Here is a 57,671-nt window from a genome sequence, read left to right as displayed (position 1 = left end):
CGGGGTCGCGCAGGAGCGATCGGACCCACTCCTCGCGCCACGGCTCGCCCATCAGGAAGCTCCACCGCGGACTTGGGCCAGCACTTCGTCGCGCACGCGCTCCATGGTGGCAGCGTCCTCGCCCTCGGCGTTGAGGCGCAACAGCGGCTCGGTGTTCGAGGGGCGCAGGTTGAACCACCACTTCGGGCTCTCGCCCTCGGGCGAGGAGATGGTGAGGCCGTCCATGGTGTCGACGACGCCGCCGCGTGCCACCCACGTCTCGCGCACGGCCGCCGTCGTCCCCGCCACGTCGGTGACCGTCGAGTTGATCTCGCCGCTGGCGGTGTACGGGTCGAAGTCGGCGACGAGGGCGGAAAGCGCGCCGTCCTGCTCACCGAGGGCGGCGAGCACGTGCATCGCGGCGAGCATGCCGGTGTCGGCGCCCCAGAAGTCCTTGAAGTAGAAGTGCGCGGAGTGCTCGCCGCCGAAGACGGCGCCCGTGCGGGCCATCTCGGCCTTGATGAAGGAGTGCCCCACGCGGGTGCGCACCGGAACGCCACCGGCGGCGGTGATCTGCTCGGGCACGGCGCGCGAGCAGATGAGGTTGTGCAGCACGGTGGCGCCGGGGGTCTTGGCGAGCTCGCGCAGCGCGACCATCGCCGTCACCGCCGACGGGCTCACCGGCTCGCCGCGCTCGTCGACGACGAAGACGCGGTCGGCGTCGCCGTCGAAGGCCAGGCCGATGTCCGCGCCGTGCTCGACGACGGCCTTCTGCAGGTCGACGAGGTTGGCCGGCTCCAGCGGGTTCGCCTCGTGGTTGGGGAAGGTGCCGTCGAGCTCGAAGTACATGGGGACGACGTCGAGCGGCAGCGCCGGGAGTCCTGCTTCGGTGCCCAGCACGGCAGGGGCCGTGAGGCCCGCCATGCCGTTGCCGGCATCGACGACGACCTTCAGCGGACGGGAACCGGACAGGTCGACGAGGGAGCGCAGGTGCGCTGCGTACTCGGCGAGCAGCGGACGGTCGCTGCGGGTGCCGCGAGCGGCGGCCGTCGGCAGCTCGCCGGAGTCGAGGTACTGCTGGGCGAGGATCCGCACGTCGTCGAGGCCGGTGCCCGTCCCGACGGGCTTGGCGCCCGCGAAGCACATCTTGATGCCGTTGTAGGCGGCCGGGTTGTGACTCGCCGTGAACATGGCCCCCGGCGCGTTGAGGTGACCGGAGGCGAAGTAGAGGCCGTCGGTGGAGCACAGGCCGATGACGAGCACGTCACCACCGCGATCGTTCACGCCTCGGGCGAACGCGTCCACCAGCAGGGGGCTGGTGGGGCGCATGTCGTGCCCGATGACGAGGGTGCCTCCGGCCTGACCGGTGCGACCGGCCACCCCGAGGACGTCGGCCGCGGCAGCCCCGAGGGCGTGTGCGGCGGTCTCGTCAAGCTGTTCCGGAGCGAGGCCCCGGACGTCGTACGCCTTGACGATGGTGGCGAGGTCGATCCGCTGGGTCGGCACGATCGCGAAGAGTAGTCACGAGTCGGCCGCTGCGCTGCGGGGCTGGTGGAGGAGAACCTCTCATGGAGCACTGAGCTGCGCCGATGGGATGACTGCCGCGGGAGGTGTCCACCCTCCCTCGCCCCCGACGCTCCGGGTGCCCGGCACTGAACCACCGAGGAGGACCGTGGTCCCGTCCGACCCCGCCACGACCACCACCCTGCCGTCCACCCCGCTGAGCACGGGCCCCCGCCCGAGCACATCAGGGTCGCCGCGCCGCCGCCGCAAGACCGTGCAGTCCGCTCCGCTGGGGTCCCTGCTTCAGGCGGCGTCGCAGCCGACCTGCCCCGCCTGCGGCACCAGTCAGCTCACCGTGCTGTCGCTCGTCCTCACGGACGGCACCGCCGTCCGCTTCAGCTCCTGCCGCGGGTGCGAGCACCGGCAGTGGGAGACCGAAGGCACCACCCTCAGCATTACCGAGGTGCTGGAGCGCAGCCGCGCCTGACCGGCGCCTCGGGTGCTCCCTGACGCGCAGGCGTCAGTCGCGCAGCACCCTCAAGTGACCTCGACGCCCCGGCCCGCTGCCGGTGACCGGACCCGCCGCCACGGGTTCGCGCACCGGCTCGGGTGCGGGGCGCGCGGCTTCCCGGACGGCGTCGGCCAGGGCGAGCAGGTCGTCGTGGCTCTGCCGGTGCTCGTAGGCCTCCGGCTGGAGCCGCACGACCTCCCAGCCCCGCGGAGCGGTGAGGCGCTCGGCGTGGGCGGAGCAGAGGTCGTAGCAGTGAGGCTCGGCGGCCAGCGCGAGCGGGCCGAGCACCGCCGTGGAATCGGCGTAGACATACGTCAGCGTGGCAATGGCCGAAGCCCCGCACCCTGTCCTGCTGCACCGTCGCGACGCCATGACGAGACGGTACTCCCGTGCCGTCCCAGAGTCGCGGATTCGCCGTGACTCGCCGTGTTCGCGTCGCGGTGATCCCGGGCGCGTCGCACGCACGCGCCCCCCGCCAGGAGCCCTCCCGAGCCTCACTGCGCGTGGTCGTCGAGGCCGTCACGGCATACGGCCCCTAGGGTCGTGGGGTGCCCAGCGCCCGCGGTGTCCGCCGTCGCCGTCGTGACCGGCACGGTCGCGGTCTACGCGGCCCCCTCATGCCGCCGGAGCTGCCCGCCACGCGGACCCGCGCGGAGCGGTTCGACGACGTCGTCCTCGATGCCGTCGAACGCCTGGAGCGGCGCTGGGCCGAGCAGATGGCCACGATCGAGTTCGCCGTCGAGGACGTGCCCCCCGGAGACTCCGCCTCCTGGGAGCGCCCCGAGGTGGCGCTGGGCCGTTTCTTTCCCGCCACGCGTACACAACGGCCTCGCATCGTCCTGTACCGCCGACCGCTGGAGACTCGCGGCACCGACGAGGCCGACCTGGCCGCCCTCGTGCACGAGGTGGTGGTCGAGCAGGTGGCCGCCGCGATGGGCATGACACCCGAGCAGGTCGACCCGCGCTACCGCTCCGACGACGACTGATCGGACCGACGACGACTGATCGGACCGCCACCTCGCCGTGAGGCTCTGGACGACCGAGCACAGCGGTTTCGTTGCACTAAATGATCCAGATGCCTACTCTTGATGTGTGCGCGTGTCTTTCACCCAGGCGGCGCGCAAACACAAGGTCGGCAAGGCTCACGCTCTGCACGTCCTGCACACCTGCCCGGGCTGGCCTATCAGGAGCAAACGCGGGGAGGAGGCACTGCTCTTCGTTGGACCCGACGATCGAGGCCTTGAGCTGGAACTGCTCGTGGTCTTCGTCCCCGACGGTCTGCTCGTCCTTCACGTCATGCCGACCGCACTACGACGCAAGGGCCCGTAGGTCAACGCTTACCTCCTCCACCTCCACACGCCACCGCCATGCGACCTGCCGCGAGTTCTCCTCACCTTCAGGGGACGACACCATGAACAACATCAACATCCGCACCACCGACGGGCGCTCCCTCGAGGTCGACCGGGTGGAAGACCTCGATCTCGACCTCACCCCCGTGACCCTTGAAAGCGGGCGGCACCTGGACGAGCACGGCGCCGAAGACCTGGTGACTGAACTGCTCGAGACAGCCGGTCGGCCCCTACCGGCGCACCTGCGCCCAGTTGGCCGTCCCCCACTGTCAGGAGTGCCAGGAGAGTCCTCTGCGCGCATTGCCTTCCGCGCCTCTCCGGACCTGCGCGACCGCGCGGAGCAGGAGGCACGCCGACGTGGCATGAAGGTCTCTCAACTGGCTCGTGAGGCGCTGACAAGCTACCTCGCCCACCATCACTGAGAGTTCGGCGTGGACGGCGTGATCGACGCCTCCCAAGCTGCTCGAGAGGACGCGCTGCTCGATGCCCTCGGGCGCCAGGCCGTGGTACGCGAGGCCCCATTCAGGGAGAGGTGATCGTCACCGGTACCGCGGCGGGGACCTGGGCCCCACCTGCGACCGGCGCCACGGAGACGAGATCTCCCCCGTCGCCCCCGCTCGCGGGGACGCGCGAGGTCAGCGCCGCGACCACCTGACCGGCGCCGTCCTTCCCCGCGTCCTTCGCGCCCTCCACCGGGGCCACCGGGGTGAGCAGGAGCGCGATCGGAACCCCCTGGGCGCCGGCGGCTCGGGCGAGATCGTCGACGTCGGCGGCCGTGGTGGTCGATGCGGGCAGCTCCACGCGGCGTGCGCCGCTGGTGCGTCCGTCAGCTCCGACGACGGCGACGTCGACCTCCGACGCGCCCTCGGAGCTCAGCACGAGGCGGACGTCGGGTGTGGTTACCGAGCCGCTGCGGCCCGTCTTCGCCGCCGGCGGCACGGCCACGAGCGTGGCGCCGGCCAGGGGGTCGACAGCCGCGCTCCAGGCGAGGTCGCCGGGGCGGCTGCCGTCCGGCGCCGGTGCGCTGTCCGTACGGACCCCGGCCAGCACGGGTCCGTCGGCCTGGACCGAGAGCGCCACGCCGCCCGCGGGCAAGGAGGCCAGCGGCACGTCGACGACGGACTGCGCGGGCACCGCCGTCGCCGGGGCAGTCCCCGACGGCACGCTGGCCCCCGACGTCCCGACCACCGCGAAGCGGGCGACCACCGGGTCGGCGCCGGGGTTGGCCAGGCGCAGCACGGCGGGCTGCGAGCCGGCGGTGGCGACGCCGGGGACGACGAGCGAGGTGGACGGCGCCGCGGCAGGGCCGACCACGTCCGTGCCGCCGGGCACCAGGCCGTGGAGCACGGTCTCGACGAGCCAGGCCGCGACCGGACCGGCCGAGGAACGGACCTGCACCGCCAGCGGGGCGCCCGCCGCGCCGGCAGCGCCGGCAGCACCGTCGCCGGTTCCACCACCCGTCCCGGCGAGCGCACCTTCGAGCAGCACCGACCGCTGCTCCCCCGGGCCCACCGAAAGGCCCTGCAGGGCGCTCGGCTGCTGGGCACCCTGCGCGGTGAGCACCGTGACGTCAACGGTGGTCGGGGTCTGTGCGACGTCGGCGAGCACGAGGCGCGTCGAGCGGCCGGCACCGGTCCCACCGCCGACCAGCCACGTCTGCTCGGCGGGCCGCACGCACGCGGGAGCCGACAGGCCGCGCAGGTCACCGGCGGTGGTCACCGACGCGGTGGCCCCCGCAAGCAGCGGCGCGTGACCGTCGACCGGGCCCGCCGACAGGCCGGTCGCCGCGCCGGTGGACGCGGCGGCTCCGTCGACGGCGACGCGCTGCACGTCACCCAGCTGCGCGCCGGCCGCCGCCTGGGGGGTGTCCGAGCCGTCGGTGCCTCCGGTGCCGCCCGAGTGCTGGAGGAGGGGGCGACCGCTCAGCGCGCCGGGCCCGCCGCCGAGCACGAGGCCCGTCGTCCCGCTCGCCACGGACGCCGCAGCCGCCGCCCCTGCTGCCGCGGCGCCGCGGGCCGGAGTGGCGGCGGCGTCGCCGGAGGGGAGCACCGGAGCCCCGGGGCAGACCAGCTGCGCGCCCGAGGCGGGCACGGCGACGTCGACGGCGGCGGCCTGCGCCCCCGGAGCCCCTTCGGGACCGACCTGGGACCCCGGAGCGGCGACGGCGCCCAGCGCCAGCCCGCCCGCCACGAGGGCCACCGCCCCGACCGCGCTGAGCGCCCCGGCGGTGCGCCCGAAGATGCTCACGAGCCGACCTTCCCGCGCACCGGGACGGGAATCGCCATCAGGGCCGTGAGCAGCAGGATCGCGGCCTGCAGCCAGTCCCAGACGGCCGTGGCCGGCGCCCCGCGGGTGATGACGAGGTGCCCGCCCTCGGCGGGGACTTCCACGCCCAGCGCCCATCCGTCGACGGTCACCACGGGCAGCCGCTGCCCGTCCAGATGCGCCGACCAGCCGCGGTCTGCCCGCTCGGCGACGACGACGGTGCGTCCGTCCTGGCCCGCTGTCTGGCCCGCTGTCTGGCCCGCTGTCTGGCCCGCTGTCTGGACGGGTGCCACCGGCGGGATCGCGGCGTCGACGTCCTGCCCGCGGGAAGCGAGGACGCCGAGCACGCTGCCGTCGGCGGCCAGCAGCCGCGCCCGCGCGGGTCTGTCGGTGGCCGTGTCACCGCCACCGCTGGCAGGCAGCACCCGGTAGAGCACACCGGCGTCGGTGCTGCCGGCTCGCGAGAGACCAGGGACGGCGTCGAGCCGCGCGGTGGCCTGCTCGTCGAGAGCCGGCGAGCCAGCCGTGGGTTCGAGGAGGACGTACCCGATGCCGAGCCCGGAGAGCGCCCGGCGCGGATCCGTCGATCCCGCCACGAGCATCGCCGTCGCGGAGCGGAGCGCGGCGTTCGCGCCCGCCGCCGTCGTCGTCGCGCTCGCCCCGGCGAGGGGACTGCCACCGGCGGCGAGATCAGCGACGACCGAGGTGTCGGCCAGGCTCAGCGGGCCGCGGCGCAGCGCCACGCGCGCGGAGCCGTCCACGTCACGGGTGTCGAGCTGGAGGTGCAGGGTGCTCACGGCGTCGGGCGAGCGGGCGGCGTCGACGGCGACGGCGGGCTCCTGCGCCGCGGCGGCGGGCACGGTCAGGGCGGGCCTGACCGACAGCTGCGCCGTCCAGGCCGTGAGGAGGAGCACGGGCCCGGCCAGCGCGGCCGTCGCGAGGACGGCGGCCCACTGCATGCGGCGCGGGGCGGGGCGTGGACGGCCGCTGCCGTCGTCGTCCTCGTCTGGGGTTGCGTCGTGGCTTGCCTCGGGCGCAGCGTCGTCCGCGTCCAGCGCATGGACCGGCGGGGCGGACCCGAGCGTCCGCGGGGCGCGCGCGAGGGCGGCCGTGCCGAGTCCGGCGAGCACCAGGCTGGTCGCCGGGCCGGCCCAGCCTCCGGCGGCGGCCGCGAGGACACCCGCCACGAGGCCGGCGCCCGCGGTCCACCAGCCGGCGCGGGCCACGCGGGCACGCGGACCGCGCGCTGCGCCGCCCAGCAGCGCGAGGGTCAGCGCCGCCGCGCCGGGCAGCAGCGTGACGGCCGTGGCCCAGGGCGCGTCACCGGTCGAGGCGGCGAGCGCGCCGCCGCCCAGCCCGACGCCGGGTTCACCGAGCAGCAGCCGCCACGCCGGTACATCGGGCGCCGCCAGGGGCAGGCCGGGGCCGAGGAGCAGGGCGCGGGGATCGGTGAGGGCCGCCGAGAGCAGCGGGCCAGCGGCAGCGATCGGGGCGAGCAGCGCCCAGAGGACGGCCGCGGGCCAGCGCCGCGACGTCGCCGCCGTGACCACCACGACGAGCAGCAGAGGCACCAGGAGCAGCGGCGCACCTGCCACGGCGAGCGCACCGGCCAGGCCGGCGAGCGCGGCAGCGGCCAGCGCCGGCCGGCGAGCGGGTGCGGTGGCCGCACGGGCCAGCCCCAGCGCCACCCAGGGCAGCGCGAGGTGGGCGAGCAGCGCGCCGAGCCTTCCGGAACTCGACGCGGCGAGCAGCGGGGCGGACCCGGCCCACGCCAGGGCCGCCACGGCGCGAATCAGGCGCGAGCGGGTCGCGGTGCCCGCTGCGGCCCAGGCTCCCCAGGCCGCGAGGGGCAGAGCGAGCAGCAGCAGCGCCACGACGGCGAGGTGCGGTGACCCGCCCACCGGCAGGGACAGCAGCGCCAGGGCGGTGAGCAGGGGGTCGGCGGGGGCCGCGGTGCCCAGGCCGACCGGCTGCCAGTCGGAACGGGCGGCGGCCCACAGGTCACCGAGGTCGGGGGCGGCGGCCAGCGCACCGCCGACCACCTGCCGCCCGGGCGCGAGTGCACCGAGCAGGGGGTGCTGGGCCACCACACCGACCCCGAGGAGGACGGCGAGCAGCGGCACCAGCACGCCGAGACCGCGGCGCGGCGGCTCTTCGGGAGTCAGCTCCTCGCCGGGCGGGTCCAGTCGGTGGTCCAACGGCTGGTCAGGACGATCCTGCAGGTGCGGGCTCTGGCCGCCCAGCGGCTCGCGGGGCACCGGGACGTGCGGCAGACGCACCACCGGGACACCCGAGGGCGGAGTGGTGGCCGCGGCCAGCGCGCGCGCGGCGACCACCGGCAGCACGCCGGTTGGGGGGCTGATGCCCGTGCGGGCCCAGCGGTCGCGGTGCCAGCGGGCGACCTCGCGCCGGGGCACGAGCAGCGGCGCCAGCGACCTGCGCGAGCGCACCGCGGTGCTGGCTGCCGCGCGGCGGGCGGCGTGCACCCGGTCCGGTCGCGCCAGCGCCGCGAGGACAGCGGTCAGCTCGCCTCCGGCGCGATCGGGCTGCTTGGCGGCCACGCGCACGAGCAGCCGCGCCAGCCCGCCCAGCAGCACTCCAAGGGCCACGAGCGGCAGCAGCAGCGGCGCGCAGGTGGCCAGGCGGGCGTGCGCCTCGTGGCGGCGCTCGGTCCAGCGGACCGACCGGGCCGCGGAGGTGGTGCGTCGGCCGGTGCGCGTGGCGTCGACGTGGCGGACCACGGCACTGGGGACGACGACGACGCGCGAGCCCGCCAGCCGAGCGCGGCGGCACAGGTCGAGGTCCTCACCGAGGACGGCCAGCGCGGGGTCTCCCCCGAGCCGCTCCAGCAGGTCGCGGCGCACGAGCATGCCGGCGGTGGAGACGGCGAGCACGTCGTCGCGGTGGTCCCGCTGGCCCTGGTCGCGGTCACCGTGGTCGACCCCGGTCAGCCGCCGCCCCATCGCGGAGGTACTGAAGCCGACCTGGTGGAGCAGGCCCTCGTCGTCCCAATCGACGACCTTGCAGCCGGCGATCCCCACGGACGGCGCCACCTCGACAGCGGCGAGCAGCTGCTCGAGCGCGTCGGCAGCGGGGGCGCAGTCGTCGTGGAGCAGCCACACCCACCGCAGCGCGGCGGGGACGTCGGTGTGGTGGCGGGGGCTGTGCCCGCGCGGGTCGTCGCCGTCGTCGTCCCGAAGATCTGTCAGGGCGCTGGCGTCCGTGGCAGCCAGGGCCGCCCGCGCGGCGTCCAGGAGACCGGCGCGACGGCGCACCGGCAGCACGCCGAGCACCGCCGCGCCCCCGACCACACGCGCGCGGCGGGCGTGGGCGGCGAGCAGGGCGGCGCTGCCGTCGGAGGAGGCCGCGTCGAGCAGCACCACCCGGTCGGGGGTGCGCGTCTGCGCGCGGAGCGATTCCAGCGTCTGCGGCAGCCATCGCTCGCCGTCGCAGGCGAGGACGACGACGTCGACGTGAGCCATCAGCGCGTCCGCACTCCCGTCGCGGGGCGAGCGGGGAGCGCGGGACGAGGGGCGGAGCTCCCCGGCACCGGCGGCGCGCCGCACATCGCTGGCGGCGGCGCCGCGCTCCGGCGCTCCCCAGCGAGCGTGCCGGGGGCGGGGTGAGGAGGGCGCCGGGGAGGGCCCGGGGGTCAGACCGCGCGGCGCTTCACGCGGCGCCGCTCGCGCTCGGACAGCCCGCCCCAGATGCCGAAGCGCTCGTCGTTGGCCAGCGCGTACTCGAGGCACGGCACGCGCACCTCGCAGCTCATGCAGACGCGCTTGGCCTCACGGGTCGAGCCGCCCTTCTCGGGGAAGAAGCTCTCGGGGTCGGTCTGCGCGCACAGGGCGCGCTCCTGCCAGTCGACGGCGTCGTCGGCGTCACCCTCGCCCAGCATCAGGTGCAGGGCCGGGTCGGCGTCGCCGAGCTCGTCGTCGTCGCCGTCCTCGACGTCGTCGTCGGTGAGGTCGTCGGTCAGGTCGTCGACGAGTGTGTCGAGCTCGTCGGCCGAGGGGCCGGTGAGGGCCTCCAGGGAACGACGAGGCGTCACCAGATCAACACTGGCGGTGACGACGGGAAGCGATCCGGTCTCGGTGGGAAGGGCCGTCCGCGGTCGCGGCAGGCCGAGGGAGACGGTGGTGCTCTCGCTCATCTCGACTCCTTGCATCAAGTCTCAGCAAGCCCCGCGGAGGAGCTCCCACCCGGTGAGGCGGTGACTGAATTACATACGTGCGACTACTCCGCGTGCAGGCGAAACGCAGGAAGCGGTGGCTTGGGTTTGCGCGCTGGGCGTGTCGCGCCCCGCGCGCCGCGGGGCAGAGCGGACAGGTCGTGACACTCCGGGCACCCGCGGGGGTGAGGACGGATCGGACAGACCGGACGGGCGTCCCGGGTGGGCGCGAAGGTGGGGTCACTGACCTGCGGAAACGCCTCACGAGTCACAGGCGCACCACGCTTCACATGCGCCACGAATGGGCTTGGTGGCCGGGGCGGGCACCTCGTCACGCAGCGCGACGACGCGCGTACCACAGTGGCCGACCTGGGGGCACCTCCCGCTTGCGGGGGACCATGATCACGAAGGGGGTGGGTGGCCAGCGCCCATGATCACCAAAGGGGGTGGGTGACCATCCGTGATCATGGACGGTTGGCCACCTCCGCGGCAGTCAGGAACGCTCGCGTACCCGCAGCTCGACGGCCACGGAGGCGTCCACGAGCTCCTCGCCGTCCACCGTCCGCACGGCTCCGGGCACCACGTCGGCATCGAGCCGCTCGGCCCACAGCGCGACTCGCAGGCGCTCCACCGCCACCCCGACGTCGTAGGCGGGTCCGCTCACCGCGAGCACCTCGCCGTCGCTGGACACAGCAGCAGCGCCGAGACCGCGCCCGGCGGCCGCCACGTCCACGGCCCGGGCCACCCGGTCGCGCACTGGCCCGCCGGGCGCGATCGGCGGGGGCGCCACCTCGCGCTCGTCGAGCCCGAGCGCAGCGCGCACCGCCTCGACGTGCCCGAACGCGAACCAGTCGGCGGGTCCCGTCCGCACGAGCCGGGCGGCGCCGTCGCCGTCGTCGTCGCTGACGTGGGCCCCCAGCCCGCGGACCACGGCCACCGGCGTGCCGGCCGCCTTGCCCTTGACGAGGTCCGCGAGCGCGGCGACCTCGTCGGCCACGCCGCGCACGGTGACCTCCATAACGCGCCCGGACCTGTCGAGGCGTCCGCGGGCGTCATCGAGGACCTCCAGGCCCGCGGCGCCGAGGGCGAAGTCGGTGACGCCGTCGCGCCAGGGCCTGCCGCTGGTGTCACTGACCACCACCGCGGGAGCTCCCCCGGCCAGCTGCGGCTCCAGCAGGGCACGCAACCGGGAGCGCAGGGCGCGCGCCGAGGCGTCCGGGTCGGCGGGCAGCAGCAGCACGGTGCCCTCGGCGACGTCGGAGGCGTCGATGCCCGCCGCCGCCATCACCGGCCCGGACCGCGACTGCACCACCCGCGTGGTGCGCCCGTCCGGCAGGCCCCGCTCGGCCACGAGCCGCACGGACTCCCGGTCGAGGGCGCGCTCGCGCTCCGCCGCCGGGATGCTCCGCCCCTCCGCCTTGGCGACCACCTTGCTGGCGACGACGACGACGTCGGACGCCCCCAGCGCGATCCCCGCCGCGGCGCACGCCCGCGCGATCAGGCCGGCGAGGTCGTCGCTGGAGCCGATCTCGGGCAGGCCCGGCACGGACAGCGCCACCACCTCCGCGGGCGGCGGGAGTGGGGTGCTCGCCCCGGAGGGAGGGCCGGGGTGGGGGGCGCTCATGCGTAGCCTCCGTCGCGCAGGCCGGCGGCGGCCTCGAAGCGGTTGCGGGTGGGGTCGCCGCCGGCGCGCAGCTCAGCGATGCCGTAGAGCAGGGGGAGCAGCAGGCCCCAGCGCTGCCACTGCAGGACGTGGACGGCCTCGTGGCGCAGCCTGTCGTCAGCGCACGTGCGGGGGTTACCGCCCGTGACGTAGGTGGTGCCGTACGTGGTGCCGCCGCGGGCGTAGGTCCGCCCGCGGGCGCCGGAGCAGACCCGCACCCTCACGGTCTGCGCGGGTCGGCCAGGGACGGCCGAGACCCTGGGCACCTCGACGATCCGACAGGTCGCGCCGTCGGCCCGGGCGAGCGCGGCGGCGAGCAGCCCGACCCCTTCGGCCGCCACCCGCCCCACCGCCCTGATCATGGACTTCCGCCACCCCGCGGTGGGTGGCGGACGTCCATGATCACGGACGGGGTGGGGGTGGGGGGTCATGCCGCGCTCCGTTCAGGGCGGCGGCCGGTAGCCAACGCGACGTCAAGGGCGGCACCGGCCAGATCGGCAGCGGCCTGCGGCGAGCTCATGAGCAGTGGCCGCGCGATCACCCGCCCCCGGCCGGGCGCAGCGCCGGGCACCGACGTCCCGTGCAGGGCGCCGTCGGCGTCGTCGTCGACCAGCCACGCATCGAGCAGGTCCGCGTACAGACCGGCCACTCCCAGGGCGGACGTCTCCACCCCGATCGCGGACAAGCACGCGTCGGCCATGCCCCGCACCACCTTCCCCCCGAGAATCGGGGAGACGCCGACGACAGGCGCCCCGCCGTCCCGCAGCGCCTCCCTCACGCCGGGCACCCCGAGCACCGTGCCGATGCTCACCACCGGGTTGGACGGCGGCAGGAGCACGGCGTCGGCGTCGCGCAGCGCCTCCAGCACGCCCGGAGCGGGCTTCGCCGCATCGACTCCGACCTGCCTGAAGCCGGTGGCGGGGACGGAGGCCCGCAGCCGCACCCACCACTCCTGGAAGTGGACGGTCCGGCCGTCGGCCAGGTGGACGTGGGTCTCGACGTCGTCGTCGCTCATGGGCAGCAGCCGCACGCTCGGCTTGCCCTCTCCGGGGTCGGGGAGCCATCGCTCGCACAACCGCTCCACCACGCGCGAGAGCGGCAGCCCTTCCCCCAGCAGCTGCGTGCGGAACACGTGGGTGCCGAGGTCGCGGTCTCCGAGGGTGAACCAGTCGGGCCCGGTGCCGTACGCGGCGAGCTCGGAGGAGACGACATGGCTCTCGTTGCGCCGTCCCCAGCCCTGCTCCTCGTGAACGGCGCCGCCGAGCGTGTACATCACCGTGTCGAGGTCGGGGGTGATGCGCAGGCCGTGCATGGTGGCGTCGTCGCCGGTGTTGACGACGGCGATCACGCGGGCGTTGCGACGGGCGGGGTCGGGCGAGGCCGCGAGGTGGGCGAGCAGCCCGCGCAGGAAGCGCGCACCCCCGACGCCTCCGGCGATGGCCGTGATGAGCACGTCGTCCATCTTCACACCGGCTGCGGGGCCCCGGTCTGGCCGGAACGAGACCCCTCGGCCAGCATGGCCAGGGTGCGCCTCCCCAAGCTGCCGCTCGGTGATCTCGCGGACCGCGTCTCGGAGCAGCTCGCCAGCAAGCTGACCGGTCGCGACGACGATCCGGCCCCCAGCGCCACGACTGCGCCCCCCGCGCTGCCGGTCCGCCCTCCTCACGAGCCGAAACGCGTGGTGCTGCTCGGCGGCACCTCCGACATCGGCCTGGCGCTCGTGCGCCGCCTCGGGCTGGACCGTTCGCTCGACGTGGTGCTGGCCGGTCGCCCCGGTCCACGCCTGTCCGAGGCCGTGGCCGCGCTGGCCGCCGAGGGCCACCGCGTCCGACCGGTGCCGCTCGACGCGCACCAGCAGTCGACGTGGTCGCCCGCGCTGGCGGAGGCGTTCGGGTCACGCGGGGTCGCGGCGGGCGTGCCCGTGGGGCCGGTCGACGTCGTCGTTCTCGCCCTGGGGGTGCTGCCCGACGGCAAGCGCTCCTGGCAGGACCCGGCGGCCGCGGCCGACCTCGTGCAGGTGAACACCGTCGCGCCCGTAGCGCTGGCCGCCGAGGCTGCGCAGCGGTTGAAGACTCAGCGCGGGGGCACGCTGGTGGTGCTGTCGAGCGCCGCCGCGGTACGCGCCCGCTCCACCGACTTCGCCTACGGGGCGAGCAAGGCCGGGCTCGACGCGTTCGTGTCGGGGTTGCGCGAAGCGGTCCGCGGTGACGGCGTGCGCGTGGTGGTGGTGCGCCCCGGCTTCGTGCGGACGCGGATGACGGCCGGGCGGTCCGCCTGGCTGGCGACCACCAAGGAGGCCGTCGCCGACCTCACCGCCCAGGGCCTGGAGCTCGAGCGCGACGTCGTGTGGGCGCCCCCGGGCGCGCAAGCCGTCACCGAGGTGCTGCGGTGGGTGCCGCCACGACTGCTGCGCCGCCTGCGTCTCTGATCTGCCAGACCAGATCAGGACGACGACGGCGAGGGTCGCGGCCAGCGACGTCCCGCTGCGCTCACACGGGCATTCGGAACTCACACCGCGGCCCCGGTGCTCGTGAGAGCCGGACGTCGAGGGTGACCAGAGGCGCGCCGAGCAGTTCGGCAGTAGCGACGTAGCTCGCGTCGTAGCTCGTGATGGTGGCCCGGAGCTCCCGGGTCCGCGCAGCGAGGACCTCGTAGGGGAAGAGCTGGACGGGGAGAGCCATCAGATCTGCGTGGGCCTGGGCCGTCACGTCCGCTGATGCGGCGCCGCTGAGCTCCAGCCGCCTGATCACGTTGCTCACCTCGAACGGAAGAAGGGCTGGACCTGCGAGGCGGGCACCGAGCAACTGCTCTGCCGCCCAGGCGCCGCGATCGATGCCGCCGTCGGCACCGTCGGCGCCGATGAGGACGGCAACGAGCGCCGACGCATCGCAGACGACCAGGCTCACGACCGGTCAGCATCCCGCGCAGCGAGGATCTCTTCTGTCGTCACCGTGGTTCCCGTGGCGATGGCGCGTGCCCGGGCGCGGCGCACGATGTCGTCAACCGTGGGCCGCGAAGCCTGCTCAATGACGAGGGCCCTCAAATACTCCTGCAGGGATTGGCCTGCGCGAGCGGCGCGAGCCGCCAGTTCGTTCCGTGCGTCCTCAGGGACGTCCCGGATAGTCATCGACACGGGCATGCTGCCAAAGTAGCAGCGTCGCTGCTGTCCTGCTGTTACTCGAACGGCCGGGCGCCCCGTCGACTGGGTGGGCTGTCTCCCGGTCTCGAGGGTTCCAGCCGGGCGTCAGGCCACCCAGTGAGAGCGAGGCCACCCGGTGGTGAAGCCCGGTCCATGGGCGACCTAACGGTGAACAGCCGAAAACGCCACGCCGATCAGCGCAGAGTCAGCGCCGGACGTGCGAAGGACCCGGCGGGGGTTCCCGCCGGGTCGAGCCCCGTTCATTCGTCTTCGCACGCCGCCCCGACGCACGGGATGGCCCTCGGGCCGCCGGTCCGAGCCGTGCGAACGGGTCGGGATCGACGAGGCGGGAGAAGGGGTCCGGCTGCAGCAGCTCTTCAAAGCTCGGCTCGTCGGGCAGCGGTTCGCGCTCCGCCGCGATCGCAGCGCGGCGAGGTGACAGGGGCTGGTTGGTCGGAGGTGTCGGGTTCGGGGTCGCGTGCCGCGGGGCGAAGACGATGGGCGGCTCCTCCCACGGCGCGCGCCGGGCGTAGGTGCCGCTGTCGTCGTCCTCGGGGTGCAACACATGGTCGAGGAGGAAGCCCTCGTCGGAGACGACTTCGCCGTCGTGCTCGGACCACGTATAGGTGGTGCCCTCGACGACGACGGCGAACACCGCGGCCCCGTGACCGCGGCGGTGCAGCACGGGCAGCTCGTGCGCACGGGCGAGGCGCTCGAGGGCTTCGGGTGAGATGACCTCGACGGCCGTCTCGGCGCCGGGGATCTCCACGACGGGCACGAGCAGGTCGGCGAGGCACGCGGCGACGCGCTCGGTCTCGGTACTGCGCGCGTCGGCGCGGGCGGCACGGGAACGGGCGACGGCGGTCAGGATCGCCAGCACGAGCCCGCCCAATGCCGCAAGAACGAGCAGGACGACGGCGGTGACGCGCACCGGCTGGACGGGCAGCTTCAGCCCGACCAAGGACACCGAACCGGGCTCGGTGACGGTCCGCGTCTGCGGCTCCTTGGCGGTCGCGACCAGCGAGGCACTGTCCCCGTCCAGCGTGACCCGGGAGTCGGTGACGGTCAGAGGCATGGTGGCGACCAGCGGCCCCCCGGCGCTGGTGGCTGGGCCCGCACCACCGCTGTCCGGGGTGACAGTGGCCGTCAGCACCACCGCGAGAGGCTGCGCTTCGAGCCCCGTGATCGCCGCGGCAGCCGCGGACCGCGCCAGGAACGCATCGAGGTCGAGAGGCTCCTGCAGGTCGGCAGCGCCGCCTCCGTAGCGCAGCCCGGACGAGATCGGCATCGTCGTCGTCCAGCCCCCCGGACTGGAGAGCTTCGCGCTGAGGTCGATGCTGCCGGCCTCCCCTGCGGCACCGCGGTAGGCGAGGTCCGCGTAGACACCGGTCGCGACCTTCCGGAATACCGGCGCCGGCGAGGTGACGGTCGTGCCGTCATAGACGGGTGAGCGCCGCACGTCTGCGGTGTAGGAGAACGTCGCGGTGCGTACGAGGTCATCGGCGGCCTCGGTCCTGGTCTTCTCTGGCGGTGCCGTCCAGCTGCTCATCCCCAGGCCGAGACCGGCGGCCCCGAGAACCAAGACAACTCCAAGCGCCACGGGGTTGCCGGACGCGGTTATTGAGGACGAGCCCGGCCGTGGGGGCAACGGCCCCTGTCGCTGAGCCCACCGCTCGGTGTTCGCCGATCCAGCCGGGACACCGGGACGCAGCTGGCGACGCGACGGCGCGCCGGCAGCCTCGGCGCGGCGAGCCCGGGCACGCCGCGCCCGCGTTCCGCCGCGCTTTACACCAGCGGCTCCCCCGATGAGGGACAGCAGCAGTGGTCCACCGACGAGCACAGCAATGCCCCACGGGCTGCCTGCGGCGTTGACGAGCTTGCCGGCCTGGGGCACGTGGAGCATCGCTCGGCCGAGGATCTTGTCGAACGGGGTCACACCGGGGTCCCGCGTCTGACGGTTGTCACCCTTGGTGACAATGCCGTCTGCCTGGACGGCGATGATGCGGTGCAGCACCCGTGTCTTGGAAGCGTCCGGGTCGTCGTGGTCGAACGCGACGATGTCGCCGACCTGGTAGCTCTCCTTGCGCGCGGCCACCACCAGGTCTCCCTGGTAGTAGACCGGGTTCATGCTGATCCCGTGGGTGACGACGACCGTCACCCACCCGGTCTGCACGGCCAGCACGACCGCCGCCGCCACAACCACCACGAGGGTGGTCGCGACGGCGGCGACGCGCTGGCACAGGGTCACGGCATCAGGAGACCGTCAATGCGTACGACACGAGGTCGTCCGTCAGGAAGGCAGTGCCGCCTGCGCCGCTGACGGACGAGCCGGCGCCGCACTCCGAGGCGGAGTTGGCGGTGTTTCCGACCGAGGCGATGGCACTGCAGGTCCAGGAGGGGGCGGTTCGACCCGCAGTCGTGGCGGCCGATGTGAAGGTGAAGACGATTCCCGGAACCTTGGCGTTGGCGTTGTGGTCGGAGAACGTGAGGACGATCTTGCCCGTCTTCGCGGCGTCCTGTGCATCGGCCGTGTAGGCGACGCTGCTGACCGTCGTGCCGTTGACAGTCACCGTCTGCGTGCCACCGATGAAACCCGCAGACGGGGAGACGGTCAGGCCCGCCGCTGTGAAGGCGCTGCTGGCCGTGAGGGCCAGTGCGGCGCCCGAAACGCCTAAAACTATGGCGGTCTTTCGCCGCATGGCTTCCTCCGTGATGCCGTCCGATGGGTGGTCTCCGAGGCGGCATCGACGGGGAACGGCTGTGCCTTGAAGGGGGACAGCCCTGTGTCCCCCGTTTGCCTCATCTCCGGCCGCCGATCGCCCTCGCTCGGCCGATCACCGGGCGGCACCTCCGCGAACGTCCTGGTCAGGACCTCATGCCGGTGGCCACGGGCACGTGGCGCGGCAGTGTCATCCGCGCAGCGCGGCGGGGCCTGGCGATGCCGTCGAGCTCCAGCAGCCGCTGCACCCGGTAGCGGTGGCCGCGGTAGCACTCGATGACCTCGGCGCACCCGGCATCGTCGAGCACCTCACCGGTCAGCGCATAGGAGACGTTCTTGGCCACGTGGTAGTCGGCGAAGGAGAAGGCGTCGGGGTCTCCGTGGGCGCGGTGGCGCACCTCCGCCGCCGTCCACACGCCCACCCCGGGCAGGGTCCGCAGCGCCGGTTCAACGCGCTCGGGCGGCAGCAACACCGTGCGCTCCAGAGCCGGGGCGCACCGCGAGGCGTGCAGCACCACACTGCGGCGTCGCTCCTCCACCCCCGCGCGCAGCCACTCCCAGCTCGGGATGGCGGCCCACTCACGGGCGCTCGGCGGCACGCGCATCCCCTCGGCAGGGCCGCCGGGCGCTGACGGGCCACCGCTGCCGACGTCGTGAAGCCCCCCGGGCGCGACCTCCCCGAAGCGGCAGAGCAGGTCGCGCCACGCCCGGTGCGCCTCCACCCCGGTGACCACCTGCTCCAGGGCCGCCCCCACGAGCGCCTCGAAGACGGCCCGCGTCCGCAGCACCCGCACGCCGCCGTGGCGGCGCCACGCGGAGACCAGCGCGGTGTGGTGGGCGAGCGGCCGAAAGCCGGAGGAGTCCTGTTCTTCGCCGAGCAGCTCGGGGACGCCGTCGACGACGACGCCGGCGCCCGTCCCCCACGCCGCTGCCTCGACGACGCCGTGCGGCCCACCAGCGCGCAGGTGCTGCAGACGTAGCAGGGCCGTGCCCTGCGACGTGCGGGTCGCCCACCACCACGTGGCGCCCGGCCCGACACCGACGCGGCGCACCGCCGGGTCTCCCCCGCCGCGGCGCAGTGGCCCGACCGTGGCCGACAGGTCGAGCGGCTGAGCCAGCACGAGAGTGCGCTGCGCCACCGGAGCGCCACCCGCTGTCACCCGCCCATCCTGCGCTCTGCACATCCCCCCGCGGAACCCCCCATCCCTCCTCGACGATCAAGGACGTGAGCGTCACAACACTGTCGTTGCGGCCCGCAAGGAGCTGCCCGTCGAAGATCACGCAGATCGTGGTGATCGATCGGCTCCCCGTGCTTCTGGGTGGACCGATCGCGACGTTCTGCGACCTGGTGCAGCGGCAGGTGTGCAGGTGACGCGCTGTTGTGGCGTGCACTTCCTTGATCGTCACCGAGGGGGCGGGGCGAGGAGTTCTGCGGCTCGGTCGGGGCATTGTCGAGTGATCGTCGAGGAGGACGGCGGATGGGCCGAGGCGGGCTCGGAGGGCGGCGGCCTACCGTCGTCGTCGTGAGCTCCCCCAGCACCCGCGTCGATGTCCCGAAGCTCCTGGCAAGCCTGCGCGCGCAAGACTCCGGCCGCCCCCGCGTCACCTGGTACGGCGCTGACGGCGAGCGCGTGGAGCTGTCGGCGCGCGTGCTGGAGAACTGGGTCGCGAAGACGGCCAACCTGCTCGTGGAGGAGCTGGACGTCGAGGTCGGCGACACCGCGCTCCTCGCCCTGCCCGCGCACTGGCGCACGGTGGCGTGGCGGCTCGCGCTCGCCACCGTAGGTGCGCAGCTGGTGGATGAGGACGACGACGGCGTGCGCGTCGCCGTCATCCCCGACGGGACGCCCGCGCCCTCAGGTGCCGAGCACGTGGTGGTGCAGGCACTCGGCGCTCTCGCCCTGCGTGCCTCGTCGGTGCCGGCGGGGGCGCTGGACGCGGCCGCCGTCGTCGCCGGGTTCGGTGACGCGCTGCCCTACGTGCCGGACGCCCCGGGGCTGGAGGTGCCCCCGGCGCAGGCACCCGGTGCGCGGGTGCTGGTCGACGTGCGCGAGGTCGGCGACGCCACCGCGCTCGACGCCGTCCTGTCAGCGCTGGCCGGCGGCGGCAGCGCCGTCCTGCTGGGCCCAGGTGCTCCCGGAGCCGAGCGCGTCGCTGCCCAGGAGGGGGCCGCTCCCGCCTGAGCGAGTCAGCACCCGCGCACCAGCGGGTCACAGCCTCCGGGAGCGGTAGCCCGGATCTCGGGTGCGAGCCCTCGCCACGACGGCGAGGTCGATGTCGGCGACGAGGAGCTGCGCCTCGAGGCCGGCCTGCGCGATGACCGTGCCATCGGGGTCGACGACCAGGCTGCGCCCGATGGAGATCGGCTGGGCCTGCGTCACCGCCGCGACGACCGCGCCGTTCTCGATGGCGCGGGCGCGGGCGAGGACGTCCCAGTGCTGGAGCTTGTGTGGGCCAGGCACCCAGGAGGAGCACGCCGCCAGCACGTCGGCGCCGTCATCGACCAGGGCCCTCGCGAGCTCGGGGAAACGCAGGTCGTAGCAGGTCATCAGCCCGACCCGGGCCTCGGCCACCGGTACCACGACCGGGAGGGGTTCCGGTGCGGCGGCGATCCACTCGGACTCCCGGAAACCGAAGGAGTCGAAGAGGTGGATCTTGCGGTAGCTGCCCAGGAGCTCTCCGCCGGCACCGAATGCTGCGAGGGTGTTGAACGGGAGGCCCCCGCGAGGGTCGCGCTCGACCATCCCGATCACCACGGGCAACGCCCGGACGCGCGCGAGCTCCGCGACAGCCGTGCCGAACCGGCCGTCGAGGGGCTCGGCGACCTCCCCGAAACTGGCGTCGACGCGCGCCCGCTCGTACATGGCGTACTCCGGCAGCAGCAGGAGGTCCGCACCGGCGTCGGCCGCCTGACCGACGACGTCGCCCACGAGACCGAGGTTCGTGGGGACGTCGTCGACAGCGCGGAGCTGCCCCAGGGCGAGCCTCACGAGGAGGAGCGCCCCGATGACGCGGTGACCGGCACGGGGGCCTCGACCTCGTCGGCCGGGATCTCCGGCGGGAGCGTGCGGAACCCGCGGGTGACCACCGCGAGCACGACGATCCCGATGGCGAGCCACGAGAGCCCCAGGGTGATCGCCGTGGAGTCGAGGCGGGTCAGGAGGAAGAGCGTCACGGCCGCGCCGATCACGGGCAGGACGACGTACAGCACAGGATTGAGACGCTGCCCCCGCCGGCGCTGCTGGACGTAGTAGACGACCACGGAGACGTTGACCATGGTGAAGGCGAAGAAGGCGCCGAAGTTGATGAACGACGTCGACGTCGCGACGTCGAGGAAGAGAGCGGCGAGCCCGACGACCCCGATGAGCACGAGGTTGGTGACGGGAGCCTGGAACCGGGGGCTCAGCACACCGAAGACGCGGCGCGGCAAGGCTCCGTCACGTCCCATCGCGAACACCAGGCGCGCCGCCGAGGCCTGCGCTGCGAGACCCGAGGCGAACTGGGCGATCACGAGGCCGGCGATGAAGACGGCGCCGAAGACGTTGCCGCCGATGGTGATGGCGATGTCGAAGGCCGCCGAGGAGGAGTCCGTGAAGGTCCCGCCGGGGTGGACCAGCTGCGTGGTGTAGGCCACAGCGATGAAGATCACTCCGCCGATGAGCGCCACGAGGAGGATCGCGCGGGGAACCGTCCTGCGGGGGTCGACCGTCTCCTCGGTGAAGGTGGTCACGGCGTCGAAGCCGAGGAAGGAGTACGCGGCGATCGCCGCCCCGGCCGTCACACCCGACAGTGTCGCCGTCGGGTTGGTGAACGGGGCAGGGCTCACCAGACCGCCGGAACCCTGCGCCGAGACGACCGTGCCGATCGACAGCCCCACGAACACCACGATGACGAGCACCTGGAACGCCATGAGCAGGTAGTTGGCGCGGTTGGCCACCTTGATGCCGAGCACGTTGAGCACCGTGGTGACGGCGATGAAGCCGATGATCCAGATCCAGCCGGGGACGCCGGGGAACTGCGCCTGGAGGTAGGAGCCACCGATGAGCCAGATCACCATCGGCAGGAAGAGGTAGTCGAGGAGCACGGCCCACCCGACGAGGAAGCCGGCCCTCGGGTCGATGGTGCGGCGCACGTAGGTGTAGGCGGAGCCGGCAACGGGGTGGGCTGCGGCCATGCGCCCGTAGCTCGAGGCGGTGAAGAGCATCGCGACCAGGGCCACGAGGTAGGCCGACGCGCTGGCACCACCGGTGGTCTCGGCGACGATCCCGAAGATGCCGAGGACGATCAGCGGTGTCATGTAGGCGAGGCCGAACAGGACCAGGGACGGCAACCGCAGCGTGCGCGTCAGCGCGGGGGCGGTCGGAGCTGTGCTGGACATGGCTTCCTTCAGTGGTTGGTGGAGAGCTCGGCGGCAGGGTGAGTGGAGGCAGTGCTGGCGGGGACTGCGGCGCGCGGCTCCCACGTGGCGGGATCGATGCGACCGCCGTAGAGCGGGAGCGCCAGGGGGGCGTCGTCGGCGCGGAACTGAGCCCACATGCGGTTGACGCCTGCGGTGCCGTGCGTACGGACGCGGTCGACGTGGTCGAGGTCCAGCTCGACGTCCAGCGTGGTCGCCTCGTCACCGGGCGCTTCGGCGAGCACCTCCCCCTCGGGGTCCACGACGATGCTGCGGCCTCGCCCGACGGGCCCCGCGCAGTTCACGCTGACCATGAAGACCTGGTTGACGATGGCGTTGGCGCGGGCGAGCACCAGCTCGTGCGGCCTGTCGGCCGTCGTCGTCTTGACGACGTTGAGGACCACTTCCGCGCCCATCCAGGCCAGGTGGCGGGTGACCTCGGGGAACCAGGCGTCGTAGCAGATGTCGAGTCCGATCCGGACGCCGTCGACGTCGGCCACCACGAACCTGTCGCCGGGCGCATAGGGCTCGCTGGGACGCCAGGGGAAGACCTTGCGGTAGGTGGCGCTGACCTCTCCGCGCGGCGACAGGACGAGCGCGGTGTTGAAGAGCTCACCGCCCGGCCCGCGCTCGCAGATGCTGCCCGGCACCAGCCAGACGCCCGCATCCCGGGCGATCACCGCGAGGTCGCGGACCAGCTGCCCGTCCAGCGGTACCGCTGCAGCGTCGAGAGCGGCGTTGCGGTCCGGTTCGGGGTACGCGTCTGCCCCGAAGAGGTGCAGCTCGGGGTAAACGACGAGCCGAGCGCCTCCGAGCGCGTGCTCGCGCACCTGGGCGGCGAACTCGCCCAGGTCAGCACCGAGGGGGTGCGGGGGGCTCTGGGCGACGGCGACGCGGAGTGATCGCGACATGGGGTGACCTCCAGGGGTGTCCTGGGAGGAAAATAGATCAGAATGAGCGAAAAAACGAGAGGGGTCCGACGTTCCCGCAAGATGGGGTCCATGCCCTCCGCACACCCCGGCGAGACGCACCCCGCGGTCCCAGCACTCACCGCCCCTGCCGTCGCGGGCCTGACGCGGCTGTCCGCCGTCGACACCGTCCGCGGGCGGATCGGCCTGGCCATCGACCTCGGCCTCCTCTCGGTGGGCGAGGCCCTGCCCCCGGACTCCGAGGTGGCCGAAGCTCTCGGCGTCAGCGAGATCACCGTTCGGCGCGCACTGCGCTCCCTCGCCGACGACGGCATCCTGCGGCGGGTGCGCGGACGCTCCGGTGGCACCTTCGTCGCCGACACCGAGGGTGCCTCCGAGCTGCCCGCGGTGCGCGCCTTCCGCGGCGACTCCGCCGAGGTGCATCGACTCATCGACGTCCGCACCCTGTTGGAGACCAGCCTCACGCACTTCGCCGCACGCGAGGCCGATGCCCGTGACATCGAAGCCCTGGAGGAGGCCGTCTCAGACGCCCGCGCCGCCACGGACTGGACCGGGTACCACGCCGCCGACGAGCGGTTCCACCTCGGTGTCGCACAGGCAGCCCACCGGCCGCACCTCGTCGGCCCCTACCGGGACGCGCTGCACCGCCTCTACGCCTACTTCGTCCCCTACCCGATCGAGTACCTGCACGGCGTCAACCGCGAGCACGCCGACCTCGTCGACGCCCTCCGCACCCACGACGCCGTGGCCGCTGTCGCCATCGCCGAGCGCCACGTGGCAGCCCTCCACACGACGATGTTCGTCGGTCTGACCCGGTGACTCAGGAAGCGACCCACACCTCGTCATGGGCTCCGGGGACGGCGACGATCGGCGCGCCGAGCTACGCGCTCGTCGACGACGTGCTGACTCGAGCCCCCCTGGTCCTGGCTCCGAGCACAGGGGTGGCGCAGGCGGCGACCGCGATGACGTCCGCCGGCCTGGGGTGTGCGGCGGTGCCGATCGGCGGCGGGTTCGCGGTGCTCACGGACGCCGACATCCGCGCCTGGGTGGCCGTCGGCTGCCCATCGTCCGCTGACGCAGCTTCGCTCGCCCGCTGTGCGGCGCCAGTGGTGCGACTCGGCACGTCGGCGACGGCGGCGCTCATCGGCCTGCTGGACGCCGACGTCGAGCACGTCGTGGTGATCGACGACGACGGCGCGCTGCGCGGACTGATCTCCGCGCGAGACCTCGTCGTGTCTCCGACCACGTCGAGCGCCTCCCTGCACGAGCAGCTGCGGCGCGCATCGTCGGTGGGCGAGCTAAGACGCCGCGCCCAGCGACTGCCCGTGGTGATGCGTGACGCCACGCGCCGAGGGCTGCCCGCCAGCCAGGTGACCGCGGTGCACTCCAGCCTGCTCGACACTCTCGTGCGGCGCACGATCGAGCTGGTGGTGGCGCGCACCGCGGACCTCGACACCTCGCGCTTCACGTGGCTGGCACTGGGCAGCGGTGGGCGGCGCGAGGCTGTGCCCAGCTCCGACCTCGACGCCGCCGTCGTCCTTGATGACGGGCTGAGCACGGACGAGGTCGAGGCGTACCGCGCGGCGGTGGCCGATGTCGTGGTCGAGCTCCGCTCGATGGGCCTGGCCAGCGACGAGCACGGGGCCAACCCGTCGCACCGCCTCTTCTCTCGCACGGCATCGCAGTGGCGGGACGGAGCGCGCGAGTGGCTGTCCGATCCGTCGCAGGCCCAGGGTGCTGTGCCGTCGAAAGGGACGGTGCTGGTCTCCCTGCTCGTCGACGGTCGGCCGGTGGTCGGTGACCCAGAGGCGCCGAGCGTGCGAGAGGCCTTCCACGAGCTGCGCACCCACCCGGCGGCGATGCGCCTGCTGCTGCACCAGGCCCTGGTCACCCGCGCCAGGCTGCCCTCGGGCTGGGATGTGCTGAGGGGCCGTGGCGGCTCGTTCGACGTCAAGGCCCACGCCCTGACCCCGATCGTCCACCTGGCCCGCTGGTCGGCTCTCAGCGCTGGGTCACCGGCGCTGGGCACCGTCGACCGGCTGCGTGCCACGGCCGGCACGGTGGTGCTCCCGCAGGTCGAGGCATCGACGCTGGTGGAGATCTTCGAACTACTGCAGCGGCTTCGGCTGCGTCACCAGCTGGAGCAGCTGGACGCCGGCGAGGCGGCGACGGACGTCGTCGTCATCGACAAGCTCTCGCCGATCGACAGGAGCGTCATCCGTCAGGCCGTCCGCGAGGTCGCCGCGGTGCAGCGCCGGGCGGCCAACCTGCTCGCCGCGGCACCGGCGGCACTGGCAGAGATCGCTCCCTGAGACCGGCACGGCCCGACCGCTCGCGAGACCGGCCGGGCCGACTCCGGCCCCAGGGCGCTGTCAGCGCCTGGTCGCGCTGTCGACGACGGAGGCGCTGTCGGTCAGGTCGATGATGCGTGGCGCGGCGGCGGTGTCCGAGCCAGGAAGACCGGCGATGGCGGCGCGGTAGGCCTTCTTCTTGACGGTGAAGGCGACGTACCCACCGATGGCGGTCAGCGCGACGAAGATGACGCCGAAGTACTGGAGCACCGGGCTGGTGCCCTCCGGGTCGTACACCTCCTGGCGGGGCCAGACCAGGTTGATGGCCATCGCCAGACCCCACAGGACGGCGAGCACGTTGATCGGCAGGCCCCAGCGCCCGAGGCTGAAGACGGGCTTGCCCAGCTCGTCCTGCTGCGGCCCCAGCTCCTTCGGCCAGCCCTTGAGCCGCCGGTAGAGCATGGGGGCGGTCACGCACAGGTAGGCGATGTACAGGAGCACGATGCACGTGCTCGTGAGGGCGGTGAAGACGCCCGCGTGGCCGAGGTTGACGAGCAGCAGGGCTGCGGCCCCGACCCCGACGAGCACGGAGGCGTGGACGGTCGCGCCGCGGGCCGACACGGTGCGCAGCTTGCGGGAGAAGGGCAGCACCTCGTCGCGCGACATCGAGAAGATCATCCGCGTGGTCGCGGTCTGAATCGCGAGCGTGCAGACGAACGCCGCAAGCACGACATCGGCCAGGAAGACGCGACCCCAGACGTCACCGAGGCGGCTGGTCACGACGTAGGCGAGGCCGCCTCCGCTGAGCTCGTCATCAAGCGTGGGAGCGGCCATGAGTGCCCCGAGGAGGATCAGCGCACCGCCGATCCCGGAGACGATGAGGGCTCGCAGGATGGTCTTCGGGGTGGTGCGGCGCGGGTTATGCGTCTCCTCCGCGAGCTCGCCCGCCGAGTCGAAGCCGACGAGCACGTAACCGGCCATGAGCCCGGCCGCCAACAGGGCGCTGAAGCTCGTCACGCCGCTGGTGTCTAGCACGATGCCCGGCCCGCGCACGGAGGTCGAGAACAGCGCCACGATGAGGAGGACGACGCCGATGAGCTCGGCGGTCACACCGACGGCGTTGACCACCGCCATGACGCGCACGGCCACCGAGTTGATGAGCGTGGTGATCGTGAGCACCACGAGGCCCAACAGGATCGCGTTGGTGGCACCGGTGAGGCTGGCGATGGAGGGGTCGCCGCCGACCACCTGGAACCCGGACCAGATGGCCGGGAGGACGGCCTGCATGGCGATCGCGGCCGCAGCGACGGTGACGATCTGCGCGATGATCATCGTCCAGCCGGCGAACCAGCCGACGGTGCTGCCGCCCAGCCGCCGGGCCCACTGGTAGATGGCGCCTGAGAGCGGGTAGCGCGCCGCCAGCTCGGCGAAGCACAGCGCGACGAGCAGCTGCCCAAGGAAGACCGCGGGCCAGGTCCAGAAGAAGGTGGGCCCGCCGAAGCTGAAGCCGAACCCGAAGAGCTGGAAGATCGTGGTGAGGATCGAGACGAACGAGAACCCCGCGGCGAAGGAGGCGTAGGTCCCGATCGAGCGGTGCAGGTCCTGGCCGTACCCGAACTCGTTGAGGTCGTGGGCCGCGGTCGTGTCGGTGGATCCTGAAGGTTGGGTCGTCGTCGCCACAGAAGGCTCCTCGGATGAGCGGACGAGCCCTGACACAAGGTCAGGGCCTGGCGAACCTCCCGGGCTTCTATCCCGCCGTGGAGCACCCTCGCGTCGCTCAGCGCGCCCGCCGCGAGGCTGCTTGCACCTCTTGGACCAGTCCTGATGCCCCCGAGGAGCTGGGGCCAGCGGAACCCTAGGTGCGCGCCGACCCTCGGATCGGCTCGCGGACACTCCACTGGGTCCGTGTTACGTGCAGCGCCGCGATCCTGTTAAGCCCCTGTGTCGTCGAGCGCTCGGCGGGGCGCACCGCCGTTCCAGCCGCCGACGTCGCCACCTCGGCCCCGCCGACGCCGCGCGCAGGCGGAGTGTGCTGGCATGTGCCCCGGCACCTCAGACGGCCAGGTACCACTGCATCAGGCGGCCCCAAGGAGTGGTGGAACGATGTCAGAGCACGAGCACGGCGATGGCGACGGCGACGGCGGCACCGCAGGCACTCAGGGTTACACCCACTCCCACGGGCCCGGGCAGCCGACGCACTCCCACGGGCCGGGCACGCACTCCCACAGCGACGCCTTCGCCCAGAAGGAGGGCCGCTGGGCACAGGAGGCCGAGGCGCGGATCTCGATGTTCCGCCACGACCAGGAGATCGAGCAGGGCCTCGCCTTCGGCCTGCCGGGATCGCCCACCCTCGTCGACAAGACCATCCCGACGTTCTCGCGCGGCGAGCTCCCCCACTTCGCCGGGGAGCGCGGCACCTTCCTCAACTGCCCCTACCTGGAAGACGTCAATCAGGTCGACGACGCCGAGGTCGCCGTCTTCGGCGCGCCGCTGGACTCCGGCGCCACCTACCGGCCGGGCACGCGCTTCGGCCCGCAGGGCATCCGCCGCTCGACCAACCTCTTCGGTACCTACAGCTACGAGCTGGGCGTCGATCTGCGCGAGCAGCTCAACATCGTCGACATCGGCGACGTCTTCACCATCCCCGGAAGCCTCGAGAAGTCCTTCGACCAGATCAGCCAGGCGATGTCGCACGTCGTCTCGCGCGGGGTGTTCCCCGTGATCCTCGGTGGCGACCACTCCATCGGCTACCCGACCATCCGCGGCCTGGCGCCGCACGTGGACGGCAACATCGGGATCATCCACTTCGACCGCCACGTCGACACGCAGGAGACCGACCTCGACGAGCGGATGCACACGACGCCCTGGTTCCACGCCACCAACATCAAGAACGCGCCCGCCACCAACCTCGTGCAGGTCGGCATCGGCGGCTGGCAGTCACCGCGCGCGGGCGTGAAGGTGGGCCGTGAGCGTGGCACCACGGTGATGACCGTGGGCGACGTCGAGCGCGTCGGCGTGGAGAAGATCGCCGAGATGGCGCTCGAGATTGCGTGGAAGGGCGCGAAGGCGGTGTACCTGTCCTTCGACATCGACGTCTTCGACGCCGGCTTCGTGCCGGGCACCGGCTGGCCCGAGCCCGGCGGCCTGCTGCCGCGTGAAGGCCTGAACATGGTGCGGCTCATCGCGGCCGGGGGGATCTCCGGGTTGGAGATCGTCGAGTGCTCCCCGCCCTACGACTGGGCGGAGCAGACCTCGCTGCTCAGCTCCCGCGTGGTGCTCGACTCGCTCGCCATGCTCGTGCGGGAGGGGCACCTCGGCAAGAAGGCCGCTGTCCGCGACCGGCGCGCCTGGGGGCCGCAGGCCGGGTAGTTCAGCAGCCCGCGCGCCGTCGTCGTCGTCCTCGTCCTGCACTGCGAGGACGACGACGAGGGCCGTCCCCTAGGGTCGCTGCATGGCCAAGCGCGCGTTGATCACGGGAGTCACCGGCCAGGACGGGCTGTACCTGTCCGAGCTGCTGCTGTCCAAGGGGTATGAGGTCTACGGACTGGTCCGCGGACAGAACAACCCCAAGCTGCCGCTGCTGGCCCGCGACGTACCCGGCGTGAAGGTCCTCACCGGAGACCTCATGGACCTGTCCTCCCTGATCCGCGCCCTGAACATCGCCCAGCCCGACGAGTTCTACAACCTCGGCGCCATCTCCTTCGTGGCCTACTCCTGGGAGAACGCCGACCTCACCGCCGAGGTCACCGGCAAAGGCGTCCTGAACGCCCTGGAAGCCGTCCGCCTCTACTGCGGCGACGACATGACCAAGGTCCGCTTCTACCAGGCCTCCTCCTCAGAGATGTACGGCAAGGTCCAGGCCGTACCCCAGAAGGAAGACACCCTGCTGTGGCCCCGCTCCCCCTACGGCGTGGCCAAGGTCTTCGGCCACTACATGACCATCAACTACCGCGAGTCCTACGGCATGCACGCCTCCTCGGGGATCCTGTTCAACCACGAAAGCCCCCGCCGCGGCCCGGAGTTCGTCACCCGCAAGGTCACCCAGGCCGTCGCCCGCATCTCCCTGGGCCTGCAGGAGGAGCTGGTGCTGGGCAACCTGGACGCCCGCCGCGACTGGGGCTTCGCCGGGGACTACGTCGAGGCGATGTGGCGGATGCTGCAGCAAGACGAAGCCGACGACTACGTCGTGGCCACCGGTGAGACCCACGCGATCAGTGAGCTGCTGGACGTGGCCTTCGCCCACGTCGGCATCACCGACTGGGCTCCCCTGGTCCGTCAGGACCCGGCGTTCATGCGCCCCGCGGAGGTGGACCTGCTCATCGGCGACCCGACCAAGGCCAAGACCCAGCTCGGCTGGGAGCTGAAGGTGGGCTTCACCGAGCTGGTGCAGATGATGGTCGACTCCGACCTCGCCGAGCAGAAGGCGCTCTCCGGCAAGTGAGCGGCAACCGCAGGACGGCGCTGGTCACCGGCGTCACCGGGCAGGACGGCGGCTACCTCGCCGAGCTGCTCGCTGCCGAGGGCACGCTCGTGCACGGCGTGCGCCGCAGCTCGGGCCCCCTCCCGCCGCACCTGGAGGCCCTGGGAGACCGGCTGGTGGTCCACACCGCCGACCTGCTCGACCCGAAGGCCGCCGCGACGCTCATCCGCGAGGTGCGCCCCGACGAGGTCTACAACCTCGCGGCGGAGAGCTCGGTGGCGCGCTCGTGGGAGGAGCCGGTGGAGACGGCGCTGCTCGACGCGGTGCTGCCGGCCGCCATCCTGCACGCCGCCGCGAGCACCACGGGATCCAGCGGCGGTCAGGTGCGCGTGCTGCAGGCCTCCAGCGCGGAGGTGTTCGCGGGGGCGGGCATCACGCCGCAGGACGAGTCGACCCCCGTCGTCCCCGTCACCCCTTACGGCGCGGCGAAGGCCTACGCCCACCACCTCGTGCAGCTGCACCGCGCGGGTGGGGCGTTCGCGGTCAACGCGGTGCTGTACCCGCACGAGTCGCCGCGGCGGCCGACGCGCTTCGTGACCCGGAAGATCACCTCGACCGTGGCCGCGATCGCCCGTGGCCGCGCCGACGAGCTGGTGCTGGGCAACACCGCCGCCCGTCGTGACTGGGGCTGGGCGCCGGACACGGTGCGGGCCATGGTGGCGGCGCTGCGGCACACCGAACCGCTCGACGTGGTGGTGGCCACCGGCACGTCGCACTCCGTCGACGACTTCGTGGCGGCGGCGTTCGCGCGGGCAGGCGTCACCGAGTGGCGCCACCTCGTGCGCACCGACCCCGCCTTCGTGCGCCCCAACGACGCCGCCGACCTCGTCGGTGACCCCACGCTGGCGCGCGAGGCGTTCGGGTGGGCACCGACGCGCGCGTTCGCCGACGTGGTCGGCGCGATGGTCGACGCCGACCTCGCGCTCCTCGACGCCCCCTGACGGGGAGTTACCGGGCCGAAACGCGAGTGGCCGGGTGCCCATGATCACGGTGATCATGGACAGCCGGCCACCTCACGGTGATCATGGGCAGCCGGCCACTTCTGCAGGCGTGGGGGCTACGGCCAGGTGCGCCAGACGCCGACACCGTCGCCGCGCTCGGGCGTGACGCTGGTGGCGGCGTCCCCGTCGCCGCTGCTTTCGCTGCCGCTGCCCGAGCCGCTGTCCGTGGCGGCCGAGCTGGTCAGGCCGCTGACGTCCCAGCGACCCACCACAGGCCGGTCGGTGGCCGCGCCGTAGCCGAAGAGGGCGTCGGGCTGGCCGGGCGTGATGGAGTTCCGCAGCCACCACGCGCCGGTGGCGTAGACGCCCACGGTGTCGCGCCCGTCGCCGTCCCAGTCACCGACCACCGGGGTGGCCTGCGGCCAGCCGTAGGAGAACACCGCGCCCGCGCCGCCGGGGGTAGCGGTGCCGCGCAGCCACCAGCGGTAGCCGTCGTAGACGCCGATGCCGGAGCGGCCCACGCCGTCCCAGTCACCGCTGACGGGTTTGACGCCCTTGAAGCCGTAGACGAACTTGCGGTCCGGTGCGCCCGGCGTGGCCGTCTCGCGGAGCCACCACGTGTACGTGGCTGGGTCGTAGACGCCGATGCCGGCGACGCCGTCGCCGTTCCAGTCACCGCAGACCGGGATCATGCTCGCCGAGCCGTAGTCGAACGTCAGATCTGGGTCGTCGTTGCCGGGCTTCTGCTTGATGGTCCAGCGACCGGCGGTGTAGACGGCCAGGCCGTCGGTGCCGTCGCCGTCCCAGTCGCACGACAGGGCCGTACCGCGCGTGTCACCGAAGTAGGCGGTGCCGTCGGAAGCGCCGGGCGTCGCCGTCGTCCTCAGTTCCCATTCCTTCTCGGCCATGAGCTGCGCGACGCGAGTGCGAAGCGCGGGCAGCTGGGAGTACAGGTTGGCCCCCGGGCAGGCGGTCGCGCCGACGTCGCGGTGCCCGGAGATGGCGTTGAGGGTGACCTGCGCGCCCGCGGGGTGGCGGATGTTGGTGCCGCCGATGCCGGCGCTGGTCAGCACGGCCTTGCCCGTCGGGTCGGTCTGCGAGAGGGAGAACTTCCACGAGATGACGCGGGCCAGGGCCTCGGTGATGGCCGGGGTCGGCTTGGCGGTCTCGTAGTTGCCGAGCACCGAGACGCCGAAGCTACCGGCGTTGAAGCCGCCCGCGTGCGCACCGAGCACGGCCTTGTCCATGCCACCGAAGCGGCCCTCGAAGATCTGGCCGTACTTGTCGACGAGGAAGTTGTAGCCGATGTCGCACCAGCCCTGGACCACCGTGTGCTGGTAGTAGATGCCGCGCACGATCGCCGCGGACTCCGCCGCGGTGTACGTGTTGGACCCCGCCGTGTGGTGCACGAAGGCGACCTTCGGCGTCGAGGTGTAGCTGGGCGAGGCGCACTTGGCCAGCCGCAGCGACTCGTCGGCGCCCCACTGGTCGCGGGTGATGACACCGGGCATCGAGCTTGCTGCCCGCGCCGAGGCTGCGGGCGCCGAGGCGGTCTGCGTCCCGACGGACGCCTTGGGGTCGATGAGGCTGGTGCGCACGTCCTCGACGGCGGGGTCGCCGTCGGGGGTCTTCGCGTCGGCGGGCACCGAGACGCGCACGTCGACGGCGTTGGCACCGCCGGAGACCCACAGCGGCGTCGTGCTGCCCTTCTCGGCGGCTCGCGCCGCTTCCTTCGTGCCCGGATCGGGACCGGAATCTTCGACCTCCAGGGTCTGCCACCCCGACCAGCCATCGTCGGTCCGCACACGGACCTGCACGTCGACGTCGGCCTCGGGGTCACCGTTCCACTGCACCGAGACGAGGTTGAAGTCCTTGGTGCGCACCGGGCCGGTGGCCAGCTCCTCGGTCGCCCCCGCGCCCGGGGTGTCGGGCACGGTGGCGCGACCCGTGGCCGCGCTGCGGGTGGACGACGGCGTGGGGGTCGCGTGGGGGGTGGAGGACGACGACGACGGCGCGGGGCTGCTCGTCGGCGCGGCGCCTCCGGCGACCTCGGGCACCTGGAGCACCTGAGCGGTCGGGGTGACGGGCTTCGGCGCGGCGCCGGCGCCCACGACGGGCATTACGCCCGCTCCGGAGACGAGCACGGCTACGGCGCCGCAGCGCAGCGCCCAACGACCGCCCCACCAGCTCTCGATCCGTCCGGTCCGGCGCCTCTGGCGGGCGCCGGTCGCGGTGCGGGACGGGGGTGTTGTCACGGGTGCTGCTCCTCGCGCTCGGCTCCCGCCCGCGGGCGGGCGGGAGCCGGGTCGTCTCGGTCGGCGGGTGGGGTGCTCGTGCGGGACGGCTCAGGCGGTCGGACGGGTGATGCCGGCGCCGTCCGAGCCTGCGGTCCATCGGCCGACGACGGGGGCGTCTCCGGGCACCCCGTAGTCGAAGGCTCGATCCGGGTCGCCCGGTGACACGGTGTCACGGAGCAACCACCGTCCGCCGGAGAACACGCCGATACCAGATCGGCCGGCGCCGTCCCAGTCACCCGAGACCGGCGTGGCGCCTTGCCAGCCGTACTGGACCGTGGTGTCAGGGCGTCCCGGGGTGGTGCTGTTGCGGACCATCCACGTGCCCCCGGCGTAGACGCCGAGGGAGTCCTTGCCGTCGCCGTCCCAGTCGCCGACGACGGGCAGCGCGGCGCTCCAGCCGTACTGGACCTTGATCTCGGCGTCTCCGGCGGAGAAGGAGTTGCGCAGGTACCAGGTGCCGGTGCGGGTGTCGTAGACGCCGACGCCGTCCTTGCCGTCGCCGTCCCAGTCACCGCAGACCGGCAGCATCCAGCCGGCGCCGTAGGAGATGGTCGCGTCAGCGGGGGTTACCGCGTTCGGGTCGGGCGTGGAGGCGCTCTCGCGCATCGTCCAGACCCCGTTGCGGTAGCTCGTGAGCCCGTCGCGGCCGTCACCGGCGAAGTCACAGGCGAGGGTGGTGTCCTTCGGGCCGCCGAAGCGGGCGGTGATCGCGGGCTCGCCACCGTCGGTGGAGCCGCGCAGCATCCACGACTGGCTCGACGGAGTGATCACGGAGAACCAGTCCGACTTCAGGCCGAGCTTGCTGCGGACGTCGTTGCCCGTGGTGGTCACCGACCCGGAGCTACCGGTCACGACCACCTTGGTGGCGCGGCCGCCGTCGTCACCGAGACCGTTACGCGCGGTGACCTGCATGCTGCTGAAGGCGCCGATCTGCGGCCACGCGCGGCTGATGGCCGGGCCGTCGACGACGACCTTCCAGTCGTGGTGCGGCGAGCGGGAGTCACCGAGGTCTTCGACAGCGGGGAACGCGCCGCCCGCCGTCCAGCCGCCGGTCGACGCGCTGAACTCGGTGCGGACGACGCCGCCCTTGCTGTCACGGCGGACCACACCGGCGGTGTTGCGGATCGCGGTGTCGGTGCGGCGGTCCTCGCGCGCCACGCCCCCGTACACCTGGCACGCGGTGGTGTCGCAGGTCTGCGCGTAGGAGTAGCGGTTCTCCGCGCGGGAGTAGGAGCGGGCCGCCACGGCCTGCGCCTCGAGCGCGGCCATGCCGGCGCCGCCCCCGGCGTCACCCCAGGCGGCCGGAGACTCCGCGGGCACGACGCCGCGCAGGTACTGCTCCAGGCGCACGAAGTTCACCAGGTGAGTGCCGCCGGTGCTGTCGATGGCGGGGCGGAAGTTGCCGCGGTACTGCAAGCCGTTGTTGCAGACCGTGAACATCTTGGAGCGGTCCTCGCCGGCATCGTTCGCCAGCCAGACCGCAGGGTTGGCGCCCATGTCCCACGGGCCGAAGCTGTCGGTGCCCTTGCAGCCGCCGAGGGTGGTCGTGAGGATCCACGTGCCGTTCTGTCGGGTGAAGCGCGCGCCGCTGCCGGCGCCGATGAAGAGGTCGTTGACGTAGAAGTCCGCGCCGGACGTCAGCATGATCGTCTGTGCGCCGTCGACGCCCATGAGACGGACGGAGATCTCGTCGTCGCCGACTGTGCCGGGCTTGGTGCCGCCGTAGTAGTGGTCGAGGATCCGCCCGGAGTCCCAGCCCTTGTCGACGGCGTAACCGTAGGAGCCCCACTGGCTCAGCCCTCGGCCGTGGCCGAAGCCGTGACCCGTGAGGGTGACCTGGCTGGTGGCGGCCTCGGCGGCCTCGCCGTGACCCAGCTGTACCGCTCCCGCGGCGGCAGCCACCACGGCCAGCAGCGCCGCCGGCTTGTGCCACCAGCGGCCACGGCGGTGGCGTGCGCCACTGCGCTCAGAGCTGCCCTCGGAGGGGCGCTCGGGGCGGCGCGCATGGCGGGGGGCATGGCGGGGGGCGGACGGGGACTGGTGGTGCACAGCTATCACCTCGGCAGGTCTGGAGGCAGCCTTGACCGCCGACGTCAACACGGAGCGTCACTCGTCTGGGCGACCAGGGCCTTGGAGCCGCCGGCCGGTCGGGGGACCTCACACGTCCCACCGGGTACTGTCCCAGGACGTGACGTCCCGCGAGATGCTTTCGCTGAGAGGCGCCGAGACCTCCCTGCTCGTGGCCCTGCAGCGCCGGACCCGGCAACCGGGAGTCATCGCCGCCGCCACACAGCTCGGGCACTTCGGTGACCACGCGGCCGGCTGGGTGGCCATCGGCGCCGCCGGGTGGCTGCTCGACAAGGGTCGCCGACCGGAGTGGACGCGGGCTCTGGTGTCCGTGCTCGGCGCTCACGCGGCCACCGTCGTCCTCAAGCGCGTGGTGCGTCGCCTGCGACCCGGGACCAACGGCTCACCGGCCGACGCCGCGGTGCAGGTGCGCTCCACCTCCCCCAGCCGCCTGAGCTTCCCCTCCTCCCACGCAGCCTCGACGACGGCGGCAGCGCTGGCCTACGGCCGGCTGCTGCGCCTGCCGCTGGCCCCCGTCGTCGTCCCCGCCCAGGGGGTCTCGCGGGTGCTGCTGGGGCTGCACTTCCCCACCGACGTCCTCGTCGGCGCCCTGACAGGCGTGATCACCGACCGGCTCGTCGCGGCGAAGGGTGGCGCTCGGTGAGCTCCGGCCAGCGCCTGTCGGCGCAGACCCCCGTGCGCCGCACCCCGCAGGGCGCCGCGCTCGGCGTGCTGCGCACCATGCGCCCGCGCCAGTGGGTGAAGAACGTACTGGTGGGGGCCGCTCCGCTGGCCGCCGGGCTCGTGACCGACGTCGACGTCATCCGCACGACGGCCTTCGCCTTCGTGAGCTTCTGCCTGGCTGCGTCCGCGGTCTACCTCCTCAACGACACCCTCGACGTCGAGGCCGACCGCGCTCACCCCACCAAGCGGAACCGCCCCATCGCCGCGGGTGTGGTGCCGGTGCCGGCAGCCGCAGCAAGCGCGGTGGTCCTGGCGGTGGCCTCCCTGGGGGTCGCGGCGCTGGCCACCACCGAGCTCGTGGTGCTCATGGGCGTCTACCTCGCCGTGCAGGTGGCGTACTGCGTGCGCCTCAAGCACGAGCCGGTGCTCGACATCGCCATCGTCGCCTCGGGGTTCCTACTGCGGGCCATCGCCGGTGGCGTGGCCAGCGGCATCACGCTTTCGCAGTGGTTCCTGCTGGTCACGGCGTTCGGGTCGCTGTTCATGGTGGCCGGCAAGCGGTACAGCGAGATGAAGCTGGCCGAGGCCGCCGGCGGCACCACGCGGGCGTCGCTGCTGCGGTACTCACAGAGCTACCTGCGGTTCGTGTGGAGCCTCGCTGCCAGCGTCATGGTCACGGCATACGCGCTGTGGGCGTTCGAGATCCGCGAGGGCGACGCGTCCGTCGTCTCCGCGGGCGGCTCGACATGGTCGGCCATCTCCATCGTGCCGTTCGTGCTGGCGGTGCTGCGGTACGCGGTTGACGTGGACGGCGGCCGCGCGGGCGCCCCGGAGGACATCGCCCTTCGTGACCGGGTGCTTCAGGTGGTGGCGCTGGCGTGGGTGGCGACCTTCGCCCTCGGCGTCTACACCTGACCCTCCCTCCTCCGTCCGTGATCATGAACTTCCGGAGCACTTTCCGGCCATGATCATCGCTCCGCGCCGTGCACAGGTGCTCCACCTTCCTCCAGGGAGGCTCCGGGGCACACCGCGTGCCCCTTCGCCGCCGAGATTGCCCCATTGATGCGGCGGCCACCCCAGCCACGGCGTCTGGGAAGTCCATGACGGCAGCGAGGTGGCCGACTGTCCATGATCACGGAGATCATGGGGTGGCCACCACGGGTCAGCGGCGGCTGGCTGCATCCCGGGCGGCGTCGAAGACGCGCTCGTAGGCGTCGACCGTGAGCTCCACCCCGTAGATCTCCCGCGCCCGCGCCGCCAGCGCCGGCCTGTCGATCGACGCCGCGACATGCTGGTCGCGCAGCTGCTGCAGCCCGCGGGTGATCGCCGGGGCGTCGCGGGGCGGCACGATGACACCTTCCCCCACCCGCTGCACCGGCACCCGGACACCCGGCAGGTCCGACGCCAGCGCCGGGACGCCCAGCATCATCGCCTCCACCTGCACGATGCCAAACGCCTCGAAGGCGTTGACCGACGGCAGCGCGAACGCGTCGATGGAGGCGTAAAGGTCGGGCAGCGCCTCGTCCGGGACGAAGCCGAGCACGCGGATCCTGTCGTCGCCGCCGATGGCCGTGCGGACCTCCTCGATGACGCTGCCGCCCGCGATCTTGGCGAAGTCACCAGCGATGATGAGGCGCGCGTCGTCGTCGTCGAGAGCCCTGAACCCCTCGACCAGCCACGGCACGCCCTTCTCCTCGACGATCCGGCCGAGGAAGCCCACGTGGAAGCCCTCACCGTCGCGGAAGCGGGGGGTGCCGCCGGACCTGTCGTGGCAGGCGGCGGGGATGCCCTCGACCTTGCCGCGCATCGACGCGAACAGGCGGCTGTGCTCGGCGTAGTCGATCGAGGTGGTGCAGACCGTGGTGGCCAGGCGCATGGCGACGCGCGAGGAGGCGTCGACGACGACCTTCTGCACCTCCCCGGCGATGCCGGGCGGCAGGTCGACGTCGCACTGGTAGGTCAGGACGACGGGCGCGCCCGCCCCGCGAGCGGCCGCCGCGAGCACGCCGGCCTCCAGCAGCGGCAGGTGGAGGTTGACCACGCCGGCACCCTTGGCGACGGCCGCCAGCCACACCGGGAGCGCGGGGGCGATGGTGCCCTTGCCGACCCGGGCGACGACGGGAGCGCGCAGCACCCGGACGCCGTTGACGACCTCTTCGACGGGCAGCGTGTCGTCATGGCGGGTCGTGACCACCGTGACGGAGCGTCCGCGGCGGACGAGGCCCTCGGCGACGTCGCGAGCGGCGTTGGTCAGCCCGGAGACGTACGGCGTGTAGTAGGTGAGGCCCATGACAACGTCCGGTGGACGCGAGCCGGCGGGGGCGGGCGGCGGCAGCACGGACACTCGGGGCAACGCGGGCATTCGTGCACGCTAGCGGCTGGGCACGCCCGCGACCGCAGCGACGACGGTCGAGGTCTTCTGCCGCGGGGGCGAGGGACGCTCATGGAGGTCGTGAGTCCAGGTGCGCGCAGAGTGCATGATCACGGGCGGGGGTGGGGGCGCTGCACGAGCACCAGCACCGACAGCAGCCACGCCGCCGCCGAGCCCGCGGTGAACCCGCCTGCCACGCCCCAGGAGGCCGTGACGCCGAACCCGAGCTGCGCCACGGCGATCCACGCCGCCGCCACCACGAGCCCTGCGATCCAGCAGGTGAGCACCGCCCGCTCCTTGCCGGTGGCCACGAGCGCCTGCGTGCCCACGACGAGCCCGGCGTGCACGAGACAGCCGCCGACCATGAGCGCCATGAGCCCGGGCGGCACCTGGAGCTGGCCCTTGGTGAAGAGATCCATCGCCGGCCGCGCCAGCAGCCCCCCGACCCCGGCACCGACCGCTGCGACGAGCACCACTGCCGCGGAGAACTGGGCCATCCGCACGCGCAGCTCGTGCAGGCGCCCCTCGGCAACCATCCGCGTCAGCGGTGGCACGAGCACCGCCTGGGCGGGGACGACCACGAACAGCGGCGCCCGGGCCAGCGTGAACGCCGCACCGTAGGCGGCGATCACGGCCTCCTTGCCCGGCTCCAGCCCGACGGCGATCGGCCCGGCGTTGAGGAGGAGCTGCCCGGCGACGCTTGCCCCGAGCAACGTCAGCGCCGCCCGCGTCATGGGCGTGCCCGCAGCTCCCCCAGCGACCGGCCCAGCGATCGATGCGGCGGTCACCCCGGCGGACTGGCGACGCAGCACCAGCAGCAGGCCGACGTGCGCGAGCAGAGCGCTGGCCAGCACGAACACCGCGAACAGCCACGCCGGTGGCTGGAAGACGAGCACCGTGACGAGCGTCGCGGCGAGGCCCCGCAGCACCGCGTCGGCCGCGAGCGCGGCGGCGTAGGGACCCATCCGGCCGCGCCCCAGGGCCAGGCCACGCGCCGCGTACTGCAGTGCGCTGATGCCCGACAGGGTCACCAGGGCCACAACCACCCAGGTGCGCGTGCCGGCGTCGTTGCCGAGCAGGGGCGAGGCGAGCAGCACGCCACCCACGGCCACCACGAGCAGCACCAGCGCGGGCCGCACCACCGTCGCGCCTCGCAGGCGCCCTTCGGAGGCTGCGCGGGACACCACCTGCTCCAGCGGCAGGAACACCCCGAAGCTCACGATGAGCGCGCCGTACCAGAAGACGGTGAAGGCAGCCTGCTGCGCTTCGGTGGTGGATCCGCGGAAGACGGCGGCGTTGAGCAGGAGCGTGAAGACGGCGGCGACGGCGGTGGCCACCGCCACGCCCAGGAAGCCGCCGCGCACGAGCGGCCACCCTACGGGCCACCTCGCCTGACCGGCTCCCGCCGTGCCTGGCCTGTCCGCACGGGAAGGCCCGTTACCGTGGCGTGCTCAAGCATCAGCATCGACGGACATCGACCGACGACACAGCACCTGGCGCCCGTGGCGCCGGTCACCGGTAGGAGCGTGGCACAGGCAGTGGGGGGTCCGACGACGACGACGGCGGGCCGCCGCCTCGACCCGCTGCTGCCGCTGCTCGCCCTGCTGGGGCTCGTGGCGCTGGTGTGCGCTGCGGCGCTGCCTCTGGCGCCGGTGCGTCACGAGCGTCCCGTCGTGTCGTGGCCGCAGGACCCGGCCGCGCCGGTCAGCAGCAGCCTCGTGCTCGCCGCGCAGACGCCCTCGGCGATGCGGATCACCGCGAACTGCGCCGCGCTCCGGTCCGCGGAGGCGACCCCCGACGGCGTGCTGTTCTCCACCCAGCGCCCCGACGTGGCCCGGGCCACGCAGAAGTCGCTCATCTGGGAGGTCCGCGACGGGCGGGCGGTGCTCTCCGCGGAGGGTGACCAGGTGGCGGACGTCGGCGTCCCCACCAGCGGTGACTGCGACGTCGTGGCCGACCTGCGCGACGAGCGGCTGGTCGTCACGGCCGACGGCGAGCAGGTCGGCGAGCGCGACGACACCCACCCTCGCGTGGACTCCCTCGTCAGCGACGTCACCGGCGCGACGGCCGGGTCCGGGCAGCAGCTGCGGGTGCAGGTGGCCGTGGACGACGAGTTCGCCAGCTCCCCCACGCCGTTCAAGCTCGTGCTCGTGGGGCTGCTCGTGGCGAGCGGCCTGCTGCTCCTCGGCGGTGTGTGGCTGCTGGACCGGCGAGGCCGTCCGGCTCGCGCGGGTCCTGCCGCCGCGGGCGACTCCCCCAATGGCTCGGTCGATGCCGCGGCCAGCGCCGCAGCGCGGGCGGCTGCCGCACCGGAGGGCTCGGCGGCCAGGTCCGGCGCGGTCACGCTCGAGCAGTCGTCGGTGCTGCCGCGCTGGCGGTCGACGCTGCGTCCGGTGACGGCGCACGTCGCCGTCGTCGTCGGGCTGGCGCTGTGGACGGCACTGGCCCCCATGACCGACGACGACGGCTACTACGCGGCGATGGCACGCAACGTGCCGGCCAGCGGCTTCGTCGGGCAGTACTACCAGCTGTACGACCAGTCCTTCGTGCCGTTGACGTGGCCCTGGTACGCGCTGTCATGGTGGGAGCAGCTGGGCAGCGGTCCCCTGTTCCTGCGGGTGCCGGCGTTCCTGCTCTGTGTGGCGACGTGGTTCGCGCTGCGCCGCGCGCTCGACCTCGTGCTGCCCCTCGTGCCGTCGTGGCGGCGCGGCGGCAGCACCGCCACGCAGACCGGTGGCGCGAAGCACCGCGCGGTGTGGCTGCTCGTGGTGGCGTACGCGGCGGCGTCGGCCCCGTTCGTGATGGGGGTGCGGCCCGAGGGCGTCGTGGCGGCGCTGTCGGCGTGGACGCTGGTCGGCGTCCTCACCGCTCTCCGGTCCCGGCGCCTCCTGCCGCTGGCGGTGGCCGTGGTGCTGGCCGCGTTCTCGTGCGCGTCGCACCCCACCGGCCTGGTGGCGGTCGCTCCGCTGGTGGCCTACCTGCCCCGGATGTGGGCGCTGGTCAGCCCGGGCGCGGCCGCCGGGGTGGGCCGGGTGTCCGGGTGGGTGCGCGCACTCGCCGTCATCGCGCCGGGCGCGATGGCGAGCGCCGGCGGCTTCGCCGACGGCACGCTGTTCGACTACCGCGAGGGCCGCCGCGTCTTCACGGCCATCGAGGAGCCGCTGCGCTGGACCGACGAGTACGTCAGGTACAGCTTTCTGCTCAACCCGAACATCCCCATGGGCGCGTACGCCAAGCGGACGACCGTGCTGCTCGGGCTGCTCGCGGTGCTGTGCGCGCTGCTCCTGACGGCGGCCGCCCGTCGCCGCGGGCCCAGCGGTACCGGCGCGGCGGTGCTGCCGGCGGAGCTGGGCACGCTCGGCATCACCGGCCTGGTGGCCTACCTCGCCCTGTGGATCACCCCCAGCAAGTGGACGCACCACTTCGGCAGCCTGTCGGGGCTGATGCCGCTGCTGGTCGTGGTGCTCGTGCTCGTCGGGCCGCCGGTGGCGGGCCGGGTGTGGGCGCGCACCGCGCTCGCGCCGCGGCTGGGGCTGCTCGCGGCGGTGGTCGCGATGGCCGCGCTGTCGTTCCGCGGGCCCAACCTGTGGCCGTACAACTGGCTCGTCGGGATGCCCTTCCAGGAAGACCGCCTCGTCGGCAAGGGACCGCTGAGCTCGCCCGCGCTGTGGGCGCTGGTCGCCGCCGTCGTCGTCCTCGTCGCCTTCCTGGTGGTGCGGGACCGAGCGCGCCGCGCGAGCGAGAAGGCGGCCGCCACCGCCACCACCGCGCCGCAGCAACCGGACTTTCTCGTGGTGGGGGCGGCGGCTACCGCCGTCGTCGTCCTCGGGGCGACCACGGCGGTGCTCGGCGGCACCTTCGCGGCCACGGCGTACGGCACCTGGAACACCTACTCCCCCGGCGCGTCGGCTCTGCGCGACCCGTTCAACGAGCGCTGCGACGCCGCCTCCGCGGTGCAGGTGGCCGACCCCGACCGCTCGACGCCGCTGCCGTCCCTGCCGGGTGCGGCGGGGCGCGCCCAGGTGGACGGCTTCGACGCGCTCGGCGGCTGGTGGCAGGGCGACCCGCTGCCGGGGACGCCGGGTGAGGGCCCGTTCACCCAGGTCTGGGGCAGCCTCACCCGCGCCGGCGACGACGGCACCGGTCAGCTGACCACCGGCTGGTACGACCTCAGCGGCCGCTCCGAGGCGATCCGCGACGACTACGTGACCATCACCGTGGCCGGCAGCCTGGAGCTGGGCAACTCCCTCGAGGTGCAGTACGGCAAGCGAAACGGCGATGGTTCGGTGGAGGTACTGCGCACCCGGGAGATCGACGACGGCATCCCGACCTCGCCTGAGTGGCGCTCGATCATGCTGCTGCGGCCCGGGCAGGACGCGCGCGGCGGCGCCGACGCGGTGCGCCTGGTCGCGCGCGACGCCTCGGGCGGCACCGGCGGGTGGCTCGCGGTGTCCGCGCCGGTGGCGCAGCCGCCGGTGCTCCTCAAGGACTGGATCCCCCGCGACGCCGTGACCGTGGTCTCGTGGCAGTTCACCTACCTGTTCAGCTGCCAGCGGCAGCCGACCATCGCCCGCGGCATCGTGGAGCGGCCCGAGTACGCGGTGCTGTGGGGGGCGCAGGCGCTGGAGGGCACCAACGACTCGATCTGGCAGTACGGCCGCGGCGGCATCGCCGCGCCGCTGCCCGACGCCTCCACGCTGTTCGAGCCCGTCAGCGAGTTCGCCTACGAGGACGCGCGGCAGAACATCGACCAGTGGGGGCAGGTGGTGCGGATGACGTACCCCTACCCCGCGGCCGCCTACGACCTCACTCTCGAGCCGGAGACGTCTCCGGGCTGGCAGGGTCCGACGGTCCCGTCGCTGGGGTGACGCCCCGAACCGCAAACAAGCGCTCGGCTGCGGTTCCCGGGGGCCCTGGAACCGCAACGGGGCGCTCGGCTGCGCGACGGATCCGCCAGGCGTGATGCAGATCACGCGAAATGGCGGGCCATCAGGTGTGACATCGGGCTCCGTCCGGACATGAAGGGGTGTGAAGCTCCGCGCAGCCGCTGCGGCCGTCGTCCTCGTCGTCCTCCTCGGAGGCACCGCGGCGTGCTCGGCCCCTTCTCTGGCGACGGTCGGCGACGGCAGCGACGACGCGTGGGCAGCGGCCTGCACCGCGGCGCGCACCCTGACGACGCCCGACCTGGCCCCCGCTGACCGCAGCCGCGCCGTGGATCGCCTTACCCGCCTCGTCCAGGAGGACGGACGCGGCGGAACCTTCGACGTCGTCGTCGGCCCCGTGGCCGATGGGGCGCGCCGCGGTGACCTCGGCCCGGCCCGCGTCTACGAGGCGCTGCGCTGCTGACCCCGCCGCCCTCCCCTCTACGCACTTGCCGCGGAAAGTGCGAAAAAAAAGGGGTCAGAGGGAGCGCAGGTGGGCGACGGCGTCGGCCGCCGTGCCGTCGAAGACCTGGTTGCCGCGCTGCAGCACGATCCCGCGCGAGCACAGCTCGGAGACCATGTTGAGGTCGTGGGAGACGACGACGAGCGTGCGGCCCTCGTCCTTGAGCTCGCGGATCCTGTCGAGGCACTTGCGCTGGAACGGCTCGTCGCCGACGGAGAGGATCTCGTCGATGAGGAAGATCTCCGGGTCGGTGTGCACCGCCACGGAGAACGCCAGCCGCAGGAACATGCCCGAGGAGTAGTGCTTGACCTCGGTGTCGATGAACCTCTCGATCTCGCTAAACGCGACGATCTCGTCAAACCGCGCCCTGATCGACGGCTCGTCCATGCCGAGGATCGCGCCGTTGAGGTAGACGTTCTCGCGGCCCGTGAGGTCGGGGTGGAAGCCGGCGCCCACCTCGATGAGCCCGGCGATCCGCCCGCGCAACCGCACGGAACCCGACGTCGGGTGCATGACGCCGGAGATGAGCTTGAGCAGCGTCGACTTGCCGGAGCCGTTGTGGCCCAGCAGCGCGACGGTCTCGCCGGAGTCGACCTGGAGCGAGACGCCGTCCAGGGCCATGAACGTGTTGCCGAGGTCCTTGCCGCGCACCATCGCCATCGCCAGCTCCTTGAGGGAGCGGTTGTGGCGCAGCACGAACTGCATGCGGACGTCGTCGACGACGATGCGCGCGTTCGGCCCTGCGGCCCGCGGCGCGCTGCTCGTGGTGCTCATCGAGGTCATGATGCTGGGGCTCCCGCTCACAGGTCGATGGCGAAGCGTCCTTCGACCCGCCGGAACACCAGCTGCCCGGCGACGAGGACGACGGCGGCGACCACCACGGCCACCAGGGAGTTGACCAGCAGGTCCGGCGGGAGCGCCGTCGCCGGGGTGTTGACCGTGCCCGGCCACCAGAACGCGTAGTGGTACAGCTCCACGGCCACCGTGATGGGGTTCAGCTGGTACACGGTCGCGACCCACGCGGGCACGGCCGAGGCCACCTGGTCCCACCGGTACAGCACCGGCGAGAGCCAGACGACCACCATGTTGGCGAGGTCGACGAAATTCTCCATGTCGCGGAACACGACGTTGAGAGAGCCGAACAGCAACCCGAGGCCGGTGGCGAGCGCGGCGATGATGAGGGTGGCGAGGACGGCGCCGACCAGCGGCAGCACCTGCGGACGCCAGCCCGAGATGACCGCGCCGATGAGCAGCACCACGACCTGCGGCACGAAGTGCACCCCGGCCACCCACACGCTGGCCACGGGGAACAGTTCCCGCGGCAGGAAGATCTTCTTGACCAGCGGCGCGTTCCACACCACAGCCCGGGTCGCGTTGCCGAAGGCCTCGGTGAAGAAGTTCACGACGACGAGCCCGGAGAACAGATACACCGGGTAGTCCTCGATGGACCCGCGCAGGTTGAGGAAGATCCCCAGCGCGAGGAAGTAGACGACGTACTGCACGCCCGGCTTGACGTAGCTCCACGCCAGCCCGAGCACGGACCCGCGGTAGCGGACCCGCAGCTCCTTGCGGACGAGCAGCTTCAGCAGGTACCGGCGCCGGACGACGTCGAGCAGGCCAGCGCCCTTGCCCGGTTCGGTCCAGGGCTGGTCGACCAGCGGGGCGGGGGCGCTCACTGCTTCGTCGACGGAGCTGACTGGGCTGACTGAGCGGGCTGAGCGGGCTGAGCCGAGGCCGGCGCAGCGACCGGCGTGCCGTGGAAGGTCTTCTCCCAGGCCTGCGGACTCACGAGGTCGGGCAGCGCCGCGCGGTAGGTCGCCGCGAGCTCCGGCCACTCACGGGCCAGCCGCTCGTGCAGCGCGGTGCTGCGGCGCACGAGGTCGATGAAGCGGCCCCGGTCGCGGCGGTACCAGGCCATGCCGGTCCCGTCGGCGGCGGAGACGAGCGCCGAGTCGTACTGGCTGAGCATCCACCAGCGCGCGTCCTGGTGGGCGACGGCGGCCTGCGGGTTGCTCTGCGCCAGAGAGTCGACGGAGCGCCCCTGCTTGACGATGCCGACGACCGCCGTCTTGAGCACCGCGAGGCGGCCCTTCGGCACTTCGGCCTCGCGGCCCTTGCGCGGCGGCTTCTTGCGCTTGCGAGCCGGGAAGTCGGTGGCCTCGGGTTTGTAGACGGCGTCGGAGTATTTCGCTCGGACGGCGCGGATGTGCGGGAGCTTGGTCGGCAGCTGCTCGTGCATGCCCTGCGGCCCGGCGAAGACGTCCTCCAGGGCTTCCAGGCGCAGCTCCGCCGCGGAGTACTGCATGGACAGCAGGTGCTTGAGCTGCGTCATGAGCAGCTCGCGGACCACGTTGCCGCCTCGCGGGTACGGGGAGTGCAGCAGCGCCGCGACCACCCGGTTGCGCGCGTGGTAGTACGCCTGCCAGTCGATGCCGTCGTCCTTGTCGGTCCACGGGATGTGCCACACGGCCATGCCGGGGAAGGAGGCGGTGGGGATGCCGGCGTCCTGCGCGCGCAGGCCGTACTCGGCGTCGTCCCACTTGATGAAGATCGGCAGGGACAGGCCCAGCTGCCGGATGACGGAGGTGGGGATGAGGCACATCCACCAGCCGTTGTAGTCGACGTCGAAGCGGCGGTGCAGCCACGGCGTGGACCGCAGGTTCTGCATGCCGAGGTCGTGGTTGGGCTCGGAGGCGCCCGAGGGGCCCCACCAGAACTTCCACCGCTGCACGCCCTCGGCCCAGGCGTTGAGCAACGTGCGCTGGTACATCGAGAACATGTGGCCGCCCACGATGGTGGGCGTCTTGGCGAGGTCGGCGAAGGCTGCGCCGCGGGCGATGCCCTCGGGCTCGACCATGACGTCGTCGTCGAGGAGGAGCACGTAGTCGTGGCCGCGCTGCAGCCCCTCGTACATGCCGCGGGAGAACCCGCCGGAGCCGCCGAGGTTGGCCTGGCGGATGACGGTGAGCTTGTCGCCCAGGAGGCGCTGCGCGTCGGGGAAGGCCTCGACGTCGTCGGAGACGAGCTGCGTGCCCTGGTCGGTGCAGACCACCTCGGCAACGATCCCGTCGAGCCCGCCACCGGGCTGCACGGCCTCGCCGAGGGTACGCAGCAGGCGCGAGCAGTAGTCGGGCCGGTTGAGGGTGGTGATGGTGACGACGACGCTGCCGCGCTTCGCGGCGAGCTCGGGCGAGATCGGCGCGGTGGGCGACGTCGTCCAGGCGGCCTCCTCCATCACCAGGTCGTCGGAGCCGGCGTGCAGGTCGAACCAGTACCAGCCGCCATCGGTGAACGGTTTCAGCGGCAGGTCGAAGGTCGTGGTCGTGGGACCGCCCTTGGCCTCGACGGCCACGGCGGAGACGCGCTGCACGTTGCCCTTGGCGTTGGAGCGGTACACGACCACGGTCCCCGAGCCGGTGGTCTTCACCGACAGGCGCACCACCGAGACCACGCTGAAGCGGCGCCAGTAGCTGGCGGGGAAGGCATTGAAGTACGTCGCGAAGGAGGCACGCTCACCGATCGGCACGCAGAAGCGCGTGCGCCCGAGCACCTGGTCGGTGGTGGGCGCCGTGCCGGGGGCCGCCACGGTCGCCTGGACGGCGTTCGGGTTGGCGGGCCCTGCGCCGAGGCGCGGCGCAGCCATGAGCTGGCCGTCGACGTAGAGGGGGAGCACGTCCTGGTCGCCGTCGAGCGGGAGCACCACACGCTGCAGCACCCGCTCGGCGGAGGCCTTCGCCGGCGCTGCGCTGCCGGCGCCCGCCGTCGTCGTCGCCGTGTTCTTCGACGCGCCCGTCGGGGTGCCCTTGGAGGTCGCCGTCGTCATGCGTCCACCCCGCCGGAGACCAGCGGCTCGCCCTTGGTGAAGTGCGGGGCGAGCTTGTTGTCGAACGTGCTCAGCGCCGCACCGATCGCCATGTGCATGTCGAGGTACTTGTAGGTACCCAGGCGGCCGCCGAAGATCGTGCCCGTCTCGCCCTTGGCGAGGTCGCGGTAGGCCAGCAGGCGCTGGCGGTCCTCGGAGGTGTTCACCGGGTAGTACGGCTCGTCACCCTTGGCGGCGAAGCGGGAGAACTCCCGCATGATGACCGTCTTGTCCTGGGAGTGCTGGGCCTCGCGCTCCGGGTGGAAGTGCCGGAACTCGTGGATGCGCGTGTAGGGCACCTCGTCACCGGCGTAGTTCATGACCGGGCAGCCCTGGAAGTCGCGCGTGGGCACGACCTCCTGCTCGAAGTCGAGCGTGCGCCAGCTGAGCGCGCCCTCGACGTTGTCGAAGTACTCGTCCACCGGGCCGGTGTAGATGACCGGCACCTGGCCCACGACGTCGCGCTTGTTGAGCGGCTGCGACAGGTCGAGGAAGTCGGTGTCGAGCTGCACCGTGATCTTCGGGTGGTCCGCCAGGTTCTCCAGCCACGCCGTGTAGCCCTTGGTCGGCAGGCCCTCGTACGTGTCGTTGAAGTACCGGTTGTCGTACGTGTAGCGCACGGGGAGGCGGGAGATGACCTCCGCGGGCAGGTCGCGCGGGTCGGTCTGCCACTGCTTGGCGGTGTAGTCCTTGATGAACGCCTCGTACAGCGGGCGCCCGATGAGGGAGATCGCCTTCTCCTCGAGGTTGGAGGCGCTCGCCGTGTCGATCTCGCCAGCCAGCTCGGCGACCAGAGCGCGGGCGGCGTCGGGGCCGTGCGCGGCGCGGAAGAACTGGTTGATGGTGCCGAGGTTGATCGGCAGCGGGTACACCTCGCCCTTGAAGGTCGAGTAGACCTTGTGCACGTAGTTGGTGAAGCTCGTGAACCGGTTGACGTGCTGCCACACCCGCTCGTTGCTCGTGTGGAACAGGTGCGCGCCGTAGCGGTGCACCTCCACGCCGGTCTCCGGCTCGAACTCGCTGTAGGCGTTGCCGCCGATGTGCGAGCGCCGGTCGATGACCAGCACCTCCAGGCCGAGCTCCTCGGCGCACCGCTGGGCCACGGTCAGGCCGTAGAAGCCGGAGCCCACGACCACCAGATCTGCGTTCACGACACTCCCACCTCGGTAGACCGGCTCACCCTAACGGCGCATCCTGGCGGGCTCGCCCGTTTGGCCAGGCTCGTCCCCTCCCCCGGCGGCCCATCGTTCGCACTTGCCGCGGAAAGTGCGGTACCTGCGGCGCCCTTGACGCACTTGCCGAGGAAAGTGCGCCAAGGGGGTGGGGATCAGGACGACGACGACGGCGGCCGCCGCGCGAACACCGTGCGGTACGCCAGGCGCCGCGCAGTCGTCAGCGGCCGAGCACGCGCCGCGCCGCGAGCACGGCCTGGCCGCGGTCCTCGACGCCGAGCCGGGGGTAGATCGACGACAGGACGTTGCGGACGGTCTTCTGGGTGATGCCGAGCCGCTCGGCGATCTGCCCTGTGGTGGCGGCGTCGGCCAGCAGCGCGAGGACCTGGAGCTCGCGGGGCGTCCAGCCGCCATGCTCCGGGGCTGGCCGTGGGCCGCTGAGGTGGCGAGCGACCGAGGACCCGAGCAGCAGCTGACCGGCGTGGACGGCGTGGATGCCGCGGAGGATCTCGTCCAGGCCGGCGGTCTTGGCGAGGTAGCCACTGGCTCCCGCGTCGATGGCGTCCCGGACGCTCGCGGTGTCGTCGAGCATCGACAGGACGAGGACCCTGGTGCCGGGGAACGCGGCCAGGACCCGGCGGGTCGCTTCGATGCCGTCGATGCCGGGGAGCCCGAGGTCCATGAGCACGACGTCGGCGGGGTCGGCAGCGAGCCCGGGCAGCGCTGCTTCGGCCGTGCCGTAGGAGCCGACGATCGTCACCCCGCCCCTCCCGCTGAGGACGGCCTCGACGCCCTCGCGAAACGCGGTGTGGTCGTCGACGACGGCGACGCGGACGACCTCGTTCATCCGGTCTCTCCGCTCGTGACGGGAAGTCGGGCGCTGACGAGCGTGCCACCGCCGGCGGCGTCCGTCACGGTGAGGTGTCCGCCGAGCTCAGCGGCGCGTTCCCGCATCGAGGCGATCCCGACCCCGCTCGCCCGGCCGCCGATGCCGACGCCGTCGTCGGTGACCTCCAGGACGACGTCAGATCCGTGCACCGCGACACGGACGGTCGCCTGGTCGGCGGCGGCGTGACGGGCGGTGTTGGCCAGGGCCTCGACAGCGATCCGGTAGAGGGCAACCTCCAGCAGGTCCGGCAACGGCTCAGGGGTCACGCTCACCGCCGCGTCGAGCCCGAGGTCGTTTGCCGTCTCCTCCAGCGCGCGCGCCAGCCCGTGCTCGTCGAGGGCAGGCGGACGCAGGCGCCGGGCAAGGGTCCTGATGGTCTCCACGGACTCCGTGAGCTGCTGCTCCGCCCTGCCCAGATGGCTACCGGGGTCGGTGTCGCTCGAGTCTGCCCGGGCCGCGGCGACCCGGTGCCGCACGGCGGCGAGCGTCGGCCCCAGACCGTCGTGGAGCTCCCGACGCAGGGCACGACGCTCCCCCTCGGCCGCCGAGACCACCCGGCGGCGCGAGGCCTGCAGCTCGTCGGTGAGGCGCACCGCGGCGAGCCCTGAGAGCAGGGTCGGCGCGGCGGCCCGCACTGCGGCGCGGTCACGTCGGTGCAACCGGCGCTGCCCGGCGCGGAGCCCGACGGTGAGCACGGCGGCGCCCGGGCGGCCGGGGTCCAGCTCGACCGGGACGCCACCCGACTCCTCCGCGTCCCCACCCGACGTACCCGACCCCGCATCCGCGGGTGCGTCCAGCGCCACCCACGGCAGCTGGAGGCGCTCGGCGAGTGCGTCGAGCAGCTCGGGGATGACGGTCCGGCTGTCAGGCGCCGCGGCGAGCACCGCCGCGAGCCGGGCCGCGAGCCGGTCGGGGTCGTCGGCGTCCCCGTAGACGAGACGGTCGATCCAGCGGGCGATCGGCCGGAACACGAGGAACAGGGCGAGTGCGGCCACGGCGCTGCCGAGCGCCTGTGGCAGCCACCCCCCGAGCAGCCGTCCCGTGAGCAGCACGGCGGCGACCGCAGCGGCCGCGGCGTACCCGGTGACGGCGATCCCGAGGCCGAGCAGCCCGGCCACCACCCGGTTGAGGGTGAGCCGGACCCCGTAGGCGCCGTCTCGGACCGCAGCGACGGCGATCACCGCGTACACGACCACGATGAAGAGGTTCGAGGACAGGTACGCCCCGGAGCCGGCCAGGGTGCCGATACCCGCCGTCTCGGACTCCACGCCCTGATAGACGGCGAACGCCGCGCCCGGTGCGGTGAACAGCAGCAGCACGAGGCCGAGGAGTGCCAGGGCGCGTCGGTCGGCGGGGGTGCCGCGCCGGTACCGGACCACCTGGCACACGACGACGCCACCGGTGGCAAGGGCGAACACCAGCCCGTAGAGCACGCTCCAGGGGTCAGCGCCCCGGGCGACCGCGTCGCTGACCGGCGGGATCCGGGTGACGACAACCCACACCGCAGCGATGACGACGGGGACCGCCGTCCAGCGGGGACGGAACCGCCCGTCCGGGAACAGCCCGATCATGAGGAAGAACGACAGCGTGCTCGCTCCGTTGAGCAGCTCCGCGGCCCACGGCGAGAAGGCGAACCCCCACACCGGCGCCAGCGACAGGGGGAGCAGCACGAGTGGCATGGTCCGGGCGGCCGGCCCCGACCCACGCCGAGCCACCAGCAGCACGAGGAACAGCGACGCGGCGACGAGCACACCGGAGGTCGTGAGGGTGAGTGTCGCCCACGCCCGCGGGGTCAGACCGAGGTCGGCGAGGGAGTCCATGGCCGACGCCGTGAGCTGAGGCGGCCAGCACCGGGGCGGCGCACAGGGCCTGAGCACGGCCTCCCACTGCGCGTGGAGCAGCAAGACGCACAGCACCACTGCCACGCCGGTCGCCACGAAGATCCACAGCCGCCAGGCGCGCGGCGCGCCGATCGGCTCGGCGGACGCGGTGGCGCGCCGGTCGATCCTCGCGTGCACGGGGTGCGCAGACAGCTCGCAGGCAGGTTGCCGGGTCAGCGGTCCCCGGCGACCGCGACCTTCGAGCGGGCGCGCAGTCCGACGACGGCAGCCTCGACGCTGACGACCACCACCAGCAGCACCGCGACCAAGAAGGACAACGGTGTGATGTAGGAGAAGAACTCGTGCACCGGGTCCTCGAAGGCAACCTCGCCCACCCCGAAGCCCCCTTGCCTCACCACGGCGACCGACTCACCGAGGTTGCCGATGAGGAACAGCACCTGCACGACGAAGAGCACCCCGGCGGTCATCGTCACGGTCTGTGACGGAGTAGCCCTGCGGAGGCGAGAGATCACCCACAAGGAGACCACACCGAGCGCGATCATCACCACGTGCTGGAGCAGGTGGTCGACGACGCCACCGCCCGGCCCTCCGACGGCGACCACGCCGATGAACGGCCCGACGATGCACAGCCATAGACCCAGTACCCACGTTCGCATCGCATCGCCTTCCGCCGCAGGTCAAGGGCGCTTTCCGCCGCGCTGACGACGGTAGGGGCGGGTGGGCCGGCCGAACAGGGTGAAGCATCCCGGCACGTCCGGGAGATCATCCCGGACCTGCCCCGACCGTCGCGTGCGCAGCTTCCTTGATCGTCGTGGAGAGGCCGGTGGATCAGGACGACGACGGCGGGCGGCGCGTGAACACCGCGCGGTACGCCAGGCGCCGCAGCCCCTGCGGCACCGCCCGGTAGCCGCCGCGCACCACCACGTTCCGCGCGAACTGCGCCGGCGTCGTGAAGCCCTCCGCCAGCAGGTGGCGCTGCAGCTCCAGCTCGCTGCGCAGCAGCCGCAGCCCCCCGCGGCGCGCGTACGCCCCGGCGCCCACGCGGTAGCGGACCAGCGGCTCCTGCACGTTCGCGGCCTTGGATCCGGTGGCGATCATGCGGGTGAAGAGCCAGTAGTCCTCGAGGAGCGGCAGGTCGCGGTAGCCGCCGGCGCGCGCCACCGCGGAGCGGCGGTACACCACCGTGGGGTGGTTGAACGGGCTGTGGAAACGGGCGCGGACGGCGATGGCGTCGTGTCCGGCCGGGGGCGTGCGCACCGCGAGCGTGGTCTCGCCTGCGCCGGACGCGCCGTCGTCGTCGTCCTGATCATCGTGAGCGTCCTGGTCCGACGGGCCACCGGAGAACTCCTCCAGGGCCGAGCCGACCACGTCGCAGGTGTCGACCTCGCCGTCGAGCAGCGGCAGCTGCACGGCGAAGCGGTGCGGGAGGGAGACGTCGTCGGCGTCCATCCGGGCCACGATCTCGTGGGTGCAGCGCGCGAGGCCCGCCTCCAGCGCCACGGCGAGGCCGCGGTTGACGGGCAGGTCGACGCGCACCACCGGCACGCTCGAGGTGGCGGTGAGCTCGTCGAGGAGGGCGGCCAGCTCGTCGGGCACGGGGCCGTCGCGCACGAGCACGACCTCGGCCGGCGGCCGGGTCTGCTCGTGCGTGGCCGACGCGAACGCGCGGCGCAGGAAGGCGGGGCTGTCGCGGCGGTAGACCGGGAGCAGCAGGGAGAACGGCTGGGGTGGCTGCTGGGGGGACGGGGAGGTCATCGCCAGGTGCCGGCCTCCAGGCCGGCCGCCTGGTCGCTGACCGGCCCGAGCCCGGAGAGCACCTGCGCGGTGGTGCGCGGCGGCTTCAGCGCCTCACGGACACCGGCACGCACCGCCGCCCACAGCACCTCCGGCGCCTGCGACCGCTGGAACGTCCGCACCCACCGGCGCACGCTGGAGCCGCCGTAGAGAAGCTTCTCCCACCAGGCAAGACCACCGGAGCGCGTGAACATCCAGATCTTGTTGCGGACCTCCCAGCGGAACCGCTCGCCGGGGTCGGCGTCGGTGGAGCCGAAGGTCTTCGTGCGGTGCTCCACCACGGAGGTGGGCACGTACAGCCCCACGCCGTGTCGCAGGAGGCGGGTGGAGTACTCGAAGTCGTCGTTCCAGAGGAAGTAGTCGGCCACGGGCAGGCCGTGACGGCGGACGGCGGACGCGTCGACGAGCATCGACACGAACGACGACGACCGCACCGGCACCGCACCGGCCCGCGCGGACAGCCGCTTGTCCACCGTGCGGGCCAGCGGCCGGGGCCGGGGGGTGTTCATGGGGTGGTCGCGGCCGTCGGTCCACACGACGCGACTCGCGGTGACAGCCGGGCGGGCGCCGCCGAGCCACTGGTAGCGCTCGTCGACGGCGAGCAGCTCCCCCAGGGCCGTGGGCGAGGGGATGGTGTCGTCGTCCATGAGCCACACGCGGTCGGCCGCGTGACCGGCCACAGCGCGCGCGAGGCCAGCAGCGAAGCCACCGGCCCCGCCGGTGTTGCGGGCAAGCCGGACCGCGTCGAGCGGCAGGTCGAGCTCGTGCGCGAGACGCACCGCAGCATCAGCGGACCCGTCGTGAGAGGCGTTGTCGACGACGACGACGAGGTCGACCGGGCGCTTCTGCGTCGCCAGCGCCCTCAGGCAGGCCAGGAGCAGTTCGCGCCTGTTGTGCGCGACCACGACGGCGACGACGCGGAGCTGAGCTGACACGAGCCCACCGTAGACGGCGCCCCGCGGAGCGGCACGGACACTCGATCTCCCGCGCCGGATCACCGGGGCCTTCTGACGGCGCCGACGGGCAGATCCTCTCGGAACGGTCGAGACGTGACCGGTCGAGATCCGGACGGACGCGAGGGACCGTCGATTCCTGTCGACCTTGAGCTCTCATCGCGAGCGAGCGAGCTGTCTGCACCAGGTAGCCCGTGACTCGGCATGACGCGGGCCGGCCCGCTCTCGGACGGAGGCGCCGCTGGGCAGCGCTGACCGGCGGCCGGCTGAGCAGCAGGTCGCAGCGCACCTCAGCACTCACACGTGCCGTGGCGAGAGGAGATGTCCGGGCATCCCGCGTCGACCCCGACATCAGGGTCGGCGATGTCGGACGGATCACGATGTTGATGTTGATGTTGTGGGGGCGAAGGCGGAGGCGGTCCCGATGGCCCTGGTGGGTCACCACCAGCACCTGCCCGTCGCGCTCCGCTACCGGCACGTCTGCCCTGGGCGGGGATCGCCAGCTCGAGCTGCCGCACCGTCTGTTCTCGTAAGGACCGTCGCGGGTTGATCACCCACCGTTGCAGCGGGTCCACCGCCCGCGGCGGCCGGATCTGCGGCACGCCGTCGACCATCCGCACCCCCCACACCCCCAACGTGACCAGGATGTGGTGGCGGATGCACAGCAGCACCCCACTGTCGACGTCGGTCAGGCCTCCGGCGGCCCACTCCCACACGTGGTGGGCCTCTAACATCCCCGGTGGGGCGGTGCAGCCTGGGATAGCGCACCCGCCGTCACGGGCCAGCATCGCCCGGCGCTGACCGGCGGTGAACAGTCGCACCGCCCGCCCCAACGCCAGCACCTTGGCGTCGGCGCCTTCACAGGAGAGCACCACCGCCTGCAGGGACCCGGTGCACGCCACCATCCGCAGCGCTGCCGTCGACAACGACCGGTTGGTGGTCTCGCAGTGCCCCGGTTCCGCACCCGGGGTCCCCGCCAGAGCCTGCTCGCTGGTGGTGACGATGACGCGGGCACCTTCCCCACCGATGGTGCCGTCGCTGCCGCGGGCCAGGCGGACCAGTTCAGCGAAGGCGTGCGCGCGGCGCAGCGGCGCCGGGCGCAGGTCACGCACCGGCACACTGCCCGCGCCCGCAGCACCACCAGCAGCAGCACCGGCACCGCCAGCAGGAGCACCACCAGCAGGAGCACCAGCGCCACCACCAGTAGCACCAGCGTTGGCGGTAGAAGTGCTGGTCGAGTCGCCGGAGAAGCCGCCGCCTGCGCGGCCGTCGCGGTCGCCGTCAGCGTCGAGGCCGTCGAGAGGTTCCTGGCCCGGCATCTGGTCGAGGCTCTGGTCGGGGCTCTGGATTGGGGCGACCGGCGCGTGGACCGTGGGCAGTGGTTTGGAGGCGGCGTCGATGGCGGCTTTGAACTCCGCCCCGGCCACGGGGTCCAACCGGCCGCGGAACTCCACGGTGCCGTCGGCGTGGACGGTGACGTTCAAGTACTGCCGGTCCAGGTCTTCGGGGTCGAAACCGCGGTCGGCGCGATCAGGGTCCAACGTGTGCGCCAACGTGGTGCACACGATCGCGGCCTGAGCATGAGTCAAGCCCGGTAGGGATCGGGCGAGGGTGGCGTCGGCGGTGGCGCCGTGTTCGCGGCGGATGCGGGCGGGAAGGCTGGCGATGGTGCGCTGGGCCAGGGAGGCCACATCGGTGGACAGGCGCCCCGCGGCGTGGGCTTCGCCGAGCAGTCCGAGGGCGACGGCGGAGGACCCCGCTGCCGGGCCCGCCGCCGGCCCAGTTGGGAGTCCAGCGGCTGGTCCTGCTGCGGGTCCGGCGGCATCCTCGGCGCTGTCAGCGGCCGTGTCGGGATCAGCGTCAGCATCGGAGTCGGCGGTCGCGTCGCCGTCGTCGTCCTGATCACCCTCATTCGCTTCGGTGAGCGGGTGCTGGGGTGGGGCGGTCAGAGCGGCGGCGAGTTTGACTTCGGTGTTGGCGCGTTGGGGGCTGGAGCCGGTGTGGGTCAGCACCAGGTCGACGAGGTTGGTGGCGCCGACGGTGCGCAGGTCGTCGGGCGTGAAGGTCGCCAGCAGGCGCAGCAGGACGGCGTCGGTGAGGTCGCGGGCCTCAGCGATCCGCTGAATCGCTTCGACGCGCTGGTGGGCGCCGGTGGTGGACAGGTAGCAGGCGGCGGTGGTCGCGTCGTCCAGGGCGGTACGGGTGGTGTGCAGGGCATCGGCGAGGGGCCCGGTCAGGGGCAGTGGGGGCAGGTCAGCGAACAGGCCGGACTGTGAGGTGGGGTCCGCGCCTGCCTGCCTCGCAGGAGCAGTGGGGGCGCCCAGGGCGCCGGGGGCCAGGGGCTCCCACCCTTCCCAAGGTGGGGAAGAGGTGGGGGCGCTGGTGGGCAGGCCGGCGTCGTCGGCGCCACCGTGGGGCGCTTCGGTGCCGGTCCAGGTCATGGAAGAGACGTTAGGGGGCACCACCGACAGTCCGATGGGCGTTCGAAGTGGCTGCATGGGGCGGCGTGTCGGGCAATCTGAGGTTCACCCGTTCGGAGTAATCACACCGGCGGACTTCGCGAGTCCAATGGCGGCCCGTACCGCCACCGTCCTGTCCAGCCCGGAGCGCTCACCAAGGGTCAAGAAGCGCCACCAGCCGCTGCTCAGCCCGTCGGCAAGCAGACCGACGCGCTCACACCTACCGACGCAACGGGGGAAGGCTCCGCTTCAGACGTCAGCGTGAGGCACCTCGGCGAGGGCAGAGAAGGCAGGCGCCATGCTCTCCACCGCAGGCCGACTCAGCCCGTGACGGGCGGCGACGAGGCGCCACTGCGCAACCGCCTCAGCCACCTGGCCCGCCACGCGTTCTGCCTCAGCGCTGGTGACCCTGAAGGCGTCTGCCACCGCGCAGCGGCAGTGCCGGGTCGAGGGCGTGAGCCTCTGCGTCTGCCAGGAACTCCGCGCGGTAGGCGAAGCTGGCCGAGTCTCGCCCGCGAGTGCGGTGGGGCAAGAGCGTTCCGACGGCGACGTCACGCCCACCGATCGACTCGACGACGCCGACAGCTGGGGCACCTCCCACTGCGCCCCTCACGTGTCGGCCCGCCTGCGGGGGTGGCGCACGCGTCGCGGAAGCTGCTCGTCGGCGCGGGCCCGCCCGACGTCCGTGGAGTACGGGTCCAGCGAACGGACGATCTCGTCCAGGACTCCCAGTGCACGAGCCACCCGCAAGACGTTCTCCAGCGTTGCTCCCGAGCCGCCCTCGAGTCGCAGCACCGTGCGGCCGCTGACGCCCGCTTCGGTCCGCGACCTCCTCGACCGTGAGTCGGTGGAGCTTGCGCCAGTGCGCCAGGTGCTCGCCGACCGCTGCCATGGCGCGCACGACCGGTAGCGGTGTGCGCCGGCCAGCGCCAGCGCGACCAGGAGCGGGACGACGCGCTCCGCAGGCACGGCGTAGCGGCCGCGCGCCGCCGTCCTCAACCAGCCGGCAGCCACGAGCTGACGCACGTGGTGGTAGACCTGCCCGCTCGTGCCGAGCGCTTCGTCGTCGGCCAGCTCGGCGGCGGTCGCCGAGCCAGTGGCGCTGCGCAGCACCCGCACCAGCAGCAGCCGCACGGGACTGCCCAGCACCGCTCCCCAACCCTGGTCGTGCGCGGTGACCTGTCGGCGCAGCTCGTCCAGTGCCCAGAACTGCTCTCCGGGGAAACCTCGGCAGAGGAGGACGACGACGACGGGCCGACCGCTGCGGAGGCTGGCGCCGGCGCTGCCTCCGTCGCTGCCAGCCCGACGGCAGCGACGGCCCCTTCGAGGGCGGCGACACGACGGCTCTCCCGCCGGTGCGGTCTGGCCCGACGAAGCTGCTCCGCAGCATCTGAGCCTGATCGGACTGTGACGACGGACGTGCGGAAGTCCTCACCGAGGCGCCGGAGAGCGTGCCGGGCGGGGTTCTGCACGCCCGGCGTCACGCCCACGGGCAGCAGATGCCCGGCAGCTGCCCGGCGACTACCGGGGCAGGACGGCGACGGCGGCGTCGAGCACCGCG

At 73.0% G+C, this 57,671-nt stretch carries 49 protein-coding genes and 1 pseudogene (2 of these 50 cut by a window edge); 16 read left to right on the top strand and 34 right to left on the bottom strand.

Annotated features, from left to right (window positions below):
* Together BXY45_RS12935 and BXY45_RS12930 are read right to left on the bottom strand one after the other, a co-directional pair.
* Positions 1–52, bottom strand: the start of a protein-coding gene (locus BXY45_RS12935) for a Trm112 family protein (protein ID WP_109774923.1). The gene continues 152 nt to the left of window position 1, outside the view; 52 of the gene's 204 nt are visible here — the first part of the coding sequence; the start codon lies at positions 50–52; its stop codon lies beyond the left edge, outside the window.
* Positions 52–1,488, bottom strand: coding sequence for a phosphomannomutase/phosphoglucomutase (locus BXY45_RS12930; RefSeq protein ID WP_109774922.1), 1,437 nt, complete (start codon positions 1,486–1,488; stop codon positions 52–54). The genes BXY45_RS12935 and BXY45_RS12930 overlap by 1 nt, the downstream gene beginning before the upstream one ends.
* A gap of 163 nt (positions 1,489–1,651) precedes the next feature.
* On the opposite strand from BXY45_RS12930, the gene BXY45_RS12925 reads away from it, so the two are divergent.
* A complete protein-coding gene (locus BXY45_RS12925) occupies positions 1,652–1,969 on the top strand; it encodes a hypothetical protein (protein WP_109774921.1) in 318 nt (105 codons plus the stop codon).
* A 33-nt stretch (positions 1,970–2,002) separates the two neighbouring features.
* Here the strand turns inward: BXY45_RS12925 and BXY45_RS12920 are convergent, their stop codons facing one another.
* Entirely contained in the window at positions 2,003–2,365 is a 363-nt protein-coding gene (locus BXY45_RS12920) for a DUF3499 domain-containing protein (protein ID WP_109774920.1), read from the bottom strand.
* A 176-nt stretch (positions 2,366–2,541) separates the two neighbouring features.
* Between BXY45_RS12920 and BXY45_RS12915 the strand changes: the two genes are divergently transcribed.
* The 3 genes from BXY45_RS12915 (at position 2,542) to BXY45_RS12905 (ending at position 3,764) form a co-directional block, all read left to right on the top strand.
* The gene (locus tag BXY45_RS12915; RefSeq protein ID WP_245961790.1) at positions 2,542–2,979 is read left to right on the top strand and encodes a metallopeptidase family protein; all 438 of its coding nucleotides are present in this window, start codon (positions 2,542–2,544) and stop codon (positions 2,977–2,979) included.
* Positions 2,980–3,091: 112 nt separating this feature from the next.
* Positions 3,092–3,322: a hypothetical protein gene (locus BXY45_RS22915; protein WP_146211192.1), complete on the top strand. Its 231-nt coding sequence runs from the start codon at positions 3,092–3,094 to the stop codon at positions 3,320–3,322.
* An 82-nt stretch (positions 3,323–3,404) separates the two neighbouring features.
* Complete coding sequence (locus BXY45_RS12905) at positions 3,405–3,764, top strand: hypothetical protein (protein ID WP_109774917.1); 360 nt, start codon at positions 3,405–3,407, stop codon at positions 3,762–3,764.
* A 100-nt stretch (positions 3,765–3,864) separates the two neighbouring features.
* On the opposite strand, the gene BXY45_RS12900 is transcribed toward BXY45_RS12905, so the two are convergent.
* The 6 genes from BXY45_RS12900 to cofD form a co-directional block, all read right to left on the bottom strand.
* Positions 3,865–5,589, bottom strand: coding sequence for a DUF5719 family protein (locus tag BXY45_RS12900; protein WP_109774916.1), 1,725 nt, complete (start codon positions 5,587–5,589; stop codon positions 3,865–3,867).
* A complete protein-coding gene (locus tag BXY45_RS12895) occupies positions 5,586–9,089 on the bottom strand; it encodes a glycosyltransferase (RefSeq protein ID WP_146211191.1) in 3,504 nt (1,167 codons plus the stop codon). Before BXY45_RS12895 ends, BXY45_RS12900 begins: the two co-directional genes overlap by 4 nt.
* Positions 9,090–9,259: 170 nt before the next feature.
* Positions 9,260–9,505, bottom strand: a complete 246-nt coding sequence (locus tag BXY45_RS24860; RefSeq protein WP_170131492.1) for a WhiB family transcriptional regulator — start codon at positions 9,503–9,505, stop codon at positions 9,260–9,262.
* A 766-nt stretch (positions 9,506–10,271) separates the two neighbouring features.
* A complete protein-coding gene (gene cofE / locus BXY45_RS12880; RefSeq protein WP_109774914.1) occupies positions 10,272–11,402 on the bottom strand; it encodes a coenzyme F420-0:L-glutamate ligase in 1,131 nt (376 codons plus the stop codon).
* Positions 11,399–11,791, bottom strand: coding sequence for a Fe-S oxidoreductase (locus BXY45_RS12875; protein ID WP_109774913.1), 393 nt, complete (start codon positions 11,789–11,791; stop codon positions 11,399–11,401). The genes cofE and BXY45_RS12875 overlap by 4 nt, the downstream gene beginning before the upstream one ends.
* 77 nt (positions 11,792–11,868) lie before the next feature.
* Positions 11,869–12,894 (bottom strand): 2-phospho-L-lactate transferase, encoded by a 1,026-nt coding sequence (gene cofD, locus BXY45_RS12870; RefSeq protein ID WP_109774933.1) that lies wholly within the window; start codon positions 12,892–12,894, stop codon positions 11,869–11,871.
* A gap of 72 nt (positions 12,895–12,966) precedes the next feature.
* Here cofD and BXY45_RS12865 point away from each other — a divergent pair, with 72 nt between their 5' ends.
* A complete protein-coding gene (locus BXY45_RS12865) occupies positions 12,967–13,869 on the top strand; it encodes an SDR family NAD(P)-dependent oxidoreductase (RefSeq protein WP_211319531.1) in 903 nt (300 codons plus the stop codon).
* Between the two features lie 61 nt (positions 13,870–13,930).
* On the opposite strand, the gene BXY45_RS12860 is transcribed toward BXY45_RS12865, so the two are convergent.
* The 5 genes from BXY45_RS12860 to BXY45_RS12840 all read right to left on the bottom strand — a co-directional run bounded on the left by BXY45_RS12860 (position 13,931) and on the right by BXY45_RS12840 (position 18,459).
* Positions 13,931–14,347, bottom strand: coding sequence for a type II toxin-antitoxin system VapC family toxin (locus BXY45_RS12860; protein WP_109774911.1), 417 nt, complete (start codon positions 14,345–14,347; stop codon positions 13,931–13,933).
* On the bottom strand, positions 14,344–14,568 hold the full coding sequence (locus BXY45_RS24855) for a FitA-like ribbon-helix-helix domain-containing protein (RefSeq protein WP_425468328.1): 225 nt from the start codon (positions 14,566–14,568) through the stop codon (positions 14,344–14,346). Before BXY45_RS24855 ends, BXY45_RS12860 begins: the two co-directional genes overlap by 4 nt.
* Before the next feature lie 217 nt (positions 14,569–14,785).
* Complete coding sequence (locus BXY45_RS12850; RefSeq protein WP_109774909.1) at positions 14,786–16,828, bottom strand: signal peptidase I; 2,043 nt, start codon at positions 16,826–16,828, stop codon at positions 14,786–14,788.
* 4 nt (positions 16,829–16,832) lie between these two features.
* On the bottom strand, positions 16,833–17,279 hold the full coding sequence (locus BXY45_RS12845) for a hypothetical protein (RefSeq protein ID WP_146211189.1): 447 nt from the start codon (positions 17,277–17,279) through the stop codon (positions 16,833–16,835).
* A gap of 166 nt (positions 17,280–17,445) precedes the next feature.
* Positions 17,446–18,459, bottom strand: coding sequence for a DNA-3-methyladenine glycosylase family protein (locus BXY45_RS12840; RefSeq protein WP_211319530.1), 1,014 nt, complete (start codon positions 18,457–18,459; stop codon positions 17,446–17,448).
* 65 nt (positions 18,460–18,524) lie between these two features.
* Between BXY45_RS12840 and BXY45_RS23310 the strand changes: the two genes are divergently transcribed.
* On the top strand, positions 18,525–18,671 hold the full coding sequence (locus tag BXY45_RS23310; RefSeq protein WP_170131491.1) for a hypothetical protein: 147 nt from the start codon (positions 18,525–18,527) through the stop codon (positions 18,669–18,671).
* Positions 18,672–18,822: 151 nt separating this feature from the next.
* Positions 18,823–19,482, top strand: coding sequence for a TIGR03089 family protein (locus BXY45_RS12835; RefSeq protein ID WP_146211188.1), 660 nt, complete (start codon positions 18,823–18,825; stop codon positions 19,480–19,482).
* Positions 19,483–19,509: 27 nt separating this feature from the next.
* Here BXY45_RS12835 and BXY45_RS12830 read toward each other — a convergent pair whose 3' ends face one another.
* Genes BXY45_RS12830 through BXY45_RS12820 form a run of 3 tightly spaced genes read right to left on the bottom strand, consistent with a single transcriptional unit; the run spans position 19,510 to position 22,606 of the window.
* A complete protein-coding gene (locus tag BXY45_RS12830) occupies positions 19,510–20,289 on the bottom strand; it encodes a carbon-nitrogen hydrolase family protein (protein ID WP_109774906.1) in 780 nt (259 codons plus the stop codon).
* A complete protein-coding gene (locus BXY45_RS12825) occupies positions 20,286–21,677 on the bottom strand; it encodes an APC family permease (RefSeq protein ID WP_109774905.1) in 1,392 nt (463 codons plus the stop codon). The genes BXY45_RS12830 and BXY45_RS12825 overlap by 4 nt, the downstream gene beginning before the upstream one ends.
* A gap of 8 nt (positions 21,678–21,685) precedes the next feature.
* Positions 21,686–22,606 carry a carbon-nitrogen hydrolase family protein gene (locus tag BXY45_RS12820; RefSeq protein ID WP_109774904.1) on the bottom strand — a complete coding sequence of 307 codons (921 nt, stop codon included), beginning with the start codon at positions 22,604–22,606 and terminating at the stop codon, positions 21,686–21,688.
* A 90-nt stretch (positions 22,607–22,696) separates the two neighbouring features.
* Here BXY45_RS12820 and BXY45_RS12815 point away from each other — a divergent pair, with 90 nt between their 5' ends.
* Both BXY45_RS12815 and BXY45_RS12810 read left to right on the top strand, forming a co-directional pair.
* Entirely contained in the window at positions 22,697–23,443 is a 747-nt protein-coding gene (locus BXY45_RS12815; protein WP_170131490.1) for a FadR/GntR family transcriptional regulator, read from the top strand.
* Positions 23,440–24,936, top strand: a complete 1,497-nt coding sequence (locus BXY45_RS12810; protein WP_109774902.1) for a putative nucleotidyltransferase substrate binding domain-containing protein — start codon at positions 23,440–23,442, stop codon at positions 24,934–24,936. The genes BXY45_RS12815 and BXY45_RS12810 overlap by 4 nt, the downstream gene beginning before the upstream one ends.
* A 60-nt stretch (positions 24,937–24,996) precedes the next feature.
* Here the strand turns inward: BXY45_RS12810 and BXY45_RS12805 are convergent, their stop codons facing one another.
* Positions 24,997–26,595, bottom strand: coding sequence for an amino acid permease (locus BXY45_RS12805; RefSeq protein WP_211319529.1), 1,599 nt, complete (start codon positions 26,593–26,595; stop codon positions 24,997–24,999).
* Positions 26,596–27,018: 423 nt separating this feature from the next.
* Between BXY45_RS12805 and BXY45_RS12800 the strand changes: the two genes are divergently transcribed.
* From BXY45_RS12800 to BXY45_RS12790, 3 genes are all read left to right on the top strand, one after another.
* The gene (locus BXY45_RS12800) at positions 27,019–28,284 is read left to right on the top strand and encodes an agmatinase family protein (RefSeq protein ID WP_211319528.1); all 1,266 of its coding nucleotides are present in this window, start codon (positions 27,019–27,021) and stop codon (positions 28,282–28,284) included.
* 82 nt (positions 28,285–28,366) lie between these two features.
* Entirely contained in the window at positions 28,367–29,356 is a 990-nt protein-coding gene (locus BXY45_RS12795; RefSeq protein ID WP_109774900.1) for a GDP-mannose 4,6-dehydratase, read from the top strand.
* Positions 29,353–30,336 (top strand): GDP-mannose 4,6-dehydratase, encoded by a 984-nt coding sequence (locus BXY45_RS12790; protein WP_109774899.1) that lies wholly within the window; start codon positions 29,353–29,355, stop codon positions 30,334–30,336. Before BXY45_RS12795 ends, BXY45_RS12790 begins: the two co-directional genes overlap by 4 nt.
* Before the next feature lie 116 nt (positions 30,337–30,452).
* On the opposite strand, the gene BXY45_RS12785 is transcribed toward BXY45_RS12790, so the two are convergent.
* Positions 30,453–32,591: a peptidoglycan recognition protein family protein gene (locus BXY45_RS12785; protein WP_146211187.1), complete on the bottom strand. Its 2,139-nt coding sequence runs from the start codon at positions 32,589–32,591 to the stop codon at positions 30,453–30,455.
* 90 nt (positions 32,592–32,681) lie between these two features.
* Positions 32,682–34,682, bottom strand: a complete 2,001-nt coding sequence (locus BXY45_RS12780) for a SpoIID/LytB domain-containing protein (RefSeq protein WP_109774897.1) — start codon at positions 34,680–34,682, stop codon at positions 32,682–32,684.
* Between the two features lie 154 nt (positions 34,683–34,836).
* Here BXY45_RS12780 and BXY45_RS12775 point away from each other — a divergent pair, with 154 nt between their 5' ends.
* Together BXY45_RS12775 and BXY45_RS12770 are read left to right on the top strand one after the other, a co-directional pair.
* Positions 34,837–35,364, top strand: coding sequence for a phosphatase PAP2 family protein (locus tag BXY45_RS12775; protein WP_109774930.1), 528 nt, complete (start codon positions 34,837–34,839; stop codon positions 35,362–35,364).
* Positions 35,361–36,299, top strand: coding sequence for a decaprenyl-phosphate phosphoribosyltransferase (locus BXY45_RS12770; RefSeq protein ID WP_109774896.1), 939 nt, complete (start codon positions 35,361–35,363; stop codon positions 36,297–36,299). Before BXY45_RS12775 ends, BXY45_RS12770 begins: the two co-directional genes overlap by 4 nt.
* A 247-nt stretch (positions 36,300–36,546) precedes the next feature.
* On the opposite strand, the gene BXY45_RS12765 is transcribed toward BXY45_RS12770, so the two are convergent.
* Positions 36,547–37,746, bottom strand: coding sequence for a glycosyltransferase (locus BXY45_RS12765; RefSeq protein WP_109774895.1), 1,200 nt, complete (start codon positions 37,744–37,746; stop codon positions 36,547–36,549).
* Between the two features lie 119 nt (positions 37,747–37,865).
* Positions 37,866–39,119 (bottom strand): polysaccharide biosynthesis protein, encoded by a 1,254-nt coding sequence (locus BXY45_RS23305; protein WP_170131489.1) that lies wholly within the window; start codon positions 39,117–39,119, stop codon positions 37,866–37,868.
* A 162-nt stretch (positions 39,120–39,281) separates the two neighbouring features.
* Here BXY45_RS23305 and BXY45_RS12755 point away from each other — a divergent pair, with 162 nt between their 5' ends.
* Both BXY45_RS12755 and BXY45_RS12750 read left to right on the top strand, forming a co-directional pair.
* A complete protein-coding gene (locus tag BXY45_RS12755) occupies positions 39,282–42,623 on the top strand; it encodes an arabinosyltransferase domain-containing protein (protein ID WP_170131488.1) in 3,342 nt (1,113 codons plus the stop codon).
* Positions 42,624–42,783: 160 nt separating this feature from the next.
* Positions 42,784–43,101 carry a hypothetical protein gene (locus tag BXY45_RS12750; protein WP_109774892.1) on the top strand — a complete coding sequence of 106 codons (318 nt, stop codon included), beginning with the start codon at positions 42,784–42,786 and terminating at the stop codon, positions 43,099–43,101.
* A 54-nt stretch (positions 43,102–43,155) separates the two neighbouring features.
* Here BXY45_RS12750 and BXY45_RS12745 read toward each other — a convergent pair whose 3' ends face one another.
* The 12 genes and pseudogenes from BXY45_RS12745 to BXY45_RS12685 form a co-directional block, all read right to left on the bottom strand.
* On the bottom strand, positions 43,156–43,914 hold the full coding sequence (locus BXY45_RS12745; RefSeq protein ID WP_170131487.1) for an ABC transporter ATP-binding protein: 759 nt from the start codon (positions 43,912–43,914) through the stop codon (positions 43,156–43,158).
* Positions 43,915–43,940: 26 nt separating this feature from the next.
* A complete protein-coding gene (locus BXY45_RS12740) occupies positions 43,941–44,816 on the bottom strand; it encodes an ABC transporter permease (protein WP_109774891.1) in 876 nt (291 codons plus the stop codon).
* On the bottom strand, positions 44,813–46,963 hold the full coding sequence (locus BXY45_RS12735; RefSeq protein ID WP_109774890.1) for a glycosyltransferase: 2,151 nt from the start codon (positions 46,961–46,963) through the stop codon (positions 44,813–44,815). The genes BXY45_RS12740 and BXY45_RS12735 overlap by 4 nt, the downstream gene beginning before the upstream one ends.
* Positions 46,960–48,153: a UDP-galactopyranose mutase gene (gene glf, locus BXY45_RS12730; RefSeq protein WP_109774889.1), complete on the bottom strand. Its 1,194-nt coding sequence runs from the start codon at positions 48,151–48,153 to the stop codon at positions 46,960–46,962. The genes BXY45_RS12735 and glf overlap by 4 nt, the downstream gene beginning before the upstream one ends.
* 241 nt (positions 48,154–48,394) lie before the next feature.
* Positions 48,395–49,021: a response regulator transcription factor gene (locus BXY45_RS12725; protein WP_109774888.1), complete on the bottom strand. Its 627-nt coding sequence runs from the start codon at positions 49,019–49,021 to the stop codon at positions 48,395–48,397.
* Positions 49,018–51,081: a sensor histidine kinase gene (locus BXY45_RS12720; RefSeq protein WP_109774887.1), complete on the bottom strand. Its 2,064-nt coding sequence runs from the start codon at positions 51,079–51,081 to the stop codon at positions 49,018–49,020. The genes BXY45_RS12725 and BXY45_RS12720 overlap by 4 nt, the downstream gene beginning before the upstream one ends.
* Positions 51,082–51,116: 35 nt before the next feature.
* Entirely contained in the window at positions 51,117–51,560 is a 444-nt protein-coding gene (locus BXY45_RS12715) for a hypothetical protein (protein ID WP_109774886.1), read from the bottom strand.
* A gap of 172 nt (positions 51,561–51,732) precedes the next feature.
* Positions 51,733–52,659 (bottom strand): glycosyltransferase, encoded by a 927-nt coding sequence (locus tag BXY45_RS12710; RefSeq protein WP_109774885.1) that lies wholly within the window; start codon positions 52,657–52,659, stop codon positions 51,733–51,735.
* Positions 52,656–53,633 carry a glycosyltransferase gene (locus BXY45_RS12705; protein WP_109774928.1) on the bottom strand — a complete coding sequence of 326 codons (978 nt, stop codon included), beginning with the start codon at positions 53,631–53,633 and terminating at the stop codon, positions 52,656–52,658. The genes BXY45_RS12710 and BXY45_RS12705 overlap by 4 nt, the downstream gene beginning before the upstream one ends.
* A gap of 308 nt (positions 53,634–53,941) precedes the next feature.
* Positions 53,942–56,092 carry an HNH endonuclease signature motif containing protein gene (locus tag BXY45_RS12700; RefSeq protein WP_170131486.1) on the bottom strand — a complete coding sequence of 717 codons (2,151 nt, stop codon included), beginning with the start codon at positions 56,090–56,092 and terminating at the stop codon, positions 53,942–53,944.
* A gap of 939 nt (positions 56,093–57,031) precedes the next feature.
* A pseudogene (locus BXY45_RS24720) lies at positions 57,032–57,262 on the bottom strand (helix-turn-helix domain-containing protein); the annotation flags it as partial.
* Between the two features lie 369 nt (positions 57,263–57,631).
* Positions 57,632–57,671: the 3' portion of a cell wall-binding repeat-containing protein gene (locus tag BXY45_RS12685; RefSeq protein ID WP_170131485.1), read on the bottom strand. 1,013 nt of this gene lie beyond the right edge of the window; the window shows 40 of its 1,053 coding nt (coding positions 1,014–1,053); its start codon lies beyond the right edge, outside the window; it ends in the stop codon at positions 57,632–57,634.

This window comes from Quadrisphaera granulorum, assembly GCF_003149145.1.
Taxonomy (GTDB): Bacteria; Actinomycetota; Actinomycetes; order Actinomycetales; family Quadrisphaeraceae; genus Quadrisphaera; species Quadrisphaera granulorum.
This window is presented reverse-complemented; position numbering and strand designations above follow the sequence as displayed.

Excerpts from the sequence above, each read along its gene's own strand:
- BXY45_RS12920 (WP_109774920.1), bottom strand. The coding sequence starts at position 2,365 with ATGGCGTCGCGACGGTGCAGCAGGACAGGGTGCGGGGCTTCGGCCATT.
- BXY45_RS12905 (WP_109774917.1), top strand. The coding sequence starts at position 3,405 with ATGAACAACATCAACATCCGCACCACCGACGGGCGCTCCCTCGAGGTC.
- BXY45_RS12895 (WP_146211191.1), bottom strand. The coding sequence starts at position 9,089 with ATGGCTCACGTCGACGTCGTCGTCCTCGCCTGCGACGGCGAGCGATGG.
- BXY45_RS24860 (WP_170131492.1), bottom strand. The coding sequence starts at position 9,505 with ATGCTGGGCGAGGGTGACGCCGACGACGCCGTCGACTGGCAGGAGCGC.
- cofE (WP_109774914.1), bottom strand. The coding sequence starts at position 11,402 with ATGAGCGCCCCCCACCCCGGCCCTCCCTCCGGGGCGAGCACCCCACTC.
- BXY45_RS24855 (WP_425468328.1), bottom strand. The coding sequence starts at position 14,568 with ATGACTATCCGGGACGTCCCTGAGGACGCACGGAACGAACTGGCGGCT.
- BXY45_RS12845 (WP_146211189.1), bottom strand. The coding sequence starts at position 17,279 with ATGCGGCGAAAGACCGCCATAGTTTTAGGCGTTTCGGGCGCCGCACTG.
- BXY45_RS12825 (WP_109774905.1), bottom strand. The coding sequence starts at position 21,677 with ATGTCCAGCACAGCTCCGACCGCCCCCGCGCTGACGCGCACGCTGCGG.
- BXY45_RS12820 (WP_109774904.1), bottom strand. The coding sequence starts at position 22,606 with ATGTCGCGATCACTCCGCGTCGCCGTCGCCCAGAGCCCCCCGCACCCC.
- BXY45_RS12815 (WP_170131490.1), top strand. The coding sequence starts at position 22,697 with ATGCCCTCCGCACACCCCGGCGAGACGCACCCCGCGGTCCCAGCACTC.
- BXY45_RS12800 (WP_211319528.1), top strand. The coding sequence starts at position 27,019 with ATGTCAGAGCACGAGCACGGCGATGGCGACGGCGACGGCGGCACCGCA.
- BXY45_RS12795 (WP_109774900.1), top strand. The coding sequence starts at position 28,367 with ATGGCCAAGCGCGCGTTGATCACGGGAGTCACCGGCCAGGACGGGCTG.
- BXY45_RS12775 (WP_109774930.1), top strand. The coding sequence starts at position 34,837 with ATGCTTTCGCTGAGAGGCGCCGAGACCTCCCTGCTCGTGGCCCTGCAG.
- BXY45_RS12765 (WP_109774895.1), bottom strand. The coding sequence starts at position 37,746 with ATGCCCGCGTTGCCCCGAGTGTCCGTGCTGCCGCCGCCCGCCCCCGCC.
- BXY45_RS12745 (WP_170131487.1), bottom strand. The coding sequence starts at position 43,914 with ATGAGCACCACGAGCAGCGCGCCGCGGGCCGCAGGGCCGAACGCGCGC.
- BXY45_RS12735 (WP_109774890.1), bottom strand. The coding sequence starts at position 46,963 with ATGACGACGGCGACCTCCAAGGGCACCCCGACGGGCGCGTCGAAGAAC.
- BXY45_RS12725 (WP_109774888.1), bottom strand. The coding sequence starts at position 49,021 with ATGAACGAGGTCGTCCGCGTCGCCGTCGTCGACGACCACACCGCGTTT.
- BXY45_RS12715 (WP_109774886.1), bottom strand. The coding sequence starts at position 51,560 with ATGCGAACGTGGGTACTGGGTCTATGGCTGTGCATCGTCGGGCCGTTC.
- BXY45_RS12710 (WP_109774885.1), bottom strand. The coding sequence starts at position 52,659 with ATGACCTCCCCGTCCCCCCAGCAGCCACCCCAGCCGTTCTCCCTGCTG.
- BXY45_RS12700 (WP_170131486.1), bottom strand. The coding sequence starts at position 56,092 with ATGACCTGGACCGGCACCGAAGCGCCCCACGGTGGCGCCGACGACGCC.